Annotated in this window: 39 protein-coding genes and 5 pseudogenes; 16 read left to right on the forward strand and 28 right to left on the reverse strand. The window is 57.9% G+C overall.

What is annotated here, in order from left to right; genetic code table 11:
- Positions 1-301: 301 nt before the first annotated feature.
- Together AC0L2Y_RS29275 and AC0L2Y_RS29280 are read right to left on the reverse strand one after the other, a co-directional pair.
- On the reverse strand, positions 302-2,851 hold the full coding sequence (locus AC0L2Y_RS29275; protein ID WP_473561265.1) for a caspase family protein: 2,550 nt from the start codon (positions 2,849-2,851) through the stop codon (positions 302-304).
- Positions 2,852-3,548: 697 nt separating this feature from the next.
- Positions 3,549-5,018 carry a caspase family protein gene (locus tag AC0L2Y_RS29280; protein ID WP_473561267.1) on the reverse strand — a complete coding sequence of 490 codons (1,470 nt, stop codon included), beginning with the start codon at positions 5,016-5,018 and terminating at the stop codon, positions 3,549-3,551.
- Between the two features lie 403 nt (positions 5,019-5,421).
- Between AC0L2Y_RS29280 and AC0L2Y_RS29285 the strand changes: the two genes are divergently transcribed.
- The 3 genes from AC0L2Y_RS29285 (at position 5,422) to AC0L2Y_RS29295 (ending at position 8,851) form a co-directional block, all read left to right on the forward strand.
- Positions 5,422-6,516, forward strand: coding sequence for an autotransporter outer membrane beta-barrel domain-containing protein (locus AC0L2Y_RS29285; protein WP_473561268.1), 1,095 nt, complete (start codon positions 5,422-5,424; stop codon positions 6,514-6,516).
- Positions 6,517-7,347: 831 nt separating this feature from the next.
- Positions 7,348-8,178, forward strand: coding sequence for a PA3715 family protein (locus AC0L2Y_RS29290; RefSeq protein ID WP_473561270.1), 831 nt, complete (start codon positions 7,348-7,350; stop codon positions 8,176-8,178).
- Positions 8,179-8,302: 124 nt separating this feature from the next.
- On the forward strand, positions 8,303-8,851 hold the full coding sequence (locus AC0L2Y_RS29295) for a class I SAM-dependent methyltransferase (RefSeq protein ID WP_156948240.1): 549 nt from the start codon (positions 8,303-8,305) through the stop codon (positions 8,849-8,851).
- Positions 8,852-9,190: 339 nt separating this feature from the next.
- On the opposite strand, the gene AC0L2Y_RS29300 is transcribed toward AC0L2Y_RS29295, so the two are convergent.
- Together AC0L2Y_RS29300 and AC0L2Y_RS29305 are read right to left on the reverse strand one after the other, a co-directional pair.
- Positions 9,191-9,424, reverse strand: coding sequence for a DUF6429 family protein (locus tag AC0L2Y_RS29300; RefSeq protein ID WP_473561272.1), 234 nt, complete (start codon positions 9,422-9,424; stop codon positions 9,191-9,193).
- A gap of 165 nt (positions 9,425-9,589) precedes the next feature.
- Positions 9,590-9,766, reverse strand: a pseudogene (locus tag AC0L2Y_RS29305) (inositol monophosphatase family protein); the annotation flags it as partial.
- Between the two features lie 308 nt (positions 9,767-10,074).
- Between AC0L2Y_RS29305 and AC0L2Y_RS29310 the strand changes: the two are divergent.
- The gene (locus AC0L2Y_RS29310; RefSeq protein ID WP_473561274.1) at positions 10,075-11,661 is read left to right on the forward strand and encodes an adenylate/guanylate cyclase domain-containing protein; all 1,587 of its coding nucleotides are present in this window, start codon (positions 10,075-10,077) and stop codon (positions 11,659-11,661) included.
- Positions 11,662-11,967: 306 nt separating this feature from the next.
- Here the strand turns inward: AC0L2Y_RS29310 and AC0L2Y_RS29315 are convergent, their stop codons facing one another.
- The gene (locus tag AC0L2Y_RS29315; protein ID WP_473561276.1) at positions 11,968-12,897 is read right to left on the reverse strand and encodes a hypothetical protein; all 930 of its coding nucleotides are present in this window, start codon (positions 12,895-12,897) and stop codon (positions 11,968-11,970) included.
- Positions 12,898-12,910: 13 nt separating this feature from the next.
- Positions 12,911-14,347, reverse strand: a complete 1,437-nt coding sequence (locus tag AC0L2Y_RS29320; RefSeq protein WP_473561278.1) for an MBOAT family O-acyltransferase — start codon at positions 14,345-14,347, stop codon at positions 12,911-12,913.
- 699 nt (positions 14,348-15,046) lie between these two features.
- Between AC0L2Y_RS29320 and AC0L2Y_RS29325 the strand changes: the two are divergent.
- Positions 15,047-15,879 (forward strand): annotated as a pseudogene (locus AC0L2Y_RS29325) (IS256 family transposase); the annotation flags it as partial.
- Positions 15,880-16,199: 320 nt separating this feature from the next.
- Here the strand turns inward: AC0L2Y_RS29325 and AC0L2Y_RS29330 are convergent.
- Positions 16,200-16,529, reverse strand: a complete 330-nt coding sequence (locus tag AC0L2Y_RS29330) for a hypothetical protein (protein WP_473561279.1) — start codon at positions 16,527-16,529, stop codon at positions 16,200-16,202.
- Between the two features lie 46 nt (positions 16,530-16,575).
- On the opposite strand from AC0L2Y_RS29330, the gene AC0L2Y_RS29335 reads away from it, so the two are divergent.
- The 3 genes from AC0L2Y_RS29335 to AC0L2Y_RS29345 all read left to right on the forward strand — a co-directional run bounded on the left by AC0L2Y_RS29335 (position 16,576) and on the right by AC0L2Y_RS29345 (position 20,856).
- Positions 16,576-17,733 (forward strand): CapA family protein, encoded by a 1,158-nt coding sequence (locus tag AC0L2Y_RS29335; RefSeq protein ID WP_473561281.1) that lies wholly within the window; start codon positions 16,576-16,578, stop codon positions 17,731-17,733.
- A 176-nt stretch (positions 17,734-17,909) separates the two neighbouring features.
- Complete coding sequence (locus AC0L2Y_RS29340; RefSeq protein ID WP_473561283.1) at positions 17,910-19,478, forward strand: lipopolysaccharide biosynthesis protein; 1,569 nt, start codon at positions 17,910-17,912, stop codon at positions 19,476-19,478.
- 16 nt (positions 19,479-19,494) lie between these two features.
- Positions 19,495-20,856: a phenylacetate--CoA ligase family protein gene (locus AC0L2Y_RS29345; RefSeq protein ID WP_473561284.1), complete on the forward strand. Its 1,362-nt coding sequence runs from the start codon at positions 19,495-19,497 to the stop codon at positions 20,854-20,856.
- Positions 20,857-21,699: 843 nt separating this feature from the next.
- Here the strand turns inward: AC0L2Y_RS29345 and AC0L2Y_RS29350 are convergent.
- The 3 genes from AC0L2Y_RS29350 to AC0L2Y_RS29360 form a co-directional block, all read right to left on the reverse strand.
- Positions 21,700-23,103: an O-antigen ligase family protein gene (locus AC0L2Y_RS29350; protein WP_473561286.1), complete on the reverse strand. Its 1,404-nt coding sequence runs from the start codon at positions 23,101-23,103 to the stop codon at positions 21,700-21,702.
- 28 nt (positions 23,104-23,131) lie between these two features.
- Entirely contained in the window at positions 23,132-24,286 is a 1,155-nt protein-coding gene (locus tag AC0L2Y_RS29355) for a glycosyltransferase family 4 protein (RefSeq protein WP_473561288.1), read from the reverse strand.
- Positions 24,287-24,360: 74 nt separating this feature from the next.
- A complete protein-coding gene (locus AC0L2Y_RS29360) occupies positions 24,361-26,355 on the reverse strand; it encodes a GumC family protein (protein WP_473561289.1) in 1,995 nt (664 codons plus the stop codon).
- 474 nt (positions 26,356-26,829) lie between these two features.
- Between AC0L2Y_RS29360 and AC0L2Y_RS29365 the strand changes: the two genes are divergently transcribed.
- From AC0L2Y_RS29365 to AC0L2Y_RS29380, 4 genes are read left to right on the forward strand one after another with little or no spacing between them, the layout of a single operon-like run.
- The gene (locus tag AC0L2Y_RS29365) at positions 26,830-28,170 is read left to right on the forward strand and encodes a polysaccharide biosynthesis/export family protein (RefSeq protein WP_473561291.1); all 1,341 of its coding nucleotides are present in this window, start codon (positions 26,830-26,832) and stop codon (positions 28,168-28,170) included.
- A complete protein-coding gene (locus AC0L2Y_RS29370) occupies positions 28,170-29,375 on the forward strand; it encodes a glycosyltransferase (protein WP_473561293.1) in 1,206 nt (401 codons plus the stop codon). The genes AC0L2Y_RS29365 and AC0L2Y_RS29370 overlap by 1 nt, the downstream gene beginning before the upstream one ends.
- A complete protein-coding gene (locus tag AC0L2Y_RS29375) occupies positions 29,311-30,480 on the forward strand; it encodes a glycosyltransferase (protein ID WP_473561294.1) in 1,170 nt (389 codons plus the stop codon). Before AC0L2Y_RS29370 ends, AC0L2Y_RS29375 begins: the two co-directional genes overlap by 65 nt.
- On the forward strand, positions 30,458-33,193 hold the full coding sequence (locus tag AC0L2Y_RS29380; protein WP_473561295.1) for a glycosyltransferase: 2,736 nt from the start codon (positions 30,458-30,460) through the stop codon (positions 33,191-33,193). The genes AC0L2Y_RS29375 and AC0L2Y_RS29380 overlap by 23 nt, the downstream gene beginning before the upstream one ends.
- A gap of 82 nt (positions 33,194-33,275) precedes the next feature.
- On the opposite strand, the gene AC0L2Y_RS29385 is transcribed toward AC0L2Y_RS29380, so the two are convergent.
- From AC0L2Y_RS29385 to AC0L2Y_RS29400, 4 genes and pseudogenes are all read right to left on the reverse strand, one after another.
- Positions 33,276-34,985, reverse strand: coding sequence for a calcium-binding protein (locus AC0L2Y_RS29385; RefSeq protein ID WP_473561297.1), 1,710 nt, complete (start codon positions 34,983-34,985; stop codon positions 33,276-33,278).
- Positions 34,986-35,519: 534 nt separating this feature from the next.
- Positions 35,520-36,446 (reverse strand): polysaccharide deacetylase family protein, encoded by a 927-nt coding sequence (locus tag AC0L2Y_RS29390; RefSeq protein WP_473561299.1) that lies wholly within the window; start codon positions 36,444-36,446, stop codon positions 35,520-35,522.
- A gap of 62 nt (positions 36,447-36,508) precedes the next feature.
- Positions 36,509-37,537, reverse strand: a complete 1,029-nt coding sequence (locus AC0L2Y_RS29395) for a GNAT family N-acetyltransferase (RefSeq protein WP_473561301.1) — start codon at positions 37,535-37,537, stop codon at positions 36,509-36,511.
- A 535-nt stretch (positions 37,538-38,072) separates the two neighbouring features.
- Positions 38,073-38,457 (reverse strand): annotated as a pseudogene (locus tag AC0L2Y_RS29400) (IS5/IS1182 family transposase); the annotation flags it as partial.
- On the opposite strand from AC0L2Y_RS29400, the pseudogene AC0L2Y_RS29405 reads away from it, so the two are divergent.
- Positions 38,441-38,632, forward strand: a pseudogene (locus tag AC0L2Y_RS29405) (transposase); the annotation flags it as partial. The pseudogenes AC0L2Y_RS29400 and AC0L2Y_RS29405 sit on opposite strands and share 17 nt — an antisense overlap.
- A 128-nt stretch (positions 38,633-38,760) precedes the next feature.
- Here AC0L2Y_RS29405 and AC0L2Y_RS29410 read toward each other — a convergent pair.
- From AC0L2Y_RS29410 to AC0L2Y_RS29475, 14 genes and pseudogenes are all read right to left on the reverse strand, one after another.
- A complete protein-coding gene (locus tag AC0L2Y_RS29410; RefSeq protein ID WP_473561302.1) occupies positions 38,761-39,627 on the reverse strand; it encodes a metallophosphoesterase family protein in 867 nt (288 codons plus the stop codon).
- Positions 39,624-40,781 carry a carboxylate--amine ligase gene (locus AC0L2Y_RS29415; RefSeq protein WP_473561304.1) on the reverse strand — a complete coding sequence of 386 codons (1,158 nt, stop codon included), beginning with the start codon at positions 40,779-40,781 and terminating at the stop codon, positions 39,624-39,626. Before AC0L2Y_RS29415 ends, AC0L2Y_RS29410 begins: the two co-directional genes overlap by 4 nt.
- Before the next feature lie 480 nt (positions 40,782-41,261).
- A pseudogene (locus AC0L2Y_RS29420) lies at positions 41,262-41,662 on the reverse strand (type II toxin-antitoxin system VapC family toxin).
- Complete coding sequence (locus AC0L2Y_RS29425) at positions 41,644-41,907, reverse strand: type II toxin-antitoxin system VapB family antitoxin (protein WP_473561305.1); 264 nt, start codon at positions 41,905-41,907, stop codon at positions 41,644-41,646. The pseudogene AC0L2Y_RS29420 and the gene AC0L2Y_RS29425 overlap by 19 nt, the downstream one beginning before the upstream one ends.
- Before the next feature lie 240 nt (positions 41,908-42,147).
- A complete protein-coding gene (cysQ, locus tag AC0L2Y_RS29430; RefSeq protein WP_473561325.1) occupies positions 42,148-42,936 on the reverse strand; it encodes a 3'(2'),5'-bisphosphate nucleotidase CysQ in 789 nt (262 codons plus the stop codon).
- Positions 42,937-42,946: 10 nt separating this feature from the next.
- Positions 42,947-44,884, reverse strand: coding sequence for a sulfate adenylyltransferase subunit CysN (gene cysN / locus AC0L2Y_RS29435; protein ID WP_473561307.1), 1,938 nt, complete (start codon positions 44,882-44,884; stop codon positions 42,947-42,949).
- Between the two features lie 2 nt (positions 44,885-44,886).
- Positions 44,887-45,792, reverse strand: a complete 906-nt coding sequence (gene cysD, locus AC0L2Y_RS29440; protein WP_473561308.1) for a sulfate adenylyltransferase subunit CysD — start codon at positions 45,790-45,792, stop codon at positions 44,887-44,889.
- 349 nt (positions 45,793-46,141) lie between these two features.
- A complete protein-coding gene (locus AC0L2Y_RS29445; RefSeq protein ID WP_473561327.1) occupies positions 46,142-46,582 on the reverse strand; it encodes an O-antigen ligase family protein in 441 nt (146 codons plus the stop codon).
- A 15-nt stretch (positions 46,583-46,597) separates the two neighbouring features.
- A complete protein-coding gene (locus AC0L2Y_RS29450) occupies positions 46,598-47,461 on the reverse strand; it encodes a hypothetical protein (protein WP_473561310.1) in 864 nt (287 codons plus the stop codon).
- On the reverse strand, positions 47,458-48,633 hold the full coding sequence (locus AC0L2Y_RS29455) for a tetratricopeptide repeat protein (RefSeq protein WP_473561312.1): 1,176 nt from the start codon (positions 48,631-48,633) through the stop codon (positions 47,458-47,460). The genes AC0L2Y_RS29450 and AC0L2Y_RS29455 overlap by 4 nt, the downstream gene beginning before the upstream one ends.
- A complete protein-coding gene (locus tag AC0L2Y_RS29460; RefSeq protein WP_473561314.1) occupies positions 48,599-50,983 on the reverse strand; it encodes a GumC family protein in 2,385 nt (794 codons plus the stop codon). Before AC0L2Y_RS29460 ends, AC0L2Y_RS29455 begins: the two co-directional genes overlap by 35 nt.
- A 47-nt stretch (positions 50,984-51,030) precedes the next feature.
- On the reverse strand, positions 51,031-51,816 hold the full coding sequence (locus tag AC0L2Y_RS29465) for a polysaccharide biosynthesis/export family protein (protein ID WP_473561315.1): 786 nt from the start codon (positions 51,814-51,816) through the stop codon (positions 51,031-51,033).
- Positions 51,816-52,625: a tyrosine-protein phosphatase gene (locus AC0L2Y_RS29470; RefSeq protein ID WP_473561317.1), complete on the reverse strand. Its 810-nt coding sequence runs from the start codon at positions 52,623-52,625 to the stop codon at positions 51,816-51,818. Before AC0L2Y_RS29470 ends, AC0L2Y_RS29465 begins: the two co-directional genes overlap by 1 nt.
- Positions 52,626-53,146: 521 nt before the next feature.
- Positions 53,147-53,632 (reverse strand): hypothetical protein, encoded by a 486-nt coding sequence (locus AC0L2Y_RS29475; RefSeq protein WP_473561319.1) that lies wholly within the window; start codon positions 53,630-53,632, stop codon positions 53,147-53,149.
- Positions 53,633-54,400: 768 nt separating this feature from the next.
- On the opposite strand from AC0L2Y_RS29475, the gene AC0L2Y_RS29480 reads away from it, so the two are divergent.
- From AC0L2Y_RS29480 to AC0L2Y_RS29490, 3 genes are all read left to right on the forward strand, one after another.
- Positions 54,401-54,781: a transposase gene (locus AC0L2Y_RS29480; protein WP_473561320.1), complete on the forward strand. Its 381-nt coding sequence runs from the start codon at positions 54,401-54,403 to the stop codon at positions 54,779-54,781.
- Positions 54,778-55,122, forward strand: coding sequence for an IS66 family insertion sequence element accessory protein TnpB (gene tnpB / locus AC0L2Y_RS29485; protein ID WP_127404352.1), 345 nt, complete (start codon positions 54,778-54,780; stop codon positions 55,120-55,122). Before AC0L2Y_RS29480 ends, tnpB begins: the two co-directional genes overlap by 4 nt.
- Positions 55,123-55,195: 73 nt before the next feature.
- On the forward strand, positions 55,196-55,615 hold a 420-nt coding region (locus AC0L2Y_RS29490; protein WP_473561323.1), incomplete at its 3' end, for a transposase domain-containing protein.

Raw genomic sequence — 55,615 nt, forward strand, 5'->3', positions numbered from 1 at the left:
CCGCCCCCGCTTCCACCGCCGCTTCCGCCACCGCCCCCAGACGGAATGACAGGCGCGGGAACAGGCTCGTCCTCAACCGGTATAATCACCTTCTTCGGGGTTTTTTGTTTGCGAACGGACCTAACGACTTTCGGCGGAGGCACTCGGCGGAGAATCTTCGGCTGGGGCGTTTCGACCAGCGGCGTCGGCTCAACTTTCGGAACCAGGGAAGTGCAGCCCATGAGACCCGCCACGAAACCGGATAACGCTGCTCCAAGTATTGCTTGTTTCAAGACTCCGCCCGCCATTGTCTCCTCCTTGGTCAAAACAAGTCCCGACGCGGATTGGCTTCTTCCCAGACTCGTCTGGCCGCGTTAACCAGTTGGGCGTCTTGTGAACCGGAGCCAGGAAGCTTCGATTTCAGTTCCTGTCGCAATTGCTTCAACGCCGCTGTTTTCGGCTTCGATCCGAACTTTGCCAGCGTCCTCTGGGCGTCCGGCACTTCCTTGCGCACGTCAAGTGCGGCCGCAAGCGCAAGGAAGCGCACGGCAAGGGCCTGATCGGTCTTGTCGCCCTTTTGCATCTCGAGGGCCGCGCGATCGTAAGCTGCGAACGGATCACCCCGCGCGATCCCAATTTCGAACAATCTTTGCGCTTCTGCGAGGCTCCGTTCCACACCGACACCGTCCCGATACATGCGTGCGAGGCTGCCAGGCGCATAGGGCTGGCCGAGATCGATTGCCTGCTGAAATAACGCTAGCGCCGTTTTGGGATCCTTCTCAACGCCCTGCCCGGACAAGTAATTGCGCCCGAGCAGGTTCATGGAATACATGTCCTGCCGCTGGACACCGGCCTGCAGGAAGGCAACGGCGCGGGCCGGGTCAGCGGTTACGCCGTTGCGGCCCTCGGTGAAGATCGCGGCCAGATCGTTCATTGCATAGGTGTGCCCCATAGCGGCCGCCTTGAGCAGCAGGTCCAAACCCTTGCTGGTGTCGGGCTTGACGCCATAGCCATTGAACAAGGCGCGACCCCACGACGTCATCCCATAGGGATCGCCTTTGTCGGCGGCCGCCGCGTAGAGGGCATTGGCCTGGGTGCGGTCGAGGGCCACGCCGGTTCCGGTCGCATACATGTAGCCGAGTTCGAACACCGCGCGTACATGTCCCTTCCTGGCCGCCTCCTCGATGGCTGTCTTGGCTTCTTCGACCTTGCCTACCGCAAGCAGCGCCCGCCCCAGTTCATAGCGGAAGCGCGGGACTTCCGGATAAGCCTTTGCCGCGGCCTCGCAAAGCTCCACCGCGCTAGTGCCAATTTCGTTCGGCAGGAGGCCGGGGGTGACGCCTTGCAGATCGAGAGGTTCGCCGGCAGCCGTGTCGCACGGATCGATCGTCGGCGACAGTTTCATCGTGGCCGGCTTTGATGAACTGCTGTCCGCCCGGATTTCGAAGCCGACCTCGACCTTGGCTTGCGCGCCGATCTGCGGTTCATAGCGCAGCCGGTCGACCTCCCCGGCCATCAGGCTCGACTGCGGCGCCAGCGTTCGATCGGGCAGCGAGAGCGTTCCCGTTGCCGGATAACTCGATACTTTCAGGCTGACGCCGGGATCATCGGTCGGGAAATCCAAATTCAGCGCAACTGGACCCACGCCCACGGGAACTTCGATGTCGCGGTTGCCGATCGCCTCGACCGCACCGGTGATATGAATGCCACGCTCCAGCACCTGCTGCTTCTGCTCGGCCTCGAGCGAAGCCATGATCTGTTCGCCTTGCGCGCCTTCGCCGCTCTTGACCCGGAACACGACGATGCCTTGGGTCTGACCGCCCCAGTCGTCATGCGTCGCATAGGCCAGCATGTCGACCTCTTCCTGCGGAGCGACTCCCTTGGGAACATCCATCTGCAGACGCGGGAGATCCTTGCCCTTGATCGGCACGCCCAACTCGACAGGCTTGCCGTCCAGCATCAAACGCCCCAGGGCGGGCGGTCTTTCGATGCTCAGGGTAATCGTGCCACCATCGACATCGACCGGTTCAGGCAGACCCAAGTCGACCGGTCCGACTCCTGACAGCACGACCTTCTCCAGTACGGGCGGCAGCGAGGGTCGATTGCTGCGGCGCATCAGGACGACTTCGTCGATCAGCGATGAGTTCTCCCAGGGAACCTGGAGGCCGTTTGTGGCCTCGACAACATCGCGGCGCACCGCCGCCATCACGGTGCGGATCTCCTGGTTCGGGGCCAGCGCGCGACGGGAAAACGCCGCCGAAAACGGGCTGAGTTCGCCGGCGCCGTCATAAGCCGCCGCGCCGGGTTCGGTGGCGAAAGCAATCAAGGTGTTCAGCGAGCTTCTCACCTGTGCGAGCCCGGTATTGCCGGCAGTGATGAGCTGATCTCTCAGCCAGTAATTCTTGCGCGGAAACGGATTGTTGCGGCAGGCATCGAGTATGATCACCTGGATCTTTGATTTCGAGCGTAACTGTTCCAGCACATCGTTGAGCTTGATGGCCTGGACTTCGATGTCCGCCGCCTCCTTCAAGGAGGCATCCACCGGGATCAGAAAATTTTCGCCGCCGATCTGGAAACCGTGGCCGGAGTAGTAGACGACGGCCAGTTCTGAGCCGTCTGCGGCGGCAAGATAGTTGCGGAACTGCTCCTCGAATTGCAGCTTCGTCAGATCGCTTGCGACAAAGACCTCGAACCCCGCCAGTCGGAACGTTTTGGACACGTCCTCGGCATCCTTGGCCGGGTTTTTGAGTGCGGGGAATTGTCGGTACTCCGAGTTGCCGATGACAAAGGCGACCCTTCGGTCAGCGCAAGCCTCAAAGGTCGTGAAGCTCGCGAGGAGGAAGGCTGCGATGATTCCGCAAAGTCGGAGCATGGCAAATCCCTTGAACGCTATTGCCTCGCCCACAAGAACACGGCATGTGCCAGCAAGGTCCGTCAGAGAGCATGCAATCTGCCGAGACAAAAAGAGAGAAAAGCCGTCGCGACAGCGGGCATATTCCTCACTTGATTGAATGCTAAATTACATCAGGGACCGAGTGTCTGCAACGTCTGTCACACCTCCAGGCGTGCTCTTCCGATCCCTGGCGCTCTGCTCGGTCGGCCACGCGAGACTTACGAGCCTGCCAGTGCAATCACGCGGATCAATCCGGGTCACGAAACAGCTCACGGCGACACAGAGCTGGACCCGCGGCCGCGCCAGACCACATGGCCGCTAGACAGTCGACCGGATTGAGCACTGCGGCGGCTCTCGTAAGCAAACTCTTCCCGTTGCCCAGCGAAGCGGCATTTTGACGATTGTCCCGGCAGCTGGAATTGAAAAGCCCGGCGGTTCTGCGCGGTTTTCCAGCATCGAGCCGAGGCAAGATTGTTGGGTCCGAGTGTATGGCGGAGGGAGAGGAACTCGTATCCAACCTTCTGCGCACCTCACCCGACAATCGTTCATATACGCCGAACGGATCGTCGGAACAGCGATCGGTATGAGCCAGGTTGCTTAAATGCGGCAGGCGGGCCCAAACCACGCCATGCTGTGGTCGCGTGCCAGGAAGGGTACGCGTGGAACAATGGCTTCTCTAGAAAACGCCGCCAATCCCAATTCCGCCACTGATATCGGGAGGAGCCGCTGCGGGAGGCGAGGATTGCGGCTGCGAGTTTCTGGCATTTTTTCGGCTGGGAGCACCCTTTTTCCGCACGGGGGCGACATCTGAGGCCACACTTGCTCGCCTGGGCCTCTGCAGTACGGTCACGGGGTCTTTGCAGATGCGGCCGGAGTGCAAAAAGAGCTCCCCCAGAAGCTCAACGGTCGGCTCGCTGGCCGACGGTGTTCGCTTGGTGTTCTTGTAATACGTGCTGAGAGCATGGAGCGAGCCCTTGCCCCAATCTCCGTCGACGGTCATGCGATAACAACCTAGGCGGCGCAATTCTGTCTGGACACTGCGTACGAGCTCGGCTTTTTTTTCAGGCTTCGTTGCACCAGCCTGCGTGCCAACGATCAATGTTTCAAGACCGGAGATCACACTTTTCCGGGCCCCTTCGAGGCTGGCAGTCTCCGTACCGACCCCATCGGCTGAAGCGCCGGATGGCGCCGAAGCGTCCAGCGATCGTAAAGTCTGTCCCACGATAATCACCGCAGTCTGCAAGTCGTTGGAAGCAAGTTCTACCTGCAGTCTTTGCTTCGCGACAGGATCCGACAGGATGCGCGACAAGCTGGCGCTCAACTGAGCCGGGTCGAGCACTTGCTGCTCGGTGAAGTAAAACTGCTCGCGAAGATTGGACTGGTCCCACGGGACCTGACGACCGGCAGTGAGTGCTTCAGTCTCGTTGCGCACGCGGATCATCATGTCCGAAATGCTGAGCCCTGGGATCTCGACATTCTTCAACAGGGCTGTAGTGAACGGGCTGTTGTCTCCCGAGCCGTCCGCCGTGATGTTGCCTGGCTGGGTTGCAAAGGCAACAAACGTGTTTTCGCCCACTTCGACCTGCGCAAGCCCATCCATTACGCTTGGGCCTTTGCCCATCGGGTTGTTTCGGCACGCGTCGAGGAAAATGAAGGTCTGCCGTTCGCGACTTGAGAATCGTGCGATCAGGTCGTTGAGCTTGATTGCTTTCGCAGTCAGTTCCCCGATGGTTTCAGGATCGGGCGTGTCGACCGGCAGCAGGTAATTTTCGCCCTGAAGCTGCAGGCCATGGCCGGCGTAGAAGATCAGTACCGCGCTGGCGCCCACAAGCTTGCCATCGGCCTGGCGAAAGAGCTCGCCGAAACCGGCAAGGGAGAGATCCACTCCCAGCAGCACATCAAAATTCAGCCTTCTCAGGCTTTCGGAAAGCCTTGTGGCGTCGTTCACCGCATTGGGCAAGTGTGGGAGACGAACACTCTGGTAATCGGAGTTGCCGAGGACAATGGCGAGCCGCTTGCTTGGTTGTGGCGTTGGTTCATTTTCGACCGCCGCTTGAGCGCGTACCGATCCAACCAGTGCCACCAGCAGAACCATTATGATGCGCAGGAAGGGGCTGTGGGTCCTGTAACAGGCTCGTTTCAGCATGCGACAATCTCAGAGTCGTCGAAGTGTCGAACCGGCTCACGCTACTCTTGCGCGTGAAACTTATGTCTCGGAGTGCAGCGGCCTTTTTACACCAGAAATCACCTCAAAGAAAGCGCAAGGGTGGTGCTAGCCCGCTTTCTTGACGCAGTGCTCATCCGAGACAGTAGCGCTGGCGCGTGCAATCGACAATCCGGTCGGCAAGCTCCGCCGCAGGTTCTAGCAAGCAGAAATCGAGCAATGTAGTACGAAACCCATATCCCACGCGGCGAGAACCTGCTACACTCTTGGCAGCGCCGGTGCAATATGTTGCACCCACGCTGCCACAGCCAGATATTGCATTGAGACTCTTCTGCGTATCGCATCCCTTATTACATTGGCTTTGTAGTTAAGAGGGGAAAGGACAATGAAGGAAAGCTTCGCTCGGCCCTTGTGCGCAGCGGGCATGTTCTCGTTTGCCGCTGCATTGATCTTACTGCCTTCTCAAGCAAGCGCCTGCATTATCGACAGTGAAGGCGTCTTTCTGGACACGAACTGCTATCTTGGAGGTGCTACCAACAGCGTAATTGTCGACACGTCTTTGGGGGCGCTTGGTGATGTAGTTGACAGCGTGGTCGAAGCGGACGTCGGCCTCGCGAACGGGGTTCCGCTCGCTCAGTCGACGCCGTTCGGTGTTTTCGCTTCCGGTCAGTTGGCTCGCACGGAACATGACGGCTTCTCGATTTCGAATAGCTTGGGCGTCCTTGATGGGCCGAGCTTCCGGGTAGATGAATTCTCCGCTGCCATCAGCGTCGACTTCAATGCCGCAAAGCATTTTGGATTCGGCAGCGAGCATGGACTGAACCTCGGCCTGTTCGCCGGGTATGCCTCGGCCAAACTCGATTCCGATGCGTTCGGGTTCATCGGGGAGGGTGAAGCAACCAACAGAAGTGGGATGTTCGGCGGCTACGGGCTCATTCGACGCGGCACGAGCTATGCGCTCGTGGCAGCATCTGCGTTCCTTGGGAACACCGACGTCGAAAGGGCGGGACGCACTTTCGGCAGCTACGACACACAGGGTTATGCACTGACAGGCTCAATTGGTCGCATCTTCAACCTGACCGATCGGGTGCGACTCGACATCCGTGGCGGATTGTTGGGCGTCATCTTTACCGGCGATGGATACACAGACAGCTTTGACACTGTCTATGGAAAGAGCCGGTTGTCGTTTGGCGCAGTCAAATTCGAACCTGGAGTTTACGGTGATTTTCTGCTCGCCAATGGCACGGTGATCAGCCCCTATGCGCGATTGGATATCCAGCAGCGCTTCGGCTATTCCAACACGGCAAGCGCCGACGGTAGACAGAGTGACTTTGACGACGCGGATTTTTCGGCTGCACTGTCGTCCGGATTCAACCTGAAAATGTCTCAATCGATAATGCTCAGCAGCGAAATTCGCGGTAAGTGGTCTCAAGACAGTTCAACCGTCAGCGGCAAGCTGGGTGTGAAGATCGCCTTTTGAATTCGGGATTGGGATCCGGTAATTGGGCTGGCCAGCAAAAGCGCTGATCATCGCCACTATCAGCTATTCAGCGGCGGGATGCTTTTATGCGGCTGGGTCAATAGCGCGGGCGATGCCCCGGGGCCGGTCCAGCAGGGTGCCTAAGCGCGGAGGGTGGCCTTGCCGCTGGGGATGAAATGCAAATTGGCCAATCTTCGTCATCGCGGTGGTGGCTCCGCTCGGTCGGCCGCGCGAAACCTACGAGGCAACGAGCCCAGCCACAACGACGGATCAAACCGGGGTCGCGCCGTGGCAGTGCTGCTTTTCCAAGGCGGTTTAGGGTCGCCAGTATGCAGGCCTTTATGCGCCGAGCAGTCGCTGCGAACCCTCACCGCACCCCATTTTTCAGCCCGCGCCCTCGCCCTGGCCCGGTAACGGAATTCGGTCGAAGGGGTATGGAGGCCGAGCTCCTACATCTTCGAGAGGAAGCGAGCGCCATTTCCTTCTTGAAAGCTGCCGGCGCTACACTTCATTTTTTTGAGCAAGACGCGCCTGTCCGGCTTGAAGGGTGGGCCGATCCGATAACGGTTCACGGCGGTACAGAGCTTGGTCCGGGGCCCCCAAGAGACACCTCTCGATCCGCGGAAGATCGGGTCTGCGGTAGGCCGGCCGTCGTATGGCACTTAGCCTTCAGAATTTCAGCAGTTAGTGCCGGATCTTAAAGTTTCAAACGAGCTCTCTCAGCATGTCGTCGACGTGGCGTTAGCCTCGGCTTCCGTTAGCCCCTGTGCGCCGCCAGCAATCTCGCGTAGACATGCCTGCCGGCATTCGGCGCTGCGAGGTGAGAATCCCATGCGAATGCTATCGCATACCCTTTTCCTTTTCCTAGGGCTCGTCGCCGCCAGCCTGTCGCCCGCCCGGGCCGCGGCGGGCGATTGCGGCGATGCCGCCGCGCTGGTGCGGCAGGCCTATCCCAAGGCCCGAAAGAGCGCCGACGGCACCTCGTTCACGCTTGAACCCCCTACCAGCATCGTCTCAACGAGCGATGCACCATTCGGCCTGGTCTGCAAGACCTGGCCAGCCCATGACGACCTGCTACTGGTCGCAGTGCCGCTGATCGACAGCGCGAGCGCCGACCACCTGCATGTCGGCGACATCGAGCTTCTGGTCGTCGACAGGAAGAGCCGCCGGGTGCGCCAGCGCCTGCTCCTGCCCGGTCTGATGACCGATGACATGATTGTCATTGAAAAGGTGGAATTCGACACCGGCCGTTATGCACTGGCTCCCGATGTCAGCGCATTCGGCCTGCGCACCGAAATGGCGCACCATTCGCTGACCGCCCCGTTCACTGAAACCGACCTGCGGCTCTACGCTCTCACCGGCGATACGCTACGCGTGGTGCTCGACGGCCTCGTGGTGGCCGGCTCTGGCGGTGACAGCGATGGTAGTTGCGCCGGATACTTTCATTCCAGCCAGGTCAGCCTGGTGATAAGCCCGGCGAGGCAGCATCATGGCTATCACGATATCACCGCGGTTGAGCGGACGAATACCGATAGTCCCTCCCCCGACCAGAACGGCGAATGCCAGTCCCATCCCGGCAAGCCTGTGAAGCGTACCTACCGGCTGCGCTATGACGGCAGCCGCTATGCGGTTCCCGCGGCACTCAAGGTGATGGGGTTGTGACGCGGCCGCACAAGTCCCTGCCTTGGTTCGTCAATGTCATCAATTCCAGTTGAATGGGTATCGACCGTTAATTCTCTCGTGCTAGGAGGCGCGCAAGGGGGCTCTTCTCGAAGGAGCTGATGATTTGTGGTGGTCAAGATTCAAAAGGGGTTTTGCCGGAACGTGGGACGACAGACTGGACGGACTATTCTCCGCAAAGGTCGACTACGCCGGAAAATCCATTCTCGATGTTGGCTGCAATATGGGTGTTGTCGCCTATGAGATATCCAAGCTGAAACCCAGCTCGATCCACGGGATCGACATTGCCAAGCCGCATATAGAGACTGCGAAAATGTTATTGAGCGGCTCCCCGGTACATGCCCGGTTCGATCGCCTGAATCTTGGCAGCCGGCGCCTCGGCAATATCCTTCTACCCAAATACGATATCGTCCTGCTGCTGGCCGTCTATCAGCACATGCAGCGCAACATCGGCCCGGGCAAGGCGCGAAGGGTGCTTTCCAATATTGTGAGGCGCACCTCGAACGTTGTTGCCCGCGTTCCGCCTGGAACGGATGGCGAATTCATCGAAACGCTTTCCGACGAAGGTTTCCAGGTCAAGAGCACTCACACGTCGCCTCTTGGTAGTCATGTGCTGGTGCTTGAGAAACCTGCCTTCGGAAATCCGCAGCCATAGAGATTTCGCATCGCCAGTGGCAACCTGCCCCACTAACATGCCATGTGCTAGCAGCGGCCCCGACCCGCTGCTGGCTGCAACTCAGCCCGGGAGCGCCCATTCGCCGGGAGAAGCATCTCGGGGCTGGACCTCGCCCATGCCATTGACATTGACGGTCGCGGCTGTGGTGTTCTCTGCCACTGCCCTAACAGATTGGATGCGCCCGTTGGCGTAGGTGACGAATACGAATTTGGCCGTCACCGCGGAGCACTGGCCGTCCCGCCTGCGGTCAGCGCGCCGCCGGTATCGAAATCGACCATGTGCGCCATCCTTTCCTGGGCGCCCGTCCAGCGCTTTGGCTCATGGCGCCGAGCGGGTGAACAGAGCTCGGAATAACTCCTCAGCACGCCCCAGTCCTGCATCCGTCAGAACCACTGACTTCGCCTTGTTTGCCGGATTCGCGATTAGCCCCTTCACGTGCAGGCGATCCAGAGCGTTCCAGTCCAAACCCTTCCAGGCGCGCCTCTCTTCATGCAGCGTCAGCCAAAGCAGGCCCAGAACGGCATCGTCGATCTTGTCGGTGTCGATCTCCATGCAAGCAGTCTAACACGCGAAAGGGCCTCTGCCACGATCCACACCGGATGGTTATTTCCTGCCACGACCGTTCGGCTGAAAATAAGTGCTTCACTCAGGCGTCGCATCCGCGACGGCGCCATTGGGGGCGACGAGCCGGGACGGGATCGGAGTTCATCATGGTGCCTAAGCGGCGGCAGCCTTGCCGCTGGCAATGAAATGCGGATAGGCGAAAATCCTCGTCGTCGCTCTGCCGTAGGCGAACGGCGCATCATCCAGGTCGCTCGTCATGCCGCCGGCAGCGCGCAGTACCGCGTCACCCGCCGCAGTGTCCCATTCCATAGTGCGCCCGAAACGCGGATACGTTTTCCGACGCGCTCTCCGACCGCAGAAGTCCCAACCTTGCCAGAGGTGAATTTTTGATCCCTGAGCGGTTATCGCGGAGCGCATTGCGGGCCACAACGGACTTTGCGACATCCCCTTCACTGATTCACCGCCCCTTCAGCGCCAGAATGCGAAATCCGCTGTAAGGGTCGAGGCTTAGCAAGAACCGCTCAAGGTCGGTCCGACGTTGCAGGGCTGACGTGTTTTCATCGAGCCAAGACTGACTCTGGTACCGTGCCGGGAATGAGCTATAGTTCAGATACTAAGACGGCCGGGGCGCTTGCACAATGGCTGGACTGGGTGAACAGATTGCGCGTCAGCAGCGCACCATGGGACCGCTCCTGGTAGCGGCAGTGGTCGTCGGCCTTATCGGTCTGCCCGTGGCAGCCTGGCTCGACCTCCGAGACCTGTCGGAACGGATGCTGCGCAGGCAAGCCAGCGAAATCAGCCGTATCATCGACGAAATGCGCGGATTCTACGGCAGCGACGTCGTAGGACGCGTGCTGCAAGCTAACGGCGCCGTGACTGCGACGCACAACTACCGGGACGTGCCAGGTGCGATCCCTATTCCAGCAACCCTCTCGATCGAACTCGGCAAGCGCATCAGCGCTCACGACGGGTCCGTCAAATATCGGTTCGTCTCGGATCTGCCTTTCAAAGGTCGCGCCCCCCACCAGCTCGATGCGTTCGAGCGGAATGCACTCATTGCTTTGCGCGCCAACCCGAAGGAGCCGATCATCGAAGTCTCGGGCTCACTGTTTGACCGGCAGGTCCGCGCCGCCGCCCCTGTAATAATGGGACAAGTCTGCGTGACTTGCCATAACTCACACCCGGACAGCCCCAAGACGGACTGGAAGGTAGGGGATGTCCGAGGGATCCAGGAGATATCAGTCAATCAGCCTATCGCTGCGAACGTGCTGACCTTCAAGTATCTGCTCGTATATTTCGGTTTCGCGGCGGCGGCGGGCCTGACGTTCATTCTCCTGCAGCGTCGGCAGTCCGCCTTGATCCAGGGGATCAACAAGGAGCTTTCGGAGGCAAACGACTTCCTGGCCGCGATTTCATTGAAGATCGCCAAATACCTTTCGCCTCAAATTTACAAAAGCATCTTCAGCGGCCAGAAGGACGTCACCATCGCGACCGAGCGCAAGAAGCTCACGATCTTTTTCTCCGACGTCAAGGACTTCACCGCGATCGTGGAACGGCTCCAGCCCGAGGACTTGACGCTTCTCCTCAACGAGTACTTCACCGAGATGTCGACGATCGCGCTCAGACACGGCGGCACTGTCGACAAGTTCATCGGTGACGCGCTTCTTGTGTTCTTTGGAGACCCCGAGACGCAAGGCGTCGAGGAAGACGCGAGAGCCTGCTTGCGCATGGCCGTCGACATGCAGCGTCGGGTGGAGCAGTTGAACAGGGTGTGGCGTGACCGCGGAGTTGAACGGCCCTTCCGAGCTCGTATGGGCATCAACACGGGCTATTGCAATGTTGGGAACTTCGGTTCCGATGATCGGATGGACTACACCATCATCGGAGCCGAAGCGAACTTGGCGGCCCGTCTGCAGTCGATTGCCGAGCCCGGTGGCATCTGCCTCAGCTATGAGACTTACGCGCTCGTGCGCGACCTTGTCCGGGCGCGTCCGTTGGCACCGATTGCCATGAAGGGGATCAGCCGGGAGGTTGTCCCCTACGAAGTCGAGGGCCTCCTGGGTGAACTCGCACAGCGCCCTCAGGTCATCAGCGAGCACGCGACTGGCCTCGACTTGTTCCTCGACGTTGAGGCAATCGACGAGAATGGGGTCGAGCGGGCGAAGAAACGACTTTCGGAGGCGCTCCTGGCCTTATCCATCCGAAGCAAGCCTGCCGCATCTTAGGTTCTTGAACGTGACGCAATGTGAACCGTGGCAAACCACATCAAGTCGGGTTCAACGCCCTCTCATGCGCCGCCGGTACTGACGCACTCGGCTGGTGTCACGAAAAGCACGACGAAGCCCGCAAGGGACTTGGTCCAGAGCATGACTTGTTCGAGCCATACTGCAGACGCCTTTGGCTTGATGTGGGTCGCTGACGTTGCCCCCCGGCGTGGGCTGTGTCCTGCTGGGCGGGTGAAGCGACGGGCGCTGGCGCGGAGCTTTTGGTCGCCCGGCTTCAGAACATGACATCCAATCTTCTCGGCCTACTCATTTGTATGGTTTGGTAGCGCGCTGATCGAGAGCAGAACGAACGTAGTCATTATCGGCCATGGCGTGGGCCAGCGCCTTGGAAAACTGTTGGGCTGCGGGGGCGGAAAGATGATAGCCGTCTGGAAAGTCCGCAGGGGTAAAGGGTATCACCCCCTGAAGATCGATAAGTTCTGCTCCTGCGTTGCGGATCGTATTGCGAAGTTCCTGTGGAAGAGGGTAACGGCGAGGAACGGGGATGGCAACGAAGACGAGCTTGTTGCCGTCCTCCACGACCATCCCGATGAAGCGCGCGAGTCGATGATAAGTCACGGGCGGATCAGGAAGGTCGTGTTGGCTCTGGCCCCTAAGAGTTCTGTTGATGACCTGCGCGAGCGTTGTATAGCCGGGGATCAGTGCAAGAACCCTCGTCTGCACGCGTGCTCTGTCCGCCCACAACCGAAAAGCGCAACTAAGCAGGTATTCAATGCGGTCGCTAGGTGACAGGACATCGTGCGCGAACGCCTCCGGGGCAGAGGAAAGTCCTGCAAACTCGCCACCCAGGCGTTCGACATTGAGCGGCTGATGATCATCCAGATGACCATACGCAAAGCTAATCACGACTAAATTAAGCTGCGGTTTTTTTGGCTGAATAAAGTTGCGGTATAAGTAGTGCCAATCGACGATCGTTGTATCGTCCGGAAAGATCATGGCAGGGTTAACCCTAGGAAGGTTAGCGCTAGCCAATGTGTCTGCGACAAGATCAGGTTGGATGCTGGCGCGTGTGAGCGAATTTCCAAGAAATAAGACGCGCGGAGGCCCTACCGTCCTAAGATCTTCAACGATTCTTGGTATTTGCCGGATGTGCCGTACGTCGGCAGATAGCCAGGGCTCACCCAGATAAAGACAAAACTCCACCGCCGCCAGCAAAAGCAGGACGGCCGCAATCACCTTCGACTCCCTCCTAAAATTGGAAATAAATGAATTCATGGGCGTTCGGTGATGGAAAGAAAATCAACATCAGGATCATGTATGCGTACACAACGGCGCGAACTGACCATGATCCCTGCGGAAGTGCGAGAAGGTTCTTCTTACGACGGTCGAGCCAGAACTCGAAAAGAAATAGAGGAAGCGTGTAGAAAACCATGAGCCCTAGCATGGCGATTACGCCAACCGTGATCCGCCAATCAGTGGCTATGAGATGAAGGAAGGTTCCTACTTGGCTTATGTTCTCAGCCCGAAACAGAAGCCAGCCGAAGCATACCAATTGGAACATCAGAACAATTCGCCAGGCACGGCCGAAAGCGGAGACAGGGGCTCTGCCCTCCCAGCCCATCAAACGGTAAATGCAAAGCAGCAATCCATGGAACAAACCCCATAAAACAAAAGTCCAGTTGGCGCCGTGCCAGATGCCGCCCAGAACCATAGTGATCATGAGATTTCGATACACTATTGGCGTGCTACCCCGGCTACCGCCGAGAGAGATGTAGACATAGTCGCGCAACCATGTCGAAAGGCTGATATGCCAGCGTCGCCAGAAATCGCTGGGCGAGATGGCTAGATAAGGTATCTTGAAATTATCCATCAAGTCGATGCCCATCCACTTGGCGAGACCTTGAGCAATGGAACTGTAGCCGGAAAAGTCGGCATATATCTGCCATGCGAATGCATATACACCGACGAGACATTCGAGCCCGGTAAGTTGATCGGCCTCACGACCAAAAATGCTGTTGACCAGCGAGGCCATGTTGTCGCCAACAACAACCTTCTTAAAGAGGCCTACAAGTATGTAGTACAGGCCGAGGCTGAAGTCGTCAGGACGACTGACGCGCGGCACCTCAAGCTGTTTTAGGAGTCCGCGGCCTAGCTCCTCATGCCCCTTGGCACCGGAGCGCATTATAGGTCCCGCGACCAAGTGCGGGAAAAAGGAGACGTAAAGGGCGAAATTCCAGAAACTGCTAGCCGGCTTTGCAATGCCACGCGCTATGTCGAAGACATAGCTCATACTCTGGAACGTATAGAATGATATACCAACGGGCAGAATAACGTTAAGCAAAGGTAAAGATACTGTTATTCCCAACGTCGAAAGAGTAGAATCGAGCTGGCTGGCAAAAAAATTATAGTATTTGAACACTCCAAGCAGCAACAGGTTAACAAAGACAGAGATCCAGATGTATCGTTGTCGGGGTGGGCCTGCCGGAGCCGCCGCCACAAGATTGCCCAGGCAGAAATCCATGATCGTAGAGAAAGCGATTAGTGGGAGAAATCGCCAATCCCACCAGCCATAGAAAAAGTAGCTTGCGGCGAGGGTAAATAGTCTCTGAGCGCGAAATGGAAGCGCCCAGTAAACGGGGATAAATAACGAGAAGAATATCCAGAAGGGCCAGCTATTGAATACCATGGCTTCCCAAAATTATCTAAGCGGGACCTTCTAAATATTTTAACTTCGAAGGCGCAGAGAACGCCGTGATTTGAAGGCGACGCTTGAGGAGATTGGCGACGCGGGATCACGGCTTTCCACGACGGCTCATCCCGTCTTGACGTGACCAACCCCGATTGCCAGCCATTCATGTGACGTGGCGACCAAGGGTTGTTCCAGGAAAGCTGTCTCCCTTGGCAGGTCGGGGGCCCCAGCATGACGATATCGATTGTTCCCCACTTTCCCGCTGTCCCGCCGGGCGGCTATACGCTGAAATATGCAGAAGATCGGCGAGGCGCGCTTTAGATCAACGTGCAGGCTAAGGCGTGGCCCTAATTTGTCTTCGTTCATTCAAACGACAACGCGCAGGCTGCCTCCGCGAGACGATCCGGTACTGGTGGACCCGTCTGGGCTCGATATTTGCCGCCGAGATCCGGCGCAAGCGGACACAAGGGATGCCCCCCGGGCCACAATGGCAACGGCACGTAGATGCGGGTGTTCGTCAAGATCACTGGGCAGACCTACTGCCTTTGGCTGGCTTTCGATCACGAAGACGAGGTCCTTGAAGCGCGGCGAGTTCCTATGGCGCCGCGATGAAGCTCATAGGCTGTGCGACAGGCAGGAGACCGGCCGCTTGGTTGGATAATCGAGCTGAGAACTCACACCAGCCTGGGCAAGCCCATGGGCATGAGCGGCATCTCCAAGAGCCAGGTCTCTCGGCTCTGCGAGGAGATCGACGGCAAGGTCAAGGCCTTCCTTGAGCGGCCGATCGAGGGCGACTGGCCAGACCTGTGGATCGACGCCACCTACCTGAAGGTCCGCCGCGGTGGGCGGATCGTCTCGGTCGCTGTCATCATCGCCGTCGGCATCAACGCGGACGGCCGGCGCGAGGTGCTGGGCATGGAGATTGGCACCTCGGAGCCCGAGCCGATCTGGGCGGAGTTCCTGCGCAAGCTGACACGGCGCGGCCTGCGCGGCGTCAAGCTCGTCGTCTCCGATGCCCACGAAGGCATCAAGGCGGCCGTCACCAAGGTGCTGTGCGCGACATGGCAGAGGTGCCGCGTCCACTTCAATGAGGAACGTGCTGGCCCATGCCGGCAAGAGTGGGTGCCGGGTCGTCTCAGCCTTCATCGCCGCCGCTTTCGCCCAGGAAACGCCCGAGGCCGCGTCCGTACAATGGCGCGCCGTCGCCGACCAGATCCGGCCGAAGGTGCCGAAGCCGGCGACAAGCATGCACGACGCCGAGCCCGACGTGCTTGCCTACATGACCTTCCCGAAGGACCACCGTGCCAAGCTGCACTCGACGAATCCCATCGAGCGCCTCAACGGCGAGATCAAGCGGCGCACGAGGTCGTCGGAATCTTCCCGAACGACGACGCGATCGTGCGCCTCGTCGGGCGCTGCTCGAACAGAACGATGAATGGGCAGTGCAGCGGGTCAGATATATCACTCTGGAAACGATCCGCCAGATGAGCGACGATCCCCTGATCAGCCTGCCAGCCGTGGCACGCTGATCAGCCCGGTCCAGGCCGGAGAGCACGGCGACCAATGCCGTCAGCTACACCACGCCGCGGGACACGATCTGCTCGCCGCCTCACGCCTACCACAGAAGCGCGTAACCAACGCGCGTGAGCGAAGACCCGGCATCATCAGAATGATCGATGAAAAGATTGGGGCGGGGGCGATAAGTGACCCTAATCTTAGCGGAGGCAACTCATGTCTTCGGCATAGTTGGGAACACAAGTCGCAGATCAGGATCTAGCGGTGGATTGTCAGACAACGACCTCCGATAATTGGTCAATACGCATTGGATCAGGGTGGCCCCGTACTGCGCCTATTTCAACGATCGGGCGTCGATTTTACCAACATTGCGGCCTTCGATCACCTGAGAAATGTCGTCCGCCAGTACCCCGACAAGCTTGCAATTGCTTGTGGCACTCTGTTGGTCCCGGCAGGCATTCTGACCTATTTCCTTCCGGCGCTCTTCAATGTCCCAGCCGGGCTGGAGCGCGCGGCCCAGTTTCTGCTTGGAAGCGTCGGCGCTGCATTCCTCGTGACAATTCTGAGCAGCAATTTCGGTGTTGCAAGCCTGATCAAGCAGTGCCCATCCCTGATTTTCAAAACGGACTCTTAAAGTATTGCTCGTTACATCAGGAAGGTTCAAGTATTATCCCTAGGATCCCATAGCTGACGATATAGGCTAATCTAAGATGATCAAAATCAATGTACTCGGCGATCTCGTGCTGACGGACCCCATCAACGAGCTTGCAAAACAGCCCGGTTCGCCGGCCATCTTTTCTTGCTCCACGAGAAGATTTTTGAGCGCCGCAGACCTGAATATCTTCAATCTCGAGTCACCAATAACTTCTAAAAAGACGAGCGAAAAGAAGGTGGGGCCCGCGCTCAGGGGGAATAAGGATCTCCTGCCCTCTATAGCTCAGAGCGGATTGGCCGTGGCAACACTCGCTAATAATCACATGATGGATTTTGGCACCTCCGGACTTGAGGATACATTAAATGCCCTCGATGAAAACAATATCGAGCATCTGGGTGCTGGAATGAAAGGGGCAGAAGCACCTCACCGGCTTCGCTACATCGCGCAAGGGACTTCTGCTTCGTTCATCAATGTCGCGGAGCAAGAATTTGGCGTCGTTGAGGCGGGGCGTGTGGGTGTGGTAAAAGAAGATATCGCATCAATGTATTACTGGATAGTAGAGGAAAAGACCGTTTCTGACTTCGTAATCGTTATCATTCACGGAGGTGCCGAATATTTTCCGCTACCTTCTCCGGAACGAATTCAAAGAGCCCGCCTCTATGCTGATTTTGGCGCAGATGCTGTTATCTATCACCATACGCACGTGATAAGCGCATACGAGAGCTACAAGAGCAAACCAATATTCTATGGGCTTGGAAACTTCCTTTTCTATTGGCCCAACAAGGGAGCCGATTGGAATACAGGAATGGCTGCATCGCTCGTTCTAGACGTCGAACATAAACGAATCATCGGTGAGCCGCTTGTCCACCGGTACTCGCTTGATGATGGTGTTCGCATACTTTCCAAGCAAGAAGCTCAACGTGAATTCTCCTGTCTCGATAATCTTAACATGGCTCTCGCAGATTCATCTCACCTGGGCAGGCTTTGGGAGGAATTCTGTCTCCAGCAACGACACAGGTACTTGCGGCTGAACAACTTGATCTCGGAGTTTCAAGAGGGGATGGCCCAGCGCGGCGTTTGGCCGATTCCTATGTTCCCCAGCAAATCGCTGCTAGGTGGGCTAAACGCGTTGAGGTGCGTTTCGCATCGTGAAGCTTCGGTGACTGTGCTTGAAGCCGAGGCTAAGCGGCGCTTCGATACATTCATCACGTGACACGCGTCCGACTTGAAACGACTTGCGGGATCCGGTTTTGCGCGTCAAACTCAAGCTATGGGGTTTTTTGCTGACATCTTGGCGCCGCATACGAGCTGCGCGCTGTATCATGGATAATTGGATTGCTTTCGTCGGCCCGGCAGCGCTCCAAGGGGGCAGCAGAATGGGGGAATGCCATGTCGAATGCCATGTCGAACGCGGCGTCACCCGTAACGCCGATGGCTGACGTAGCGAGATTACGCTTCGTCAGCAATGTGGCTGCCAATGCATGCTACATCGTTCTGAACACAACCATCATGCTGTGGTACGTCCCGTTTCTGGTAAATCATCTCGGCGTAGCAGCATACGGGATGATTGCGTTAGCAAACTCCCTGGTCATGTATGGAGCCCTTGTGGGAACCAGCCTAAACGTTTCCATTAGCCGTTTTTTGGCGATAGACCTGAATAGGGGGAACACAGTCAGCGCAAACGGGACCTTCAACACAGGCTTGGCACTTTCGGTAATTGCTTGTAGCGCTCTGCTGGTCCCGGCAGGTATTCTGACCTATTTCCTTCCGGCGCTCTTCAATGTCCCAGCCGGGCTGGAGCGCGCGGCCCAGTTTCTGCTTGCAAGCGTCGGCGCTGCATTCCTCGTGACAATTCTGAGCAGCAATTTCGGCGTTGCAAGCCTGATCAAGCATCGCTTCGACCTGCGAAATATTGTAAACTCGCTTACGTTGCTGACCCGGGTGGGTATCATAGCACTCTGTTTCATGGTCTGGCCTGCAACCCTCTGGCACGTGGCAGCGGCTTTCGTCATCGCCGCTATGGTCGGGCTGGCGGGGGATGTAGTCGTCTGGAGGCGCTTGACGCCGGAGTTGCAACTCAATTACCGAAGCATCGACCGTCATCATTTTCGGGCGCTTGCGAATTTGGGCGGCTGGTCGGCAGTCAATCAGACCGGCGCACTCCTGCTGATGCAGGTGGACCTCCTGATCGTGAACGCCATGTTCGGTGCCGAGATGACCGGACGATATGCTGCCGTCCTGCTCTTCCCTGCTTTGATCAATACGCTCACGGAGGCGGTCGTCACGGTGTTAAGTCCGGCAATAATGGCGCGCTACGCCGCAGGCGACATCGACGGAATGCGTCGGATCGCTCGTCATTCCGTCAAGCTCCTTAGTGTTGCATTAGCCCTGCCGGTTGGCCTGCTGTGCGGCTTTGGCGCACCTTTGCTGCATCTTTGGCTAGGCCCGCAGTTTGCTCAACTTAACGTGCTGCTGATCCTTCTGGTTGGTCATTTGGCTGTTAACCTAGCCGTCAGGCCGCTTTTCTACGTAGTGACGGCATACAACCAGGTCAAAGTGCAAGGGCTGCTCACCCTAGCCCTCGGCTTGGCGAATATCGGCTTGGCGATAGCGCTTGCACGCTGGAGCGGATGGGGAGTAGTCGGGGTCGCGGCTGCCGCGGCCATCGTGTGGACGGTCAAGAACTGTCTGTTCATGTCCAGCTACTGCGCAACCCTGTTGCGTCTCCCCTGGTGGTCGTTCTATGCGCCCTTGACGGCCGGGGCACTCGGCACGCTAGCTATCGGCTTCGCCGGCAGGTTCATCTCACAGCTTTGGTGGCCACCTAATTGGCTGGCTCTCGGCGCAATGGCCGTGACAATAGCTGTATTGTACAGTATAATTGCTTATTTCTTGTGTTTAAATCGCTCAGATCGCGAATTGCTGTGGAGCATTCTAGATGGGAGGGCCCGTGCTTAATTGGCGCGCACCGGTCTTGAAGGTCTACGACACACGGATTTCCCGTAATCCGATCCCCGGCTATTGTTCCTTTTTGCACGAATTCCATAATCGGCCGGTCTCACGGCAGCGAGAGGAGCAGCACGAGCGTCTTTCGCAACTCTTGCGGCACGCTGCGCGCAACGTGCCGCATTACCGTGATGTGCTGGCCGCTACTGGTGTGGTGCACGGCGATCAAGTGAACCTCGAACGCTTTCGGCAGGTGCCGGAGCTTACCAGGGAGATGTTGCACACGAAATTCGACCTTCTGAAGAGCGATGATCTGGCCTCGAGGGCGTGGTACAAGAGCAGCTCGGGCGGAAGCAGTGGAGAACCGGTGACGTTGCTGCAGGACAGATACTACAACGACATGGGGCAGGCCTTGACCCAGATGCACTATTCCTGGGCTGGTCGAGCCTCGGGCGAACCCTTTGTCAAACTTTGGGGGTCGGACCGCGACATAATGTTTGGGACGGTAGGATGGCGTAACAAGCTCAGCAACTTCATCCGGAACCAAACGTTCCTCAACTCCTTCGATCTAAGCAGACAACACATGCAGAACTACGCCAGAGTAATTCAGCGTGTGCGTCCGGTCATCATCGAAGCTTACGCCGAAAGCATCTACGAACTTGCGCGCTACATCAATGCCGAGAAAATCAAGTTGCCTCGTATCAGGAGCGTCGTCACCAGCGCCGGAACTCTGTATCCTTTCATTCGTGAAGAGGTCACGCGTGCCTTTGACTGCCCGGTATTAAATCGTTACGGCACACGAGAGGTCGGCAGCGTCGCCGGCGAGCGCGAGGCCGGAGCAGGGCTGAAAATCTACACCTATACCCATTTTGTCGAGGTCGTGGATGAGGCAGGCGAGCCGTGTGGGCCGGGCGAAGAAGGCGAAGTGCTGGTCACGTGCCTGACGAACTATGCCATGCCGATTATTCGCTACCGGATCGGCGACCGCGCGATGGTCGGAGCCGCGGTTTCGACCCCGACGCCCTCCGTTGAAAAGCTGGAGACGGTTACCGGACGCATGATGGATGCCTTCGTGCGCGAAGACGGCTCGACCATCCCCGGTGCTTTTTTCGTCCACTTCCTTGGTGTGGTGCACAAATCCGACTGGCTGAAGAAGACCCAGATCATCCAGCAGAACTACGACTCGATTCTGATTAAGATGGTCACGGCAGCGCCGCCACCGGAAGGTGCCTTGGAGGAAATCCGCGGTTCGCTGCAGCGTGTTACGGGACCCGCATGCCAGGTTACCTTCGAGTTCGTTGATGCCATTCCGAAGCTGGCCTCAGGCAAATACCGCTATACGGTGTCGCTCGTTTCTCGTCCACCACACAGCACATCCGCTATACAGTAAGTGGCTGAAGTTCGCGCTGGCTGCCGCGCGACGCGCGGCAGCCCCTCCGTTCGCAGAAGCCCCACTCGGCTGCTGGAACGCTGGAACCAGGCGCCAAGCACCCAAAGCCACGCTTGCTGCCGCGCTGCCTGCATCGGCAACAGCGGCTCCGCCGGCTTTTGCAGGGGGAGTTCGCCCTCACGAGTGTTAAAGAAATGCCGCACAACCTCGCGGCCCACTCCACGACGGTAACCGCCCGGTTGTTGCCGCGGAGATTTCATTTCGCTATTTCGCTTTGATGCGAGCGATGAGTTCCTGGTCACCTGGTCATCGACGAAGGACGAAGGACGAAGGCTTCGAGGAAGTCATTCCATTCGTCCCGCGACGCGATAGTCCAGGAAAGGCGAACGCACCTCGATAGAACGCGCGATTGAGGTCGGGGCATGTCCCAAGGATGTCGACTGTCGACCGGCAGGTACAGCGTAATCCCGTGCCTGTTGGCGCGGCCGACATCGTTTGCTCGCGCCGTGGCACTCCACAGCTCCGACAGCGTGCGCATGCCGCGAAATTGTGGCGCACAAGGGGGGCCGACGGCGAGTTGCGGACCGGATCGGTTCGCACACCATCAAACGCCGCGGCGTATCCCCCATCCCGATCTGCCCGCTCAGGGCGCACTCCAGATCGGGGTCCAATTTTTGTTCACGCCGATTCACATATTGCCCAATCGGGCGCGGTGCGGCTCGTCCAGTCTCACCAGCCGGAGAGTGTGCTGGCGGGAGCTTTTTGATAGCCCTTCACCGGTCCCTGGAGAGATCGTTCAAGGCCAGATACTCGGCAAGTGCGGCAGCCACTCTTGGCAATCGCCTACGCCGGCGAACGGTGATTGGCCCGCGTCAGCAAATCCTCCCTGATGCTAGCAATCGGGCCGGAAACAGGAAACAATAGCAATCCGAGAAGTATGAAGAAAGTCGGATGGGCAGCCATGCCTCCGCCCTTCAACCACGAGGCGAAGTAGCCTACGGACACGCCCAACACCAGCGGAAAATAGCCTGCGACCAGCTCATCGTAATTATGCAATCTGCGGCGGTACCGAAAGAATTGCCATACCCCGAGAACTACTGCACCAGCGTACAGAACAACGCCGAGCACGCCTGTCTCTGCTGCTACCTCGAGGAGAGGATTGTGACTCGGCACACTAGAGCGATCAGCGTAGTTGCTCGTCAGGGGAGCGACATATTGGTAGAGCTCGGACGGGCCGTTGCCAATCCCCACCCCGCCCCACAGGTGGTCCCGTACAAGTTGCAGACTGGCATACCACAGCACAACGCGCCCCCCCAGATCTCCGCCCTCACCTTCCTCGAAGCGTCGCACGAGGACATCAGTGGCGAGTGGTGCAATCGCAAGCAGGGAAACGACCAGTATTATTCCGACGATGCCGAACGGTCTCATGGGCTTGTAGAAGAAGAACGCGAGCAGCACGAGCAGGAGCGAGATCGAACTTCCCCGGGACCCGCTGAGGGCGACGAGGCCCAAGGTGCAAAGGATGAAAAAAATACTGAGGACCAGATGGAATGCGCGGGTCAGGCCGGAGGAGCGCAATACTGGCCAAATCTGGCCGGGAAGCGTCAGGACCAGGGTCACACCAAAAAGATTCTCGTTCATTTCCAAGACTTGCAGTCTCTCACCAAGCTGGTAACCGCCTGCGAATACTGCCTGCAATCCAGCCAGGATGAGCATCCAGCCCACCAACATTAGGACGCGCATCAATCCGTCTATGGCTGCGATCGATCTGACCTCCGCAGAAATGAGTAACAGCACAATGAATCCACTGGCATAGGCGACAAGTTCTTTCCGGGCCAGGATGAGATCGGGAGCCCAAAGCAGGGTGACGACCGCCCAGAGAAGATAGAGGGCCATTAGAACGCATACGGCGTTCCACTGAATGTGCTGCCGCTGAACGATGATGCTAAGCAGCCACGCCCCTAGCGCTAACGCGAGAGCCGAATTAGCGGCGACGTCGTAGACCAACCCGGACCGTAGCCCCATTGGCATCAGCGCAAGGAAGATCGCGACATAAAGGGCGCTCAGGGGCCGTTGGACCAGATAAAGAGCGATGGCGGCGCAGCCGGCTGCGCCGACGGCCAAGATGGGAGCCCGGGGATCGCCCCACAGGATCAGCACCAAAGCCATCAGGATGGCAAGCAGGACAGCCGAGCTCACATACATCAGGCTTATCGGGGATGGTATATCAGGAGAAAGATTCGACACCGCTCGTCTCCCTGCCTTCGAATCCGATTCAGCTGCGATCCAAAGATGGCGTCGCGACGTTCCAGGTCCGGCCCCGGCCTAACTGCACTCCCGGAAGCGCCCTTTCCAAGGCTCGGCACACTGCCTCGAGGCTATGCTGCCGGCGAACGTAGGAAAGCGCGAGTTCTCCGCACCGCTGATTGAGCGACTTCGTTCGAACGATCGTATCGACATCGTGGACCAACTGAGTCATGGTTCGGCTAACGAAGCCAATCTCCTTCTGCTCGATCACTCCTCCAGGATCCACCGATAGTGACACGACCGGAACCCCAATACTCCATGCCTCAAGCATGGTATTTGGGAACCCTTCGACGGACGATGTATTTACCAGAGCCTTGGCTTTCGACAGCAGGGCCATGACCTCGTTGTCGCGCTTCGGGCCGTAGAAGATCAGGTTATCAAGTTTGCGGATCCGCTGTTCCAGCGCCACCTTTACCGTGCTGCTTACTGTGGGATCGAATCCGCCCACCACTGCGAAGCGCAGGCGGGGCAGCGCGTCCGCCAAATCCAGGAACAGATGGAGCTGTTTGCTTGTTCGGATCTTCGCGATCCAGATCGCATCAATGGTGGTCGTGTCGTATACGCGAGGATATTCGGAGACCGAGCGCACCAGATTCGGCACATATGCCGAGCGCTCCCACAAACGCGGGTTGAGCATAGCCGATTGCTGGTGGTGCTGGACCGCAATCACGTCGGTACTTCGCATGCCAAGGCTGAATAGCGGAGCGTGGAACCATTTCTTGTGATCGTAAGCGGTCCAGGGCGTGCAATGAACATCGTTGGCCAGAGCATATATGAAGCGCGTATCGCGGCGCGATCTGGCAAACAGGCCCATCAGCCAAATAAAATCTGTTGGGAGGCGCGCATAGAGAACATCCGGGCGCAACGTGTCCATGGCACGCCAGAATGCTGGGAGACTTGCAGGCAATCGCCACGCCGGTGCGGCAGCGATGCAGCTGACCCCCGCAATCTTGCCGAGGGACTGCGTTTGCCCGTCGCCATATATGAGGCTTACCTCGTGCCCCAGACCCGCGAGAGCCGCGGCAAGATGAGCTATCTGCGCTTCAGCACCGCCCGATGAGCGACTATCGCCGGCAAGGACCTGAGTCGATCTATATCCAGGAGAAACAAAGCACCACCGCAACGTCCAACTCCCACCTATGGCGAAAACGCATTATGTGCTGGTCGTGACCTCTGACCGGAGGGCGCCGGTTCGGGTTAATTCCAAAGACCGGAGCGCGAATAGTTTTTTCGGTGCTTCTGAAGGAATTCACCAATGTCCCCAAATCGGTACCGTGCATGCTTGCGCAGATGGACACGCGTCAGCACCGCATGAACATTGGTCAGGCTTTCAAACCGATTGGAGCAACGCAACTGCTGGAGGGCATTGCCGGCGACCTCGCGCCTGGTACTTCCCCACCGCACTGCGAAAATCACCTCGTCGGCTACGGCGGAAAGGAGGCGGGTTTCCGGTGCGAATGTCGGCGGGGCGTCAATGATGACGCAATCATAGCGTCCGCGCAGCCCTTGACAGACATCAACGATTTTCTGAGCCACAAAAAGCGAAGGTTGGTCAGCACCTGTCCGCCGCACCAGAAGATGGTCGCAATCCAGATCTGGGATCGGGCTAATGGGACCAGCGCTCGTATATTCGGGCGAAAGCGTGTGCTCGCCATTCCGGCGCGCAATTTCGAATGCAGCTGTAGTTGACGGATCCTTTAGCTCGTGCAGGTCGCGGTCGATCAGGAGAACCCGGCGGCCAAGACGCGCCGCGCAGGCCGCGAAACTTGCCGCAAGCGTTGTCTTGCCCTCGCCAGGCACACTGGACGTCACGAGAATGATCATCGGCTTGGCACTCGGGCCAGCAGGTTGGAGGATTGCTGCCACGATCGAATAGATGGCCTGACCGTATGCCGATGATAGCCCATCGAACAAATAGCGGTCGCTCTGGCGGCGGTGAGTCCACCGAATGTCAGGGACAAGGCCGATGCACGAGACTCCAAGGGCGTCAACTATGTCACGTTCGCTCCGCAGGCTGCGGTCCATGCGCTCGAGAATAGCTGCGATAGCCAATCCGAAAGCCGAGAAGGCGATGAGGGCGGCCGGAATAAAGAGGATCGGGTTGATCGAGCTTGGGCGCGTCGGCGCTCGGGCAGATGTGAGGACATGCGCCGCCACTGTCGCGTCCTGCTCCTCGGCCAAATTTTGCTTGCGCCGAAGAAGATCGTCGTAATGGTTCGCGGCGGATGCGCTTTGGCGCTCGAGAAAGCGAAGTTCGGCTTCGGAAGCGAGGCGGTCGGCGGCCTGGCTCTGCAGTGACTTCAGATCTTGCTCTAGCATCGAGGCTTGTGAGCGAATTACTTCGGCCTCGTTCTTCAACCGAGCCTGCGAACGCTCATTTTCGGGGTCGCTTACTGCACCTGGTTCTGGAGCCGGCATGTCGTGACTCTTGACCTGCTCCTCACCTGTGGCTGCGGTACCACGAGGCCTATCGATAGCAGCCTCTCTGACCGCTATTTCGGATCTCGCACGTGCAAGCTGCCGCCTCGTTTGGGCGATCAGTTCTGTATCAGCCTCGACATTGCTCATTCCGTGAACAATGCGGAACGATTCCATCCGTTCTTCCGCTTGATGAACCTCGGATTTGACCTCCACCAGTCTCTGGTCCAGCCAAGCCAGCAAACGTCTGGCCTGCCGCCGGTTCCGATCACGCAGCTCATTGATGTGGAGGTCCACGAATTGGTTCACTATGGCTGCGGCCTTTTCAGGACTCTCGTCGGTGTAGCTCACGGAGATGACACGGGAGCGGCGCTCTTGATTGACCTTTACGCCAGCTCTGAGTTCCCCGAGGGTTGGTACACCTGGCCGAGCATCACCAGCCTCGGCTTCTGAATCCGGTGTGGGAAAGATGCTTTTGATCGAGCCAATCAACGCCCGGAGCCGTGCCCGTAATGTTTTGATGGAATTCCTCAATACCGAGGTTTCGTCTGGCGTTTCGGACTGAAAGTCCGGGTGGTCGTAGAGGCTGGCCTGAACCGAGCGGATATGATCTTCGGCAGTTAGAAGAGCCATGGCCGTATCGATCACGGTCGGATCGACGGTTTCGAATATGGTCGACTGAGTTGAGTTCGCATCGCGCGGGCCAGGGTCGATCATGAGCTGAGCCGTTGCCGTGTACGAAGGCGGGACTGCCAAGGCGGCAATGAAAGTCACGAAAGTACCGAATCCTGCTATGGCAGCGATTAAGACCGTGTGCCGCCTCACGATGTCGGTGAGTCTGGAAAATTGGACTCCTGGATCCGGTCGCGAATCCGAAGGCGCCGAACCGTCTATTCGAGAGTATCTCCCGCCTGGTACCCTAACGCGTTCCATGACTTGCGGCCTTCTATTTCGTCAGGACAACTTCGGAAATGTGGATGGCATGCTTGGCCTCCGATGCCGCGCCGTCAGGAGGAAACCGGTATTCAATTCCTAAGGAGACCGCGGAGGTGCGTCTTCATGCGTTCAGATGGTGTCGGCAGGCACAAAAGAATGAGACTTTGAGGAGTGGGATCGAGATCTTCAGGATCAATCCATGCTCCGTCGGGCCGAGCCAACCGATTCACGAGCAAACGCGTCGGGGACATCATGAAGACAGCAAGGTTAGGCCTATGGCGCCAAATGCTAAGCGTCGGCTGGATGCCACTCTTGTTCACTCTCGTGAGCAATGCAGCCGCAACGGAATACAAACTTGCGCCAGGGGACGCGATAGAGGTCACGATCGAAGGATTGCCGGAGTGGCATCACCGTGTCCCCATCGAGTTCGATGGAACGATATCTCTGCCGACGCTTGGGACTATCGAAATCGCAGGTTTGACGGCCGCAGAAATGCGGAACAAAATCGCAGCCGCCCTGCCGACACGACTGTTCCGGGAAAGGACTCCCGAGGGCCGCGAATATAGCGTTCTGGTTCTCCCAAGTGATATTGCGGCAAGCGTTGCCGAATACCGACCTATCTACGTCGATGGCGACGTCTTGACGCCAGGCCAGTATGCGTTCCGGCCTCTTATGGCGGTTGGACAGGCCGTTGCCCTTTCGGGGGGCTACAGCACCATACGGGGAAGCCATGCCACGGCTGATCCTAACCAATTGGTGGACTTGCGCGAGGATTACAATCTTCACGCGTTGGAATATGTCAGAGAAACGGTGCACCTGTCACGGCTGCAAGCCGAACTGAACGATGCAGATAGCTTCGAAGAGAATATTCCGGCAACCCAGCTGATTCCCGCTGCCAATCTGGCAAACCTCATTCAGTCTGAACTGAATTTGCTGAAAACCTCACAAGAAAGCTACCATCAGGAAATCGCCTCAATTCGTGCCGCGATGAAGCAAGCGGACGGGCAGATCGCAATTCTCGCTCAACAGGAAGAGAAGGAACAAAGCGGAGCACAGGCTGACGCACAAGAGCTTGAAAAGCTTACCGCGCTGTTCGAGGCCGGCAACGTGCAAGCTACGCGCGTGTCGGAGGCACGCCGCGCGGTGCTGCTGTCTTCCACGCGCCAGCTTCAGACAATTGTGAACAAGATGGAAATCCAGCGAGGACGGGAGGCCTCAGCGCAGACTCTCAACAAGATTGCAAACTCGCGTCGGATCGGACTCCTTCAAGACATTAGAGAGACGAGCGAGAGACTGGCCGGTGCGGAGTTACGATTGAGGGCCGCCAGTGAGAAGCTTCGCCCTGGCGGGACGACTTCACCCTCTGAAATGCTCGGAACGGCTGCGGCGCCCGTGATCACGATCATGCGCAAAGTCGATCAGGATTGGCTCCGCGTCCCGGCAGACGAGCATACCGAGCTGTTGCCCGGCGACATCGTCAAAGTCTTGCTCCCTTCCAACCAGATGCCGGGTCCCGCAGCGGTGACCGGGGAAATAGATAAGGCGCCGCAAAGCCGCCAGCCTGCCGAACAATCCGCTGCGGTCCAGACGCACCCAAAACAAGACCGGCACACCCCAAGTGCAAAGGACGCCTCCAAAAGCGAGTTTGACTAATGGGCGCGGCACGCGGTTCGAGGCAAGCGGAGGCGATCGCCGTGGTCGTCGGACAGCTCGGGCAAGGCGGAACAGAGCGGCAACTCTATCATTTTCTCGCCCATTGTGATTTTACCCGCTGGGCCCCCACCGTCTACGTGTCGGGCGAGCTCGGGTTCTGGGAAGCTCCGATACGCAAGCTCGGCATTCCTGTGGTGCTGTTGAAGGGCCGCCGCCTGGATAAGATGCGCCAATTGCGTGCGGCATGCGTCGCCCGCAAAACACGATGCTTCTTTTCATGGTCGTCCTATACCAATGTGTTCGCGCTCGCCTTGACCGGGCTGGGCATCCGACGCATCGGATCATTCCGCAACACCTTGTTTGCTGATCTGCCGACAGAATGGCGCGGCTTATGGTCTTGGGTGAGCGTGGCCGGCATCTCTGTCGCGGTTTGCAATTCCCGCGAGACCCAGGAGCAGCTCGCGCACCGCCTCGGCTCAAAAAGGTCTGTCGTCTATGTGCCTAACGTGGTCGAGATTTTCCCATCTGATCAGATAGCCAAGTGGCGTGCCGAGTGGCGTCGGCGGCTTGATCTGCGCGACGACGCAGTGTTGGTGCTTGGGGTAGGTCGACTAGCGCCGCAGAAGCGCTTCGACCGGTTTATCGATACGATCGCACGAGTAGGTCGGCACAGCAGGGTGCAGGCCGCGATTGCCGGACAAGACCTCGGTTGCCTCGGCGAGTTGAGGAGCCAAGTGGCGCGTCTCGGACTTGACGATAGAGTCCGTTTTCTCGGCAGCGTCCCTGATGCCCGAGAACTCATGTGCGCCGCCGACATTTTCCTGCTGTCTTCCGACTATGAAGGCATGTCCAATGTTGTGCTGGAGGCCATGGCCTCGGGGGTGCCCTGCATAGCCACGCGAGTGAACGGCGTCGCCGACCTCATCCAGAACGGCGTAACCGGGATCATAGCCGAACCCGAACCGGACGAGCTATCGCGCCATGTTCTTCGCCTCGGATCGGACCCCGGCATGCGGCGCGAGATCGGCACCCTTGCGCGCACCTGGATCGAGCAGAAGTTCCAGCCGAAATCGGTGACTGGCCAACTCTGGACGTTATGCGCGGCGGGGAACGACGCCGACACAAGAGAAGGGATTGGCCATGCGACTCGCCATCTTCGTCGATCAGGTTTTCTGGCGCGACGGCGACACTCTTTCGACGGATGAGCCTTACATCCTTTTTCCGGCTAGCTTCATCGAGTCCGTCGACGAGATCATCTTCATCGGGCGCGAGGCAAGGCAAGCCGGGCGCGGGCCCTATGTGCTCGACCACCCGGGGATCACGCTATGCTCGCTCCCCTACTATCCGAACTTGTATCAGCTGTGGCGCCTCAGCCCGAGTACGTTCCTGGAGATACGTCGCCGAATTTCCGAGCAGGCGCGGAGTTGGGATGCGATCCTGATTGGCGGTCCAAATCCGATCGGGCAGATGATCGCGATGCAGTGCATTTCACTCGGTGTGCCGGTGAGCCTCGTGGTTCGCCAGAACCTGATCCAGCAGATGGGCACCCATCGGGGTTTGAAACGCCTCGCTGCCATGGCGGCCGCAAAAGCACTTGATTGGCATTTCAAGCGGCTTGCGCGTAACCGAACAGTGTTCGCTGTAGGCCGAGACCTTGCTCGGGAGTACGGCGGCTTCAGCAACCGTGTGCACGAGCATATGCCCTGTCTGATGAGGGACGCGCAGCTCAGGACCTTTGCAGAAATGTGTTCCGGGCCCAATCCAAGGCGTTTGATCTGCGTTGGCCGGCTGGCTCCCGAAAAGGGACATCACGTGCTTCTCGAAGCACTGGCGCACCTCAAGCAGCGCGGGATGTCGTGCCACCTCGATATCGTTGGAACAGGACCGATGGAGGCGGAGCTCAAGGCTCGATCAACGGCTCTCAGCCTACGTGACAACGTCACATTCCGCGGTTTCGTGCCTTACGGGCCGGCTTTGTTCGAACTTTACCGGCAAGCCGGAGCGTTCGTGCTCCCATCCTTCACGGAGGGCTTTCCGCAGGTCATCAATGAATCGCTGTGCATTGGTCTACCCACGATCGCTACCGCCGTGGGAGGAATTCCGCTTTTCCTCAAAGACAATGAAACAGCCATGCTTGTTCCGCCAGGCAACGTCACTGCGCTGGCAGCTGCGATCGAGCAAGTGGTATGCCGCCCCGAATTGCGGGAGCGCTTGCGCAGCAATGGGCGCGCGCTGATGGTCGACAACACCATGGAAGCCAATCGCGAACGGATGATTGGAGCTCTTCATGCCGAAGTCTTCTCAAGATAGATCGCCTGAATACCGGTCAGCGCTCGCCGACTATCCAGGAGCGCGCATCCCTGAGCAGCCGACCGTTGGCATCGTTATCCCGGTCTGCAACGAGATCGCACATCTTAGTGCACTCGCTTCCAACCTTTTCAGTCAGGATTATCCCGCGATTGCCGAAATCTGGTTCGTTGACGGAGGGTCAACCGACGGAACGCTACAGATGCTGCAACAGATGCAGCGGCGCGACCCACGAGCGCGCGTCATCGAGAGTCCGGGGCGTGGCCCTGCGGCTGCCATCAATCTGGCGGTTCCTCGCATGCGGACGGACGTCTTCCTGCGTCTTGACGCCCATGCCCACTATGAACCCGACGTCGTCCGGCAAAGCGTCTCAGGGCTGCTCGCCACAGGTGCGGGAGGGGTGGGAGCAATCGCGCGTCCATTGCCTTCGCAATCGCTGGTTGGTCGTGCAATCGTGGCGGCACATAGAAGTCCCTTTGGGATCGGAGTTGCCAAATTTCGCAGAGAAAACGCGTCAGGATGGGCCGACACGGTCTGGAATGGCTGCTATTGGAAGTACATCGTAGACCAAGTCGGCCCAATGCGAGAAGATCTTTGGCGTGCTGAGGATAACGACTTTAACGAACGGATACGTCGGCTCGGCTATGGTCTCTATCTCTCTCCGGACATCCGAGCTTTCTATCAGCCCCGGGAAACCCTGTCCGCACTTTGCAAGCAATATTTTGGCAACGGATTTGGCGGCGCCCTCGCGTGGGTCGAGAATTGGCGCGCGTTGCGGCTCCGACATCTCGCTCCGCTCGCACTGGTAGCAAGCCTGTCAATTCCGTTTGCGGTTTCTTTATTTTGGCCGCCCGCGCTGCTCCCCGCAGCAGGCATGCTGTTACTTTACGAAGTTGGGTTGCTGTGCGCTACCTTGAAGGCCGCTTACACAGCGCCGGGCATGTATCTGCTCCTCTTCCCGGCGGTGCTGGCGGCGGTGCACTTGAGCTATGGATGCGGTTCCCTTTGCGGACTCGCCTTGCACGGCTTTCGAAAAGCCGGTAGCTGGCGTTGGCTTCATCCCGCGCTGGCCCTCTTGCTCGTGCTGAGCATCTTCTACTTCCTGCTGCCTTCGGGTGCTGGGCAGGGAGAACCGGTCATATGGCTCGTGCCTAGTTTGGAACGAATGAGCCAAGACGCTGCCCCTGGCGATCGGCTGAAGATCGAGCTTTATGCAGCTCGTGGTGAAACCGAGTCGTTCCAGGTTGGAATCCGTGCGCCGGGCACCGCCCTCACCAACGTGACGATTCAGGTCCAAGATCTGATCAGCAAAGGCGACCGAGCCCGTATCGCTGCAAAGAATGTGACGCTTTACCGCGAACACTACGTCCATGTGGCGCGATCCAGTCCCGACCTGAAAGGGTCGAACCGACCGCTTGGCCCGGGATGGTACGCTGATGGGCTGATACCGCTGGATGCCGGGGGATTCACTTTAGCGGCACAGGGCCATTCCCGACCTGCAACCCGCTTTTCCGTCCCTTCGCGCGCTAACCAGCCTATCTGGGTCGACATATCCGTTCCACCCGGCACGCCACCCGGCCGCTATGGCGGCACCGTGAGGGTGTCAAGTGATCAGGGCAATGCTGTCGGCGAAGTCGTGCTTCATGTGTGGGACTTCACACTCCCGCTTACCCCGTCGTTGAACTCAGCTTTCCTAATCTGGGACGCGAATACTCCGCAGGCCCAGGCGGAGTTACTGAAGCATAAGCTAATGCCGCGTAACGTGCGTGTTCAGAACCAAGCCTCCTTCGTTGACAGGTTCGGACTAAAATCCACCAATCTCGGCCTGTGGAGCAATGCCAGCATGGCTCAATGCGCGATGAAGCCGCCGCCATCCCTCGAAGAGGTGCAAGAGGCGGCAGCTCAACACCATCCCGCCCTCCATCTCTTCAACTACACAGCCGACGAAATCGACCGCTGCAAAAGCCTCTATGGAACTATGAAAGCCTGGGCGCGCGTCCTGCATGAGGCAGGTGTCGACAATCTCGTTACCATGACGCCTGCCCCTGAGCTTTTTGACGATGGCACTGGAAGCGGGCGTTCTGCCATCGACATCTGGGTGCTTCTTCCCAAAATGTATGACAGCGCACCGGAGCGGATTGCTGAGGCTCTGGCAAAGGGTGATGCCGTTTGGTCATACAACGCGCTCGTTCAAGACGAATATTCTCCCAAATGGGAGATAGATTTTTCGCCGATCAACTTTCGTATCCAGCCCGGATTCATCAATCAGAGTCTCAAGTTGACCGGGTTGTTGTATTGGCGCGTCGACCTTTGGACAAAAGATCCTTGGAACGACGTGCAGACCTATCGGACTGGAGGTAATGATTACCCGGGCGAGGGAATGCTTCTTTACCCGGGGCAGCCCGTCGGGGTGGAGGGCGTTGTACCCTCAATGAGGCTCAAATGGCTGCGCGACGGAGTCGAGGACTACGAATTCATCGAGATCCTCAAGCGAAAGGGTTGCGGCGAAATCGGTGCGGAGATCGCGCAAACTGTTGGGGCCTCATGGAGGAGCTGGACGCAAAACCCGGAAGCATTGGAGGCTAGCAGGCGGCAACTTGGATCCATTCTGTCGGGCCTTGGTGGTCCGGGAGCTGGCTGCCATGCGCATTTGACCGGCGATGAAGTCAAACTGCTTCGAGAAGCTGGATCGAGTACCCGCGCGCCGGCCGATTGAGGCACGACACGCTTACGCAACGCAGTGTGTCCTGCATTGGACAAGGAAGCCAGCGCGAACGGAGTCCGCGCTGGCAAATCTGTCACACTAAGAAAAAGGAAGAATGGATCTGCGAGAAATGCATGTCTAGGAACCCAATGTTGCCATGGTCGGTGGCTGCGAATACGTCGTCCTTGGCGCCATCCCCATCAATGTCGGCGGTGACAAACGCCAGGTCGTTAAAATGCAGACCAGTTCCGTGCAGGTCGATTCGATCGATCCCAGCCTGCCAGTCCATTATCACATCCGTACCCCAACTGGCTTCGTGGAAAACAAAGACATCGGCATCCTTGCCGCCGGCAAGGAAGTCGTTGCCATGCCCCCCCGTCAATTGGTCAGCCCCATCGCCCCCCTCAAGGATATCATTGCCGTCCCCGCCGAATAAGTGATCGTTACCGGATTTGCCATCGATCATCTCGGCAGCCGCGGTTCCGACGATCTTGTTTGCGCCACCATTGCCGTCGATCTCCTTGTAAGAGCCGTAGTCGGGTAGGCCGATGGGAACCTGACCAAGCCCGGATGAATTTCCAGACACGGGCCCAGATACGGGACCAGGCACAGGCTCGGGCTGAGATGGGACCACCCCCCCAGACAGCGCGGGCTGCTCGAAGGCGCCCAGATCTGGCGCGGATCCCACATAGTCGTGGCCAAGGTCGATTCCTTTGTCGACAAGATCACTCCCGTTCGCGAGATGAAGGAATTCCGTGGTCGGGAGTGAGCCGTCGGCTGCACGATGCCCCCGCGCCGTACTGTCGCTCAACGACACAAAATCGCTGGAGTCCACCTTTACAGGTAAGGTCCAAGAATTGTCTTGGCTCGATCCGGACGCCGCCACTCTTCCGATTCCGGCCGAAAGATTGTTGCGGAAGGTATGCTCCTGTTCCCAAAATCCATAATTATATAGGCCGTTATCGTACGCGGTATTGTTCTGGAGCGTTATTGGGTTGGAGGCGGAATTCTCGTCAAAACCGTTCGCATGATTTCCCCACGCAACGTTGTCGCTCACGATATGGCCACCGGAGGTGCTGCTCGTTCCCGCGCGAGCGCCGCCCAGCTTGAAGCCATTTCCATCACCAGCCACGCTGCCATCATTGGCGTAGCCATTGTCGAAGGCCCAGTTGCCCTCGATGACTAGGGGGGCAGCATGCGTGTTGTCATGCACATTGAAAAAATCGTAGCCATCGTCCGAGTTGGCCCACGCTCGATTGCCCCTCAGCACGTTACCCGTGCCTGTGGTGGAGACTTGAAAGCCGTCCGCGTTGTCGCGATGCAGATCTTGGTTATGGTGTGAGTCGTTGTTGAGAAGCAGGTTGTTCGAGCTTGCGCCGAACAACACAATCCCCTTTCCCTCCCACTCGGAATTCCATCCGTTGTGATGGACGTTCAACTGCTCGATCGTGTTGGAATTCGATTGGCCCTCGATCATGAGACCACCTTCAGGCCCATTCCTGATCTCAAGACCCTTGATGTGGTTCCACGACACACTTTCCATGTCGACGACATAGCCGCCGCTCATTGAGGATCCGTCCAGGATGGGTACCTCATTCTGGTAGTTTGTCACCGTAATCGGATTGCCACTCGTGCCGTCATGCGTGAGCCGCACTTCAGATGTGAGTTCATAGACACCTCCGCGCATATAGATCGTATCGCCGGGCTTTGCGATATCGTGCGCATGCTGAAGCGATGCGAATGGTGTATCCAACAGACCAGCATTATTGTCTGATCCATTGGGGGACACGTAGTAAGACGCCATTCTGTCTCTCCTTGTAGGTTTATTGCCTTAGTTAATACAACCTATAGTTTAGTTGTAATTCCCTCAAAGGCGTTTAGTTATTGATTCGATTCTTCGAGAGTGCCGGGGCTGATTGGACGCCTAATGCGACAAGACTTTGTCCGCATCCAAAATTCCACAGAAAGTCGAAGAGGCGCGTCATCTCCATGGGAGGACAGCTCCGGCGGCTGCCAGGCCCCAGCCGACAGCTCCGAATTCCAGCAACGCGACGCGGATCGCGTGCGCAGGGCCTCGCCATCGGTTCCTGCCTGACGTCCGGCCAAGCCTCGTGCGAGGAACTGATCCAGGAGGCCTGCTCCCAATCCGGCCGAATGCCGGCCGACAAGAGCAACGACGGCGGTGCCATCCGTGATGATCTCAACCGATGCGGCGTCGAAGCAGCAATCTCGACAAAGCCGAACCGGAAGATTCAGCGCCCCGTCGACAAGCCCAAATACGCTCCCCGCAACCGCATAGAGCGCTCTTTCGCTCTAGCAAAAATGGCTGAGAGGTCCGCTACGATACTCCGCCAGTCTGGATCTTGTGCTTGATCCACTGGCGCTCCATCCTTGCTCGTTCTCTAGAGTCTATCACGTTCTCGCCACGCTGCTGCCGAACATAATCGAGGAACGTCGCAACCGGTACGAACCAGCCATTCTTCGAGGCGAGGCGCCTTATGAGTTCCCTGAACCGCCAATTGAGATTTCCGTCCGTATCCTGAAAACCGGCAGCGAAATGCGTATACATGATGCAGGCACCGCCCTCAGCTTCCAGGCGATCCTGGTTTGCTTCCGAAATGGTACGATTAAACGAATCGACGTTCGGCCCCTCAGATGATGAGAACCATTGTTTCACAAAGGGCCTCTCGGGATCGTAATATGGCATGAGAGGATAGGTCTTCATCGTATTTATATCCCCGGTAATGAAATTGCGTACGTAATCTATACGATCGCGGCAGAGATCTCCCCAAAAGTAAGGACTTTTTTCGCAATGACCGTAGAAGCTTTGTCTTTTCAGAAGAAGCTTATATGCTTGCTTCCTGATCCCGCTCAGCCGAGCATCTCCCCAGTAGATATTCTCAGCGGAACTGGCGTGATTAGCCATGGTTCGAGGGTAGCCGCCAAACAACTCGCGGAAGTATTCAAGGCCATGAGCGATATTGGTTCGCTCTGAGCTATGGTAGGTCGCGCCGTGAAAGCCTATCTCAAATCCATCGCGGCGAAGTTCACGGATATACGCCAGATAAGCCGGATCCTCACAGGTAGCTCCGCCCATCTTGGAGTTCTGGGATCCGCGAATTGGCCAAACAGACTTCGTCGTGAGAAGGCCATAGTCACGCAGGCAGTCATAAACCTTCTCAAAATTGCCAGGGACTGCAAGGTCCGTGTCGTCAAACACCGTGAACACGAAGGACTTTCCATCTGGCCAGTATAGCTTTTCCATTCAAGACATCACTTCGTCCTCGAACGCGTCGGCCACTACTAGATCATGCCACGAAACCCGTGTCATCGCGCGATCGAAGGATCGGCCCGTGATCTCAAATTAAAGATCCGGCGTTTCCAGCCGCGCGGCGCGTCGTGCAACATTCTCCCGGCATCTCGAAGCATAGATACTACAACGCTCCTGGATGCTCTAAACTGCTCGTACATTACTGTATCACCACCATATTTCTCCTTGTAAGCGCCGCCGCCGCCCCAATAGTGCCAATGTACACCTCGACGCTTCCAGTACTTCATCGCATACCAGTGCATCACCTCATTTGGCCGTACGTTCTGGTGCTCACGAAGGCTGGCGTTTCCCCAGAAATAGGAAATGTCATTAAATCCAGGGAATATACCTGTGGCAATGCTCCGCCCGTCTGGATCGCGCGCGCGTAAGAGAAGTAAATCGCCGGTTGGATAGATGTGCCTGATAAGGGCTTCCACTCGATTCATGCCATATGTTGGCCGCATGTTCTGCTTGGCGAAGACGTCTTCCAACTGAGTAAAGTACTCTCCCGCAAATCCATCCGGGGCGGCTTCCTCGATAACGACTCCGGACTTGGCAGCTTTCCTGATGCAGCGCCTGCACGCTCCGTCCATGCGGGCGAAAAGTTCGTCCTCTGTCATCAGAAGGTTTGATCGAAAGGTACGGACGAGCTGCGCCTTGACTCTGACGTCTCGGAAGTGCTCCCCGGTCAGATAAGGATCTGAAATTTCCAGATGATGGCAGCCCAGTTCAGAGAATGCGTAGCCGATGAGCGCGTCGACTGCATCGGCTCTGGACACGTCTGGCCGCAGATTGAATCCCATATACGGGGTTGTCCAGCCTGGGAATGGACTTCCTAGTATTTGGAAACCCATCCGCCGGACGATGACACCTACAAAAAATCCAACGGGCACGCCCGCGTCTTCAATTCGAGCCACAACCGGATCCCCGGCCTGGGTCTCGCAAACGAAATCAATCCATGCCTTTCGCTGCGAAAAAGTTCGGTCGCTGAAAGAATCGAGGAGCGGCCAATTTACGCCGCTATAGACCTCCCGTTCCAGCTTCATCCCGCCCATCACCATACCGCCGGTTACATGATACGACAGGTCCAGGAGACTCGAAACTCTGATTTGTGCGGGAACTGGTTGAGTGGCCCGTCCGTTGTGATTCGCTTGAGTTGGCTAGACTTGAGCGAGGTCACAACATGGGTTTGACGGAGGCCACCCGCCGGCAATATCGCCGTGCGGGGCAGCGGGATGCAAACGCGTTGACGGACAAGGAATGGGCGTTGATCGAGCCGTTCCTGCCGGGAGCGAAGGCGGCGGGACGACTGCATTGCGGGCGGTCGTGGACGCGCTCTCTATATCGCTGGACGGGCTGCCAACGACGGGGCATTGCCTGAGCGGTTCCAGCCGGTTCCGACGGTTCAGCGCTCTTTCCATGCCTGGCGGGACGATGGGACGATGGGCTGTGGCAGACCATCAACTTCCACCTGGCGGCGGCGGCCCAGCGCCAGCGTCATCGACAGCCAGTCGTCCGTGAAGAACGCACTTTTCGGGTCGAAGCGCGGGGCTCAGGCCGATCGCGACTGGAGTTGTGGCGTTAGGACGGTTGTGAGCAGCGCCATGACCAAGGCACACAAACACACAAAAGCCTCAGCCAGTTGAGCACGAGACTGAAATTATATCCGACGGCGGCAAGCACGGCGTTGTTGGCGTCGCCCTCGGCGAAGGCAGGAAGTTGCGGCCCATGCGGTGGTCGCTCTTGAGATGGCCGATGACGGGCTCGACGGCGGAGCGGCGTCGCAACGCTCGTTTGACGGCCTTGGTGAGGCCACACTTGCAGCCGGCGACATAAACCTTGAAGGTCTTGTCCTTCGGTGCATTGTGGCCGCGCTAACCGGCATCGGCGAGATCTTGGAGAGGTTGGCGCCAATCGACCTCCCGATCGTGGGAAGGACGGTGGCCAGCGCTCTGGCCCATCTCGGCACGTGGACCCTCGAAATCATCAAGCGTTCGGACGCCGCCAAAGGCTCCGAGGTCCTGCCACGACGATGGGTCGTCGAGGGGACTTTCGCCTGACTGCGACGCAGTCGCCGGCTCGCCGAGGATTTCGAGGCCACCATCGCCAGCGCTGAGGCGTGGATCTTTATCGCGTCCATCGCGTCATGTGTGATCCGAGTTTCGAGTCAGGCTCCTAAGGCCGCGGAGCGCGTGGTCGTTACCTCGACCAGCGAGGTATCGCGATGCCGATCTGTGAATCGAACGCTTTGCAGGGACGATCTCCCTATTCAGCGTCGAAGATCGGAGCGGATGAAATGGCGGAAGCGTTCGCCCAGGCTGCTTACCTGCCACTTACGTCTTACGGCGTCATAGAGGCCGAGAACAACAAGATATCGTCTCAGCGCTGCCCGGAGCGGCTGGGGGAGAGTAGCCAAGGGGGGCATCAGACCCGCTCGCCGCTTTTTCGCTAATGAAACTGACCAGTCATACGACACTCGCTTCACCTCGATAGCTTGGCGTGCGGTATCGAGAACTAAATAGGTGGCGCGTGGATCTGAGGTTCGCGATTCCCCGACCGATCCCGGATTGACAAGGTAGAAGGCACCCTCCTTGAGGCTGATCTCGTCGCCGGGAAGTTGTCGTGGCACGGAGTCCTGCCATTCGAAGACGCCAAGGCGGTGTGTGTGTCCGAAGGCACAGATCCGGATGCCAGAGGGGTGATTCATGAGTGCCTCGAAACTTTGTCGGCGCCGTTCGTCATCGTCTAATCGAACGGTTTCACAACCTTTCTCCGGGTGCAGCGCGCCATGAACCGCAATCAACTCGTCGCTAATCTCGGCCTTAAGAGGCAGCCCAGCAAGAAATGATACAGCTTCAGAACCGAGTCGCCGGCGTGTCCACAGGATCGCGCGAGCGCCGACAAAACCGAAATCGTCGGTGGTGATCTGTTCGCAGACAGCCCTGTCGTGATTTCCAGCTACGCATGCAACTCCGTTTTTTTGTAGCAGGGCTATGCACTCTGCCGGGTCTGTATTGTAGCCGACGATATCGCCAAGGCATATGATACGCTCCGCCCCTTGCGTAGAGATGTCGTCGAGAGTCGCCTGGAGTGCCTCGAGATTGGAGTGAACATCAGAGATGATCGCCAGCCTCATGCTGCCCTCCCTGTTGCGGATTGCACAAGATGAGAAAGCCGTTTGCTGGCGTTCGAGATGCCCCGGTGCCACGCAGTTCGCAGCAGGACCGGATCATCCCAGTTCAAATGCGAAATCGTCTCGCAGCGGATAACCCAGGGCAACCACGACAGCAGAGATATCCCGGTGGAGCGCGCAGCAATGAAATCGCTGGGGAGAGTGCACCATCGGACACCCGGATGGGCTTTTGCAGGAAGCGGGCGGGGTTGGCCGGTTAGATCCGCATAGACCAGCGCTGGTATGTTGACACCTGCCCGTGCACCCAAGACATGCCAAAGATTGAAGCGCGGATTAACCTCCAGAAGGTGAAGTGCACCGTCTGGATCCCGTTTAAAATCGAACTTGGCGACGCCTCGTAGATCCAGCTTCTGAACCAGCGTGCGGCCGAGTGACGCGACATCCGCTGCATCCGTAGTCTCCAAGGCCGTGCTGTGACCACATGACGTTGGATACGTTCGTATTTTCCGCCCCGTAAATTCGCCGGCAATTTCGCCCCGATGATCAACATAGACATGGTAGCTTTCGATGCGGCTTTCCGGCCCTGGTATCATCTCCTGGACGAGAAGGTCCATCTCGTTGTTGGCCAGACGGGGCCACAGCTCTCGGAATGCCTTCTCTGTGGCGACCTCGATTGCCTTGTGACTACCTGCGATCTGGTCCCAAGGTGATCGGCGTCTGAGGGGCTTGATGACGACCGGAAAGCGCAGATCAAGGGAAACGGGCGTCGAGCCTGGACGTGGGCGAATCCTTCGCGATGCCGGAACGGGAAGGCTCAGGCGTTCGGCCAAGATTTGGAAACGAGCCTTATCGACGAGCTTTTCCACCAGCGGCACTTCGGGCAGGATGAAACGGAAGGCCTGCCCCAGCCGCTCGCGGTATCGCGACACGAACAGCAGATGGGAATCCTCTTCGAAGAAAAGGACGGGGCGCTCCTGCTGTACAGTGCCGAAGCGCAGCAACATATCCGCCAAACCGTCCAGGTTCTTTGAGAAGCTCTCCCAGGGGAGGACCGCCCGGACGAACCGCGAATAGGTGGCCGGGTCGCCAGGCGGCACCACAACCGCGCAGGAAACGCCGGCAAGTCCGAGAGGCCGGACCAAGTTCATATCGCCCATGACGCAAGCCATCGGGCCGACGACCGACGTGCGATTCACAGGAGCTCCTCCTGTCTACCGCGGAACGCGAGCGCGATGCATTCCAATCCCGTTTGCGCAGCTGCGACCCGCCGAACCCTCGGGACAGTGTACACCCGTGAAGCACATTTGGTAACGGTACAATCGGGGTGGTACGTGCTGGTAGTCTTTCCTGGACAAATGCTGACCCCCATCGTCGTTTTGGCCACAACTTGTGCTATTGTCGAGGCCCCTGGAAAAACGACCGACCGCCTGCCCTGAGTGCGACACGCGTCGGATCAGCACCCTGGTCCGGAGCCCCCGCGGCCAGCACTCCAACGCTGCATGGCCAATGTCGACCGTGGAACGGGCAACCTACTTTTGTTCCGTGACAGCCGGCTAGACCGTCGCACTGATTGGGAGCCCGACAAGCCGGTAAGCGACGCTTGCGCCCTGCGTCGCGAAACAGTGAAACAGTGGCACTCACGCAGCCTCGATGTCGGTCTGCGGAAAGTCCGCGCCTTTGAACATTAATGGCTGGTCAAAATGTCGGGGCACAAGCATAGGCGAAGCAGTCACCAAAGTTCAGCCGCGCCGGGTGCCGGCCCTTGCCGAAGCGGTCGAAAGCGTCAAGCGCGAGTCGAGCCGTGTTCGGCTGTTCGGCGGCACCGCGACCATGTCAATCTCCATCAACGAGAGATAGCTTTCCACGGCCTCGGTCGCCTCGCTGATTACCAAGTCCAAGACTCTCGCGACCGCGATTGCAGCCTCCCATACCGCAAGTGGCCAGGTTAGCCGCTTTCCGGTCTGCTGCATGCGTGCAAGGAGTTCGCGCACGCATCATCCTCGTTTGTCATCAGCGGCGTCAGGGCGTCGATGAACATCGGTCATTCGCGTACAGGCTGTCGCGAAACGCCTTGTCGGCGGGTCTGCCTTGATCAGGCTTGCCCTGGGCTCGCAGATCCCGGCAGAACCTGACGCCGATCTCCACCAGGGACGCTCTAGCCTGTTCGCGCTCAAGCTCATGCTTGAGCGCGGCATGGCCGGCCTCTGTCAAACCAGTCCTCTTAAGCGCGGCAACCCGGGGGGCCAGCGCGTCGGTCTCGGGATTCTTGATGTGGAACGCCATCACTCCATCACTCGATCGTATAGCCGTTCAAGTGTATCGGTTTATAGCAATTTGGATACACCGAGTGAATGCCACCCAGCATCAAGCGGCCACGACGCGAATCGGCCACGCCGACCCGACTTAGGCCGGATCGGGATCGTATCTTTGTGTTTACAGATCTCGAGCAGTATCTGAGGTCGCTTCCATAAGCCGCTGGTACATCTGTGCTTTCCTACGAGTCTGGAACTGCGCAGTCATCGTCTAGCCAGATCCAGCAGCCTTGCCGCTTGCGATAAAATGCGGGTTGGCGAAATCCTCGTCGTCACTCTGGTTGCGCTTGCCATAGGCGAGCGGCTCACCATCGAGCGTGCGCGTCATGCCGCCGGCGGCGCGTAGCACCGCGTCCCCCGCAGCAGTATCCCATTCCATGGTGCGTCCGAAACGCGGATAGACGTCGGCCTCGGCGCCGGCGACGAGGCAGAATTTCAGCGAGGAGCCGACGGAGACGATCTCGGCAGCGCCAAGCGCGCGGATATAGGCGTCGGTTTCCGGCGTGTTGTGGGAGCGGCTGGCAACGACGGTCAGCGGCATCACACCGGCCCTTGCCGAGATCGGCTGGCGATCGATGATTTGATAGTCGTCATTGATCTCGATCGCTTCCGCTTTGCCCGGCCGGCCGGAAAAGAAGCGGCCGGTGCAAGGCGCGAAGACGACGCCGATCTCCGGCACGCCATGGCGTACCAGTGCGATATTGACAGTGAAATCGGTGCGCCGGTTGACGAACTCCTTGGTACCGTCCAGCGGATCGATCAGGAAGAAGGCGTCGCCGAGATCCGGCGCCATGATGCCGGCCGAGGCTTCTTCCTCGGCCACACATGGGATCTCCGGAAATGCGGCACGCAGCCCGGCAAGGATGATCTTTTCGCTCTCGCGATCCGCCTCCGTCACCGGCGAACTGTCCGACTTGCTGTCGACCGCACAGCCGGCACGAAAGACGCGCATCACCTCGCGCCCCGCCGCCAAGGCAAGGTGTTCGAAGACGGCGAGCATCGCTTCGTCGTCAGATTCCGCCGCCGCTGTCATATTGGTCTTCGGCAATGTCCCGCTCGTTCAGCCAGTGTTCAAGGGCGTCCACCATCTCCTCGGCCGATCTGCCGAGTGTCTTGAGATGGATTTCGGGTTTTTCCGGCACCTCATACGGTGAATCGACGCCGGTGAAATTCTTGATCTCGCCGTTCAACGCCCGCGCATAAAGGCCCTTCGGATCGCGCCTGGCGCATTCCTCGAAGGGGGTGTCGACAAACACCTCGATGAATTCGCCGTCGGCCATCAGTTCGCGCGCCATGCGCCGCTCGGCGCTGAACGGCGAAATGAACGACACGATGACGATCAGCCCGGCGTCGGCCATCAGGCGCGCCACTTCGGCGACGCGGCGAATGTTTTCGACACGATCGGCGTCGGTGAAGCCGAGATCGCGGTTGAGGCCGTGTCGGACGTTGTCGCCATCCAGAATGTAGGTATGGCGGCCGGTGGCGAATAGCTTCTTTTCGAACAGATTGGCGATGGTAGACTTGCCCGAGCCCGAAAGGCCGGTGAACCAGAACACGGCCGGCCGCTGGTTCTTCATATCGGCACGCGCGCGCTTGCCGACATCGAGCGATTGCCAGTGGATGTTTTCGGCGCGGCGCAGCGAATGCAGGATCATGCCGGCGCCGACCGTAGCGTTGGTGATGCGGTCGATCAGGATGAAGGCGCCGGTGGTGCGGTTTTCGGCAAACGGATCGAAGGCGATCGGCGACCGCGTCGAGATGTTGCAGATGCCGACTTCGTTCATTTCAAGCGACTTGGCCGCCTCATGGGCGAAGTCGTTGACGTTGACGCGGTATTTCAGGTCGGTGACGGTGGCGCTGGTCTGGTCGGTCTCGGTGCGCAGGATGTAGGAGCGGCCGGGCAGCAGCGCATGTTCGTCGAACCAGACGATGTTGGCAGCGAACTGGTCGGCGACCTGCGGCCGCGCCGACGGCGATACCAGCATATTGCCGCGCGAGACTTCCACCTCGTCGTCGAGCACAAGTGTGATGGCCTGGCCGGCGATAGCCTCTTGAAGGTCGCCTCCATGCGAAACGATTCGCCTGACACGGGAGGATTTGCCCGATTTGGCGACGACCACCTCGTCGCCCAGCGCGACCGACCCGGAGGCTATGGTGCCGGCGAAACCGCGAAAATCGAGGTTGGGACGGTTCACATATTGGACGGGAAACCGGAACGGCAGTTCGACCGCGGCCTCGTCGACCGAGACCGTTTCGAGATGTTCGATCAGCGTCGGGCCGGAATACCAGCCCGTCTTATCGGAACGGCCGGTAACGTTGTCGCCATAACGGGCCGACATAGGAATGGGCACGATCGTGTGGAAGCCGAGCTCACGTGAGAATTGTGCGTAATCCGCGACGATCCGTTCAAAAACCGTCTCGTCGAAGCCGACAAGATCGATCTTGTTGACGGCGAGCACGATGTGGCGGATGCCAAGCAGCGAGGCGATGATCGAATGTCGCCTGGTCTGACGCAGTACGCCCTGGCGGGCATCGATTAGCACGATGGCGAGATCCGCCGTCGATGCACCCGTCGCCATGTTACGCGTGTATTGTTCGTGGCCGGGCGTGTCGGCGACGATGAACTTGCGCTTCGGTGTGGCGAAGAAGCGATAGGCGACGTCGATGGTAATGCCTTGCTCGCGCTCGGCCTCGAGGCCGTCGACCAGCAGCGCGAAGTCGACGTCGTCGCCGGTGGTGCCGTGCTTGCGCGAATCGCGCTCGAGCGTGGCCAACTGGTCCTCGAAAATCTGCTTGGTATCGGAAAGCAGGCGCCCGATCAGCGTCGACTTGCCGTCGTCGACCGAGCCGCAGGTCAGGAAGCGCAGCAGCGACTTTCGTTCCTGAGCAGCCAGATAGTCGCGGACGCCGTCGGTCGGGGCGAGGCTCTTGGCCATGATGTGGCGCATACTCAGAAATACCCCTCGCGCTTCTTCTTTTCCATCGAGCCGGCTTCGTCGCGGTCGATCAGGCGACCTTGCCGCTCGGAAGTGCGCGCCGTGAGCATTTCGCCGACTATCGCCTCCAGAGTGTCGGCTTCCGAATCGATCGCGCCCGTCAGCGGATAGCAGCCGAGCGTGCGGAACCGAACCATCCGGTTCTCCACTGTTTCGCCGGGCCGCAGTTGCATGCGCTCGTCATCCCTCAGGATAAGCATGCCATCGCGCTCGACGACCGGCCGCTCCTTGGCCAGATACAGCGGCACGATCGGAATGTCTTCCTGGAGAATGTACTGCCAGATGTCGAGCTCGGTCCAGTTCGACAACGGGAACACCCTGATCGATTCACCGGCAGCGATGCGGGTGTTGAAAATCTTCCACATCTCCGGCCGCTGGTTCTTCGGATCCCAGACGTGCTGGGCGTTGCGGAACGAGAAGATGCGCTCCTTGGCCCGCGACTTCTCCTCGTCGCGTCGCGCACCGCCGAAGGCAGCGTCAAACCCGTATTTGTCGAGCGCCTGCCGCAGCGCCACCGTCTTCATCACATGCGTGTGGGTGTTGGAGCCGTGGTCGAACGGATTGATGTTCTCACGCACGCCGTCTTCGTTGACATGGACCAGGAGGTCGAAACCGAGCTTTTGCTGCATCTGGTCGCGAAAGGCGATCATCTCGCGGAATTTCCAGGTCGTGTCGACATGGAGAAAGGGAAAGGGCGGCTTGGCCGGATAGAATGCCTTCATCGCCAGGTGCATGAGCACGGACGAATCCTTGCCGACCGAATAGAGCATCACCGGCTTGGCGAAAGCCGCGGCCACCTCGCGAAAAATATGGATGGATTCGGCCTCAAGCCGCTGAAGGTGCGTAAGTGCGATGTTCATGGACTGCGAGCGTTCTTTCGTACTGATCCACGGAAGTGGCTGCATCGGAGGCGACCTTCAGCCGCCCGATTCAAACTGCACTTCCGGACAATCTAATCTATTCTCGTGCGGGCGTTCTAGCAGAACGTTCCGGTCCAGAACAATGCAAGACAGGCTTGCGGCCGAATGGTGCGGGAATGAATTTTCCATGTGGCTCGCAAAATCGGGAAATTTCTGCTCATGACGCTGTTTCACCTAGGTGGGACAGGAAATTATTGCCGAGGCTGAGAACCGGAGCTGGCGGTCGAGGGCGCTTGCCCGACATTGGTCCGCCTCATTCAGTTGACAGCCAGCAGCGGCGACAAGATGGCTAAGAAGAAGTTCCGATGGGAACAAGTAGCTTGTCACCGTTGTGGTCGACCTCGATCATCTCGCTCTTGCGGCTTAAGCGCTCCCCAAATCCTTTGTGGAAGATAATGGAGTTCATATAGGCAAAAGTCATCGCCAGCGCCTCGGTTCGCAGCGGATAGTCAACCAGCGAATGAATAAGAAGAAAAGATACCGAGAGGAATGCCGCTTTCTGAAGGGGGTCACGGCGCGCCTTGGTCAATGCAGTGATAAGCAGTATGAAATAACCTGCCATAAGCAGGATAGCCGGGATCCCGCCTTCGAATGCTATTTCAAGGTATTCATTGTGGGCATGATTGACGTATTGCCTGAAAATCATGCCCCCTCGTTCGTATATTTGATAGGCTTTTTGAAAATTTCCAAATCCGACGCCGGTCGCCCAATTGTCCTTGATCCCCTCGATCGTCGTTAGGGGGGATTATACGCGCCCCGACGCCCGGTCAAACGCGTACGCAAAGGTCTTGGTGCATGCGCCGAAAGGGTTGAACGTAAGCCCGGTGAAAATAAGCAGGATGGTTATTACACAAGCCCGGGGAAGGGCCGAAAGAAACACAACGGACAATATGGTTATCGCCAACCCGATCAAAACACCGGCGCGTGAACCGGCAGCCAAAAGCAGCAGCAAAAGGGCGATCAATCCAACCGATCCAGACAAAAGATGTCCGCGGAACAGGCCATAGTAGACGACGAAGGGGATAGAAACAAAAAGCAACGCCGAAAAGTGATTCACGTTGGCGAAAAGCCCCGCGTTAATGGTGAACGGCAATAGACCTACTATAGCGATGTTATCGGAGAGGGAATATTGAATCGACCCGGCCAGACCATTGCAGATAACACCTATGAAAAAAAAAGGTAGGAGAGCGCTGACTTGGTCGGAGCGTAAGCGCAACAGGCTTAGAAAAAATGCCGTTGATGCCAGCAGAAAGAACAGACACTCTACAGTCCGGCCAACTCCTACACTGACGAAGCGAAACGGGGGAGTTCCAATCAGCCGGACATCTCCGAGCAAAAGCTCAGGACGAACCCCATCGAATATGGCCGGCGGCAAGGGAACGATTTGCAAAACCATCAACGCCACCGCAAAGATAAGCAGCCATAGAACGGAACGCGAGATCGTTTGGCCGGAGGTCTGAGAAAAGACCACTGCCGCAGAGATTATCACCACGACCTGGATTAGAGTATCGGTATAAAGGCCGCTTGCAGTACCGCCGCCAATGAGCAGGGATATGAACAAAACCGACCCAAGGAGATATTTATCCCATTCGGATGGCCGATCGCTCAAGACGGATTTCTCTCGATGCTCAATTTGTGCATTACCAGCGTCCCGACATAGCGGAATCGCCAGCTCTCAGCAATGGCCGAAGTCTCCAACCTCAACAATTGCATTCGACATGTGTCCGGACCGATTGACAAATCCCCGCTCATGGTCTGCCGATTGAATGTACCCTCGGGAATATTGAGGCGCGCGATTTCACCGGCCGGACATCTAAGAGACCAGAACAGTTCCTTCGGAAGCTTGAGGTTTCTGGCAGACGCGATCAGAGAAACCTTATAGGATCCAGGAGGCAGCTCAATGTACTGTTGAAGAGCCGAATTCTTCACCGGCGTGTTCAAGAACCGCACCATCGCGCCGCCCTCGCCCTCTACCGCATTCTGGGATGTTGCAAACGTCACCTCCAGGCCCGATTGGTCGCGAACCTGCCAATCAAACGGCCTGTCTCTGGATATCGGTTCGAACGTGCTGTTGAAAATATATCCGCCTAACTTACGCTCCTGTTCAGACAGGGTGAAAAGGAACAGCCGATACGCTTGTTCATATTCCCTCTGGCGGATGTAACCATTGATCACAATGGATAGTTCGCCCGGTTTCGGCGGCGCGCCTGACTCATTCAAATCGAGCAGCAGCCGGTTTGCGTAGTCCAGGCCCTTGGGATCATTGGCAAGGGCCTCGAAGAGCGTAGGCCTCCAGGGCGTCTCCGCCGTGATTGCTGCCAGCATGGCGTTGTATCCGTCGGGATTCGAAAGAATCGCGGTCAGGCCACCGACGATTGCCGGAAATTGGTCCGGCCACCGCCGCAGCAATATGTCTATCTCTCCAACGGCCTTTGACAAATCACCTATCTCGGTCGAGTGGCCAATAGACCTCTGGAGGGCATGGATTTCTGTTTTGGATAACTTACGAGCTTGGTCGAACAGCTCGTAGGCCTCGTCTTTTTCGCCTTGCCGGTATTTGATCTCGCCGACTAAGCTATAGAGGCGTGCGTCGGCGAGGTTGAAACGGAGCGCGTTCCTAGCCTCGGCGAGCAAGGCACCGAGATCCGGAGGGTTATTCGCATCGTTCAGATCACCGGCAATTACGCCTATCAGAGCATCGGCGTTTAATGGATCCAGGGCAAGCGAGACGGTTGGCGTTTCGGTCTCAAGAAACCGACTTAGCCCGATCGAGGAAGCCACCAACACTAGAACGAACGCGACGAACCAAACGACTGAACGCCGGAGATTTCGCATAAGCGGGCTTGCTTGCTCCATCATCGATCTTGCCCTCAATCTTCGGAGTACTCGTGTCCGTGCCGTAGTTGTAGTATTGATAGTTCATGTATTTGTAGGCGTAATTGTAGTCGAATTTGTTCACTGAAAACTTTGACATTGCGGCTCCGACCACGTTTGCGCCGGCAGCTCGCAGTCGCTTCAACGCAGTCTTAGCCGACTTGCGTGTCACCTGATTTGTAGAGATGACCATCAATGTGCCCTCGGCGAGCCGGCTGAGAATTGGAGCATCCGAGAGGCCGACGATCGGTGGCGCATCAATAATGACAAGATCGAAGCGCTTGCCGAGATTGGTAATGATCAGAGCCATCTTCGGAGAGGAGAGCAGATCCGCAGGATTTGGCGGGATCGTTCCAGAGGTCAAAACGGTCACATTAGGGTATTTCGTCGCCCTGAAGATATTCGCCAGATCTTCCTTCCGAACGGTATTTGTCAGAAGATTGCTGAGCCCAATCGTGTTGTCGAGACCAAACAGGCGATGAAGGTTCGGCTTCCGCAGATCGCCGTCGACAATGAGAACTCTTGCCCCAAGCGCTGCAAAATCCTGCCCAAGCTTGAACGAGGTGGTCGACTTGCCTTCCGAAGGTTCCGAACTCGTGACAACCAGCGATCGTGGCGCGCCTTCCGCACCTGAAAATTGCAGCGACGTTCGAAGCGAACGATAGGCCTCCGACAGTCCGGACTTCTGATCGGCAATGCTGGCCGTGAGCTCCCGGTCGTCTACCAGTGGCAAGATGCCGAGCATCGCCAATCCAAGCTCTTTTTCAACCTGCTCGGGATTGGTGAAGGTGTTGTTCAGCAGTTCGATAACATAAATGACAGACGCGCTCAAAGTCATGAAAAGGGCTAGCGCGATCGCAAGGTTGATGCTCAGGCGAGGCGAATATGGCCGATCCGGCACTGCCGCGAATTCAACGACCGCTGCACTTTGCGTCTTGAGTTCTGAGCTGACACCGACTTCGTTCAGCTTGGCGATAAGGTTGTCATATTGCGACCGGTTTGAATCGACCTCGCGCTTAAGAATCGTGTATTTGATGTTCTTGTCGTTGAAGACAACCTGCTGCTTTTCCATCTCGGCCAGCTTCGACCTGAGATCGGCCTCCTTATTCTGCGCCTCCTGATACTTCAGCCGCAGTGAATCCGTTATTGCAAGCACGCCATTGTTATAGAGACGCTGCAACTCCTTGATCTGCGACTGAAGCTGCTGCATTTCGGGAAAACCGGGCTTGAGAATGCCAAGCTTCTGCTGGTACTGGCTCGTTAAATCCGCCAGTTTTTCACTGAGTCTCTGCAGACCTTCGCTTTCCAGGACGGGGGACAAACTCGAACCACGGCCTTTGTCAATCTGGTCCACGACACGCCCGGCATCGAGACGATCCTGGATCGCTGTCGCAAGCGCCGTATTCAGCGCCTCGATGTTGGATCCAATGAGCGATTTGTCATCGCCGGTTATCGTGATGCCGGCATCCTTCGCATAGGCGACCAGCTCCTCTTCGGATTTCTGAAGCTTTTGCTTTACCTGCAAAACCTGTTCCTGGATAAATTGCCTTGCCAGGTCCGAGGTCTCGCTAGTTTGGTCGAGACGTTGATCAATAAAGCTCTGCGCAACCTGATTGGCTACGTCACTCGCATATTTCGGATTTTGATCAACAAAGGTGATCGAGAGCAAGCTCGTGTTGGTGACCAGATTGACCGTGAGGTCGTCTAGAATACGCTTTATCGCAATTTCCTCACGTTCTTCCGGCGTCTTCTGTTCAAAGGAAGGTGACTTAGAGATTCCGAAGGCACGATAGAAGATATTCGACAGCGAGAAGTTTGCCGTAGGGAAAAGGAAGTCCGGTTTTTCGCTCAGACCCAATTGGAAGACGACGCGCTGCGCCAAAGCGCGGCTTTTGAGCTTTTCACGTGCGGTAAGAAAGGCCCGTACATCGGCATTTTCAGAAACGACCTCGATGTCCTGGAAGACCTTGGCGGAAGGGACCAGAACTTCCAATTGCGTTGTTGCCTGGTATCTTGGCGTCTGCATCATCGTAACAATGAGGCCTGCGACAAGCCCGGCTGCCACCATCATGACGAACAGCCATCTATACTGGACTACATAGAAGAGCAGCTTGAGCGGATTGAAGCCCTGTTCCTGCTCCGAATATTCGCGACCGTAGGGGCTGTAGTTTTGCCCACCATCATAATAGAGGTCGGCGGACAAAGCTTGGCCATGTCCTGGGCCTGCAATTTGGTGCTGCCTGTTGCGATCGAGCATGGTGCGAGGTGTTCCTAGATTCCACTACATTCTGACCGGCTGCGACCTTATAGTCCCGGAACCACGGCAATTCGGGCGGCATTGGAGGCTATCCCGAGCGCATCCTTCAGATTGTTCACCGCTATCTTCGTCTTTGAGGCAAAAACGACGACCTTGTCACCACCGTAGATCCGCGGGTTACGGGCCTTGCCGGCACGGATTGCCTCCACGTTGTAATTCGCGACCAAGGTATTCTGTCCGATATTGCGATAGACGAAGACCTTGCTTGCATCTCCAACCGGGCTGAAATTTCCTGCCAGAGCGATTGCGTCCAGAAGCGAGGAATTACTCGTTACCGGAAAAATACCGGCCCTGTTCACCTCGCCGTCGACGGTTATTCGCTGCCCAATCGACTCTTTGACGAAAATCGTCACGTCAGGCGACTGCAGGTAGTTGGCGCCGTAGGCAGTCTCGATCTCTTGCTCCAGCTGACGAACGGTTTTTCCTGCCGCTGTAATGGTTCCGATAAGCGGAAGCGATATCTGGCCACTTGAGTCGACTTGAACCGTTCGGCTCAGATTGTCCACTTGGAATACATTCACGTCGAGCACGTCGTTCGGCGATAAAGGCTGCTCGTTGCCATTCTGAGTGTTTTGCGGCGGCGGTAAGTCCTTGACTACCTTCAGTGCGCCACCGCTTGAAAGCGGTGTCGATGACGACGTCAATTGCAGCGCATCGACCGAATTCGAAGAAGAAGACGTCGACGAAGTACTCGTGCAGGCCGAGATTGCGAATGAGGCGAGCAAGAGGAATACCGTCCCCCGATGGCCCCTAGCGAAACCAAAGATGCCCATCACGCTGTCCCGCCCTTGAACAAGCGACCAAGTCCTCCAAAACGACCGCCGTTGGCGGCGGTTGGCTTTTTCGGACGTGCTTTTCCGATCGGCTCAATGGGCCGGTTCGCCAATATTTCGCCTGGACGTTTCAACACCATGTTGCGGGCCTCGTCTTCCCCACATCGCTTGGCAGCAGCAGCAACCGCCTTGGAAAGCCCGGGACGGCGGCGCGTTGCGCTATGAGTATCCGATGCGATGATATCCACCCTGCCCTCGTCAATCAGCTTTTCCGAATAATAGAGCGCCGTGCGCCCAAAAGCACCAACAATCGAGTCGGCGGTAAGCTGGATGAGGCAGCCCACCGCATTCAACCTCTCGATAACGTCGTAATTCGTTTTGATCCAGGTCAAACGCTCAGGATGAGTAAGAATCGGGATAAAGCCGGCCTTTATGAGGCGTAGAGCAAGATCCTCCATTCGTGGAGGTAGAACATGATGCGGCGGTTCGAACAGAAAATAGCGGGACCTGTTCAAGGTCGGTACGCTACCCGCCGCCAACTGGTCCGGAAGATCCGGCGCTATGTGAACATCGGCGCCGACGTAGAGAGTAAGTGGTATGGCAGCGCTACGCAGCGCCTGTTGCAATTCTTGAACCGCCCGGACGATATTCGATGTTCCGTTCTCGTAAACGCCCGGTGTCACGTGTGGCGTGCACGCCATGTGGGTCGTTCCGTCGGCCACCGCCAGCCGAGCCATTTCGAGCGATTCGACAAGACTGGGCGAGCCGTCGTCGAGGCCGGGCAAGATATGGGAATGAAGATCGATCATGGGCGTTTGTGACTGCAGCGAAGCAACGTGGCGACGTCATCCCCAAAAAGTATAAATGCGTCATCCGCAAGACAGCGAATGACGCATTTGTCAAGTTCATGCGATACGATGGATGCTACGTCCCGGCTACCGGCGGACAGAGTTGTCATCATCATGCAGGCCGATGATCAGCGCCGCACCGGCGGCAAACGCTGCGCCTGATGTTTCGAGCGCTAGACGCATGCCGCCCTCCGCAGGATTGATCTTGATCGTAGCGTTTGCAGTATCCGAAACTTGCACCCGCACTCAGCAGCAAAAAATTGCGATTCGACCATTTTGCCGGTATAGACCGGCACTTCGCGGTTCATCCTGGCATGTTCGCCAGCCTCAGACATCCGCATGTCGCCTTGGCTTAGGCGATCCGACCGATGCGGCAGTCGCGACACAAGCATTCACACCAAGCTCGCTCTGTCGCCAACGACAAACATGGCAGAAGCGCCACACGCCTCTGCTGCCGTTGCCTTATTTACTACGCGGTTAACTTAGTCGCTAACGGCGTGGCCGTGATCTTTGTCCGCCGTTGCAGCCAGAACACCAGCCCCCAGAGCCATACCGCCAAAAATGAAGAGCGGCGTGTTGTTCTTGTTTGTATTAGGATTGCCGGTCTGGGCGGTCTTCTCAGAACCGAGGACATTGAGGCAGATCTTATTCTCGACACGCGAGATATCGAGCGTCGAATTCGCCGGGACGCTCAGATTACAGCCACCGACCTGAACCGAAGCCGAGCCCTTGGCGCCAACCACGACACGACTGCCGAAATCCAGCGCGCCGCCCGCTTGCGCCGGGCCATAGCCAGCCACCTGCGAGATCATCACGTCGCCATTGACGCTGCCGAGCGATCCAATCGGATTTGCGCCGTTATAGGCGGTCGCACAGGTGCACGACCCATCCTGCGCGAAAGACGACACCGGGGCCAAGCCAGCCAACACAACAAATCCGGCCAACGCACTTTTCACAATTAGGTTCATCCGCATCAATCCTTCTGTCCCATGTTACCTGAGGCCCACCCAACCATAAGGTACTGAAAGGCGCGTACCAGCTTTCTGCGCCAATTCCAACCCATTTCGCATATGCGAGATAATTTTTGGTTTCAGTGTGGTTGATTGAGCACACCATTAGAGGGTCCAAATGTATCATCTTTACTGCCGGCCGAAATAGAGCTGGTTGCCAGCGAGCCAATGGGGCTGCCCCACCAGCACTTCCGCGCTTACACAGGTCCGCAGTCGACCACGTACCGATTTGTCCTACCGGACTTCGTGCTTGCCTGGCGCGCGGCCTCGATGCGCCTTGATAACGACGACGAAGTGCACAACGGCGGTCTTGCCGCGAAGCCGAATAGAATGTTTCGCGGTCGGGAGCGCATCCTGGACACCTGCAGGCTGAAACCCAGGTCTCTGAGCCACCAAGTCCTGTGTGGAATATTCACGATCGGCAAAAGTGGTCAGCCAAAGCCGGCGCCTTGACCTAGTCGCAACCGAGCCCCTCCAGCACGCCGGATGGGTGGGGATCTGGTTACCATGGTCGCCCGCCGAGACTGTCCTGAAAAGATACGCGACGCTTCTCCAAGACCGTAAGCGGGTAGCTGATGCCGTTCAGCGCTGGTAGTTCCAAGGCATAAGAGCCTCGATAGTAAGCGCTAAGCCGACCCCATCTGGCGCGGCTTGAGGTGATGAGCGAGAGATAGTGACACTGAAGAAGGCGAGGAGCTTACAGTGTCAATTTCTATGTCTGCGCCTATGCCTGATGATAGAAGTTTCCATGTCCTTGAGGCGGTCCCGAACCGGCTGGAGGCAAGCCCGCAGCGTCCGCGGCGGCGCTGGTCGGCGGAAGCGAAGTCGCGGCTGATCGAGGCGACACTGAAGCCGGGCGCGAATGTATCGGCCATCGCCAGACAAGCGGGGATGGCGCCAGCCCAGCTGTTCGGCTGGCGGAGCAAGGCGATCAAGAGCGGTGCGGTCACGCCGCAGCGAGATGCGGATCAGCTTGGCTTTGTCGAGGTCACGCCGACAGCGTCTGCGTCGGTGGAGATCGAGCTGGGTGGCGTGGTCATTCGCGCCGGTGCCGATATCAATGAGGAGCAGCTGGTGCGGATCATCCGGGCGGTTCGCCAGGCATGATCCCGGCCGGCGTGAAGGTGTTGGTCGCCAGTCATCCCGTCGATTTTAGAAAAGGTCCCGACGGCCTTCTGGCACTGGTGCGCGATGCCGGCTCGGATCCGTTCAACGGCGCGCTTTATGTCTTCCGCGCCAAAAGAGCGGACAGGATCAAGATCGTCTGGTGGGACGGCAGCGGCGTGTGTCTTTATGCCAAGCGACTGGACGACGCGAAGTTTTGCTGGCCGCGGATCGGCCACAACCGGGTCCAGCTCAATCATGCTCAGCTCATGGCTCTGGTTGACGGAATGGACTGGAAACGGGTTCGGACGGAGACCGTCAGGCGGCCGCAATCGGCTGGGTAAAACCCTGCGGCATGATGAATCAGGGAGCTGAAAAAGCGGGAAAATTGCCCGCGAATATGCTCTGATTTTGGCCATGTCGGCACCCGAACTCGCGCTCCCGGACGACGTTGACGCGCTCAAGGCGATGGTTATTGCCATGGCCCAAAAGGCCGCCCTTCTGGAGGAGCGCAATCTCCATCTCGAGCTGGTCAACAAGAGCGCCGATGAGCGGATCGCACGGCTGACCGCGGTCGTGAAGATGCTGGAGCGGGCGCGTTTCGGCAGCCGCTCCGAACGGTTGCGGACCGGCGCGCTGAGCGAGGAGCAGTATGCTCTCGTCTTCGACGAGATCGAAACCGGCGTGGCGGCCATCGAAGCGCAGATGGAGAAGTTTGCGGGCGGCTCGAAAGCGAAGCGCGCTCCGCGTCCTCGCAAAGGCTTTGCGGCCCATCTCGAACGGGTCGAGGTGGTTATCGAGCCCGAAACGCCTGCTGGCTGCGAAGCGCTGGAAAAG

It is taken from the genome of Mesorhizobium sp. WSM4830 (assembly GCF_055811495.1).

What these genes read in the sequence shown, in the direction of transcription:
- AC0L2Y_RS29275 (WP_473561265.1), bottom strand. Translation starts at nt 2,851, where the DNA reads ATGCTCCGACTTTGCGGAATCATCGCAGCCTTCCTCCTCGCGAGCTTC.
- AC0L2Y_RS29280 (WP_473561267.1), bottom strand. Translation starts at nt 5,018, where the DNA reads ATGCTGAAACGAGCCTGTTACAGGACCCACAGCCCCTTCCTGCGCATC.
- AC0L2Y_RS29285 (WP_473561268.1), top strand. Translation starts at nt 5,422, where the DNA reads ATGAAGGAAAGCTTCGCTCGGCCCTTGTGCGCAGCGGGCATGTTCTCG.
- AC0L2Y_RS29290 (WP_473561270.1), top strand. Translation starts at nt 7,348, where the DNA reads ATGCGAATGCTATCGCATACCCTTTTCCTTTTCCTAGGGCTCGTCGCC.
- AC0L2Y_RS29300 (WP_473561272.1), bottom strand. Translation starts at nt 9,424, where the DNA reads ATGGAGATCGACACCGACAAGATCGACGATGCCGTTCTGGGCCTGCTT.
- AC0L2Y_RS29310 (WP_473561274.1), top strand. Translation starts at nt 10,075, where the DNA reads ATGGCTGGACTGGGTGAACAGATTGCGCGTCAGCAGCGCACCATGGGA.
- AC0L2Y_RS29320 (WP_473561278.1), bottom strand. Translation starts at nt 14,347, where the DNA reads ATGGTATTCAATAGCTGGCCCTTCTGGATATTCTTCTCGTTATTTATC.
- AC0L2Y_RS29335 (WP_473561281.1), top strand. Translation starts at nt 16,576, where the DNA reads ATGATCAAAATCAATGTACTCGGCGATCTCGTGCTGACGGACCCCATC.
- AC0L2Y_RS29340 (WP_473561283.1), top strand. Translation starts at nt 17,910, where the DNA reads ATGTCGAATGCCATGTCGAACGCGGCGTCACCCGTAACGCCGATGGCT.
- AC0L2Y_RS29370 (WP_473561293.1), top strand. Translation starts at nt 28,170, where the DNA reads ATGGGCGCGGCACGCGGTTCGAGGCAAGCGGAGGCGATCGCCGTGGTC.
- AC0L2Y_RS29375 (WP_473561294.1), top strand. Translation starts at nt 29,311, where the DNA reads ATGCGACTCGCCATCTTCGTCGATCAGGTTTTCTGGCGCGACGGCGAC.
- AC0L2Y_RS29380 (WP_473561295.1), top strand. Translation starts at nt 30,458, where the DNA reads ATGCCGAAGTCTTCTCAAGATAGATCGCCTGAATACCGGTCAGCGCTC.
- AC0L2Y_RS29385 (WP_473561297.1), bottom strand. Translation starts at nt 34,985, where the DNA reads ATGGCGTCTTACTACGTGTCCCCCAATGGATCAGACAATAATGCTGGT.
- AC0L2Y_RS29390 (WP_473561299.1), bottom strand. Translation starts at nt 36,446, where the DNA reads ATGGAAAAGCTATACTGGCCAGATGGAAAGTCCTTCGTGTTCACGGTG.
- AC0L2Y_RS29395 (WP_473561301.1), bottom strand. Translation starts at nt 37,537, where the DNA reads ATGAAGCTGGAACGGGAGGTCTATAGCGGCGTAAATTGGCCGCTCCTC.
- AC0L2Y_RS29410 (WP_473561302.1), bottom strand. Translation starts at nt 39,627, where the DNA reads ATGAGGCTGGCGATCATCTCTGATGTTCACTCCAATCTCGAGGCACTC.
- AC0L2Y_RS29415 (WP_473561304.1), bottom strand. Translation starts at nt 40,781, where the DNA reads ATGGGCGATATGAACTTGGTCCGGCCTCTCGGACTTGCCGGCGTTTCC.
- AC0L2Y_RS29425 (WP_473561305.1), bottom strand. Translation starts at nt 41,907, where the DNA reads ATGGCGTTCCACATCAAGAATCCCGAGACCGACGCGCTGGCCCCCCGG.
- cysQ (WP_473561325.1), bottom strand. Translation starts at nt 42,936, where the DNA reads ATGCTCGCCGTCTTCGAACACCTTGCCTTGGCGGCGGGGCGCGAGGTG.
- cysN (WP_473561307.1), bottom strand. Translation starts at nt 44,884, where the DNA reads ATGCGCCACATCATGGCCAAGAGCCTCGCCCCGACCGACGGCGTCCGC.
- cysD (WP_473561308.1), bottom strand. Translation starts at nt 45,792, where the DNA reads ATGAACATCGCACTTACGCACCTTCAGCGGCTTGAGGCCGAATCCATC.
- AC0L2Y_RS29460 (WP_473561314.1), bottom strand. Translation starts at nt 50,983, where the DNA reads ATGCTCGATCGCAACAGGCAGCACCAAATTGCAGGCCCAGGACATGGC.
- AC0L2Y_RS29465 (WP_473561315.1), bottom strand. Translation starts at nt 51,816, where the DNA reads ATGGGCATCTTTGGTTTCGCTAGGGGCCATCGGGGGACGGTATTCCTC.
- AC0L2Y_RS29470 (WP_473561317.1), bottom strand. Translation starts at nt 52,625, where the DNA reads ATGATCGATCTTCATTCCCATATCTTGCCCGGCCTCGACGACGGCTCG.
- AC0L2Y_RS29475 (WP_473561319.1), bottom strand. Translation starts at nt 53,632, where the DNA reads ATGAACCTAATTGTGAAAAGTGCGTTGGCCGGATTTGTTGTGTTGGCT.
- AC0L2Y_RS29480 (WP_473561320.1), top strand. Translation starts at nt 54,401, where the DNA reads ATGCCTGATGATAGAAGTTTCCATGTCCTTGAGGCGGTCCCGAACCGG.
- tnpB (WP_127404352.1), top strand. Translation starts at nt 54,778, where the DNA reads ATGATCCCGGCCGGCGTGAAGGTGTTGGTCGCCAGTCATCCCGTCGAT.